At 36.2% G+C, this 47,117-nt stretch carries 40 protein-coding genes and 1 pseudogene; 25 read left to right on the forward strand and 16 right to left on the reverse strand.

Features of this window, described 5'->3' with window-relative positions:
- Positions 1-126: 126 nt before the first annotated feature.
- The 4 genes and pseudogenes from LDB17_RS14155 to mobA form a co-directional block, all read left to right on the forward strand.
- Positions 127-522: pseudogene (locus LDB17_RS14155) on the forward strand (site-specific integrase); the annotation flags it as partial.
- A gap of 35 nt (positions 523-557) precedes the next feature.
- Positions 558-974 carry a transcriptional regulator gene (locus LDB17_RS14160; protein ID WP_006801079.1) on the forward strand — a complete coding sequence of 139 codons (417 nt, stop codon included), beginning with the start codon at positions 558-560 and terminating at the stop codon, positions 972-974.
- Position 975: 1 nt separating this feature from the next.
- Positions 976-1,476: an ORF6N domain-containing protein gene (locus tag LDB17_RS14165; RefSeq protein WP_006801080.1), complete on the forward strand. Its 501-nt coding sequence runs from the start codon at positions 976-978 to the stop codon at positions 1,474-1,476.
- Positions 1,477-2,282: 806 nt separating this feature from the next.
- A complete protein-coding gene (mobA, locus tag LDB17_RS14170) occupies positions 2,283-2,726 on the forward strand; it encodes a conjugal transfer protein MobA (RefSeq protein ID WP_393925103.1) in 444 nt (147 codons plus the stop codon).
- Positions 2,727-2,771: 45 nt separating this feature from the next.
- Here the strand turns inward: mobA and LDB17_RS14175 are convergent, their stop codons facing one another.
- Positions 2,772-3,368 carry a master DNA invertase Mpi family serine-type recombinase gene (locus tag LDB17_RS14175; protein ID WP_252638433.1) on the reverse strand — a complete coding sequence of 199 codons (597 nt, stop codon included), beginning with the start codon at positions 3,366-3,368 and terminating at the stop codon, positions 2,772-2,774.
- A gap of 148 nt (positions 3,369-3,516) precedes the next feature.
- Here LDB17_RS14175 and LDB17_RS14180 point away from each other — a divergent pair, with 148 nt between their 5' ends.
- Complete coding sequence (locus tag LDB17_RS14180; protein WP_393925104.1) at positions 3,517-4,335, forward strand: TaqI-like C-terminal specificity domain-containing protein; 819 nt, start codon at positions 3,517-3,519, stop codon at positions 4,333-4,335.
- Here the strand turns inward: LDB17_RS14180 and LDB17_RS14185 are convergent.
- Complete coding sequence (locus LDB17_RS14185) at positions 4,319-8,026, reverse strand: Eco57I restriction-modification methylase domain-containing protein (RefSeq protein WP_252638435.1); 3,708 nt, start codon at positions 8,024-8,026, stop codon at positions 4,319-4,321. The two genes, LDB17_RS14180 and LDB17_RS14185, sit on opposite strands and share 17 nt — an antisense overlap.
- 182 nt (positions 8,027-8,208) lie before the next feature.
- On the opposite strand from LDB17_RS14185, the gene LDB17_RS14190 reads away from it, so the two are divergent.
- The 14 genes from LDB17_RS14190 (at position 8,209) to pdxB (ending at position 22,284) form a co-directional block, all read left to right on the forward strand.
- A complete protein-coding gene (locus tag LDB17_RS14190; protein WP_006801086.1) occupies positions 8,209-8,634 on the forward strand; it encodes a Fur family transcriptional regulator in 426 nt (141 codons plus the stop codon).
- 127 nt (positions 8,635-8,761) lie between these two features.
- The gene (locus LDB17_RS14195; protein ID WP_006801087.1) at positions 8,762-9,079 is read left to right on the forward strand and encodes a DUF6660 family protein; all 318 of its coding nucleotides are present in this window, start codon (positions 8,762-8,764) and stop codon (positions 9,077-9,079) included.
- Between the two features lie 84 nt (positions 9,080-9,163).
- Positions 9,164-12,283 (forward strand): efflux RND transporter permease subunit, encoded by a 3,120-nt coding sequence (locus LDB17_RS14200; protein WP_083820982.1) that lies wholly within the window; start codon positions 9,164-9,166, stop codon positions 12,281-12,283.
- Positions 12,280-13,533 (forward strand): TolC family protein, encoded by a 1,254-nt coding sequence (locus tag LDB17_RS14205; RefSeq protein WP_006801089.1) that lies wholly within the window; start codon positions 12,280-12,282, stop codon positions 13,531-13,533. The genes LDB17_RS14200 and LDB17_RS14205 overlap by 4 nt, the downstream gene beginning before the upstream one ends.
- Positions 13,534-13,542: 9 nt before the next feature.
- Positions 13,543-14,739: an efflux RND transporter periplasmic adaptor subunit gene (locus LDB17_RS14210; protein WP_006801090.1), complete on the forward strand. Its 1,197-nt coding sequence runs from the start codon at positions 13,543-13,545 to the stop codon at positions 14,737-14,739.
- A gap of 30 nt (positions 14,740-14,769) precedes the next feature.
- Positions 14,770-15,111 (forward strand): P-II family nitrogen regulator, encoded by a 342-nt coding sequence (locus LDB17_RS14215; RefSeq protein WP_006801091.1) that lies wholly within the window; start codon positions 14,770-14,772, stop codon positions 15,109-15,111.
- Positions 15,112-15,137: 26 nt separating this feature from the next.
- Positions 15,138-15,362 (forward strand): winged helix-turn-helix domain-containing protein, encoded by a 225-nt coding sequence (locus tag LDB17_RS14220; RefSeq protein ID WP_006801092.1) that lies wholly within the window; start codon positions 15,138-15,140, stop codon positions 15,360-15,362.
- A 66-nt stretch (positions 15,363-15,428) separates the two neighbouring features.
- On the forward strand, positions 15,429-17,297 hold the full coding sequence (locus LDB17_RS14225; RefSeq protein WP_306540389.1) for a heavy metal translocating P-type ATPase: 1,869 nt from the start codon (positions 15,429-15,431) through the stop codon (positions 17,295-17,297).
- Between the two features lie 28 nt (positions 17,298-17,325).
- Positions 17,326-17,574 (forward strand): hypothetical protein, encoded by a 249-nt coding sequence (locus LDB17_RS14230; protein WP_006801094.1) that lies wholly within the window; start codon positions 17,326-17,328, stop codon positions 17,572-17,574.
- Positions 17,575-17,647: 73 nt separating this feature from the next.
- Positions 17,648-18,499, forward strand: a complete 852-nt coding sequence (locus tag LDB17_RS14235; RefSeq protein WP_252638436.1) for a phosphatase PAP2 family protein — start codon at positions 17,648-17,650, stop codon at positions 18,497-18,499.
- Between the two features lie 126 nt (positions 18,500-18,625).
- Positions 18,626-19,474, forward strand: coding sequence for an RteC domain-containing protein (locus LDB17_RS14240; RefSeq protein WP_006801096.1), 849 nt, complete (start codon positions 18,626-18,628; stop codon positions 19,472-19,474).
- A gap of 424 nt (positions 19,475-19,898) precedes the next feature.
- Positions 19,899-20,405 (forward strand): ferritin, encoded by a 507-nt coding sequence (locus LDB17_RS14245; protein ID WP_006841958.1) that lies wholly within the window; start codon positions 19,899-19,901, stop codon positions 20,403-20,405.
- Between the two features lie 87 nt (positions 20,406-20,492).
- Positions 20,493-21,185 carry an ABC transporter ATP-binding protein gene (locus LDB17_RS14250; RefSeq protein ID WP_252638437.1) on the forward strand — a complete coding sequence of 231 codons (693 nt, stop codon included), beginning with the start codon at positions 20,493-20,495 and terminating at the stop codon, positions 21,183-21,185.
- On the forward strand, positions 21,169-22,284 hold the full coding sequence (gene pdxB / locus LDB17_RS14255) for a 4-phosphoerythronate dehydrogenase PdxB (RefSeq protein ID WP_252638438.1): 1,116 nt from the start codon (positions 21,169-21,171) through the stop codon (positions 22,282-22,284). The genes LDB17_RS14250 and pdxB overlap by 17 nt, the downstream gene beginning before the upstream one ends.
- Positions 22,285-22,323: 39 nt before the next feature.
- Here the strand turns inward: pdxB and LDB17_RS14260 are convergent, their stop codons facing one another.
- The 4 genes from LDB17_RS14260 to glyA all read right to left on the reverse strand — a co-directional run bounded on the left by LDB17_RS14260 (position 22,324) and on the right by glyA (position 27,495).
- Positions 22,324-23,064, reverse strand: coding sequence for an NUDIX domain-containing protein (locus LDB17_RS14260; protein WP_252638439.1), 741 nt, complete (start codon positions 23,062-23,064; stop codon positions 22,324-22,326).
- 11 nt (positions 23,065-23,075) lie between these two features.
- On the reverse strand, positions 23,076-23,918 hold the full coding sequence (locus tag LDB17_RS14265) for a hypothetical protein (RefSeq protein ID WP_252638440.1): 843 nt from the start codon (positions 23,916-23,918) through the stop codon (positions 23,076-23,078).
- Positions 23,919-24,146: 228 nt separating this feature from the next.
- Positions 24,147-26,054, reverse strand: coding sequence for an LTA synthase family protein (locus LDB17_RS14270; protein WP_393925105.1), 1,908 nt, complete (start codon positions 26,052-26,054; stop codon positions 24,147-24,149).
- 160 nt (positions 26,055-26,214) lie between these two features.
- Positions 26,215-27,495 carry a serine hydroxymethyltransferase gene (gene glyA / locus LDB17_RS14275; protein ID WP_252638442.1) on the reverse strand — a complete coding sequence of 427 codons (1,281 nt, stop codon included), beginning with the start codon at positions 27,493-27,495 and terminating at the stop codon, positions 26,215-26,217.
- Between the two features lie 381 nt (positions 27,496-27,876).
- Between glyA and LDB17_RS14280 the strand changes: the two genes are divergently transcribed.
- The 5 genes from LDB17_RS14280 to rlmD all read left to right on the forward strand — a co-directional run bounded on the left by LDB17_RS14280 (position 27,877) and on the right by rlmD (position 36,148).
- Entirely contained in the window at positions 27,877-29,028 is a 1,152-nt protein-coding gene (locus LDB17_RS14280; RefSeq protein ID WP_252638443.1) for a HAMP domain-containing sensor histidine kinase, read from the forward strand.
- Between the two features lie 91 nt (positions 29,029-29,119).
- Positions 29,120-30,616 carry an MFS transporter gene (locus LDB17_RS14285; protein ID WP_252638444.1) on the forward strand — a complete coding sequence of 499 codons (1,497 nt, stop codon included), beginning with the start codon at positions 29,120-29,122 and terminating at the stop codon, positions 30,614-30,616.
- Positions 30,617-30,778: 162 nt separating this feature from the next.
- Entirely contained in the window at positions 30,779-33,286 is a 2,508-nt protein-coding gene (locus tag LDB17_RS14290; protein ID WP_252638445.1) for a DUF2339 domain-containing protein, read from the forward strand.
- 12 nt (positions 33,287-33,298) lie between these two features.
- Complete coding sequence (locus LDB17_RS14295) at positions 33,299-34,507, forward strand: hypothetical protein (RefSeq protein ID WP_252638446.1); 1,209 nt, start codon at positions 33,299-33,301, stop codon at positions 34,505-34,507.
- Positions 34,508-34,738: 231 nt separating this feature from the next.
- Positions 34,739-36,148: a 23S rRNA (uracil(1939)-C(5))-methyltransferase RlmD gene (gene rlmD, locus LDB17_RS14300; RefSeq protein ID WP_252638447.1), complete on the forward strand. Its 1,410-nt coding sequence runs from the start codon at positions 34,739-34,741 to the stop codon at positions 36,146-36,148.
- An 83-nt stretch (positions 36,149-36,231) separates the two neighbouring features.
- On the opposite strand, the gene LDB17_RS14305 is transcribed toward rlmD, so the two are convergent.
- The 5 genes from LDB17_RS14305 to LDB17_RS14325 form a co-directional block, all read right to left on the reverse strand.
- Positions 36,232-36,477, reverse strand: a complete 246-nt coding sequence (locus tag LDB17_RS14305) for a GlsB/YeaQ/YmgE family stress response membrane protein (protein ID WP_252638448.1) — start codon at positions 36,475-36,477, stop codon at positions 36,232-36,234.
- A gap of 79 nt (positions 36,478-36,556) precedes the next feature.
- Positions 36,557-36,841: a transcriptional regulator gene (locus LDB17_RS14310; protein WP_252638449.1), complete on the reverse strand. Its 285-nt coding sequence runs from the start codon at positions 36,839-36,841 to the stop codon at positions 36,557-36,559.
- Complete coding sequence (locus LDB17_RS14315) at positions 36,834-37,454, reverse strand: hypothetical protein (protein ID WP_252638450.1); 621 nt, start codon at positions 37,452-37,454, stop codon at positions 36,834-36,836. Before LDB17_RS14315 ends, LDB17_RS14310 begins: the two co-directional genes overlap by 8 nt.
- 15 nt (positions 37,455-37,469) lie before the next feature.
- Positions 37,470-38,123, reverse strand: coding sequence for a hypothetical protein (locus LDB17_RS14320; protein WP_252638451.1), 654 nt, complete (start codon positions 38,121-38,123; stop codon positions 37,470-37,472).
- 30 nt (positions 38,124-38,153) lie between these two features.
- A complete protein-coding gene (locus LDB17_RS14325) occupies positions 38,154-40,316 on the reverse strand; it encodes a TonB-dependent receptor (RefSeq protein ID WP_252638452.1) in 2,163 nt (720 codons plus the stop codon).
- Between the two features lie 161 nt (positions 40,317-40,477).
- Here LDB17_RS14325 and LDB17_RS14330 point away from each other — a divergent pair, with 161 nt between their 5' ends.
- Positions 40,478-40,720, forward strand: a complete 243-nt coding sequence (locus tag LDB17_RS14330) for a putative signal transducing protein (RefSeq protein WP_006841975.1) — start codon at positions 40,478-40,480, stop codon at positions 40,718-40,720.
- A gap of 22 nt (positions 40,721-40,742) precedes the next feature.
- Here LDB17_RS14330 and LDB17_RS14335 read toward each other — a convergent pair whose 3' ends face one another.
- The 5 genes from LDB17_RS14335 to LDB17_RS14355 form a co-directional block, all read right to left on the reverse strand.
- Entirely contained in the window at positions 40,743-41,948 is a 1,206-nt protein-coding gene (locus LDB17_RS14335; protein ID WP_006841976.1) for an ABC transporter permease, read from the reverse strand.
- On the reverse strand, positions 41,945-43,114 hold the full coding sequence (locus tag LDB17_RS14340) for an ABC transporter permease (RefSeq protein ID WP_252638453.1): 1,170 nt from the start codon (positions 43,112-43,114) through the stop codon (positions 41,945-41,947). The genes LDB17_RS14335 and LDB17_RS14340 overlap by 4 nt, the downstream gene beginning before the upstream one ends.
- A gap of 3 nt (positions 43,115-43,117) precedes the next feature.
- Complete coding sequence (locus LDB17_RS14345; protein ID WP_135107097.1) at positions 43,118-44,110, reverse strand: HlyD family secretion protein; 993 nt, start codon at positions 44,108-44,110, stop codon at positions 43,118-43,120.
- Between the two features lie 155 nt (positions 44,111-44,265).
- On the reverse strand, positions 44,266-45,660 hold the full coding sequence (locus LDB17_RS14350; protein ID WP_252638454.1) for a TolC family protein: 1,395 nt from the start codon (positions 45,658-45,660) through the stop codon (positions 44,266-44,268).
- Between the two features lie 164 nt (positions 45,661-45,824).
- Positions 45,825-47,117 (reverse strand): S1 RNA-binding domain-containing protein (locus tag LDB17_RS14355; RefSeq protein ID WP_393925106.1); only part of this gene is annotated, 1,293 nt, incomplete at its 5' end.

Here is a 47,117-nt window from a genome sequence, read left to right on the forward strand (position 1 = left end):
CCTGTTGGGTTACATTCCAGCAGGGGACATTTTTATTTTGGCGTAAGGGGTTAAACGTATTTTGGAAAAGAGGGTCAATTTAGACTGGCAAAAGGGGGCAATTAACACTGGATTTTCCAAAAGCCATGGATTATGACTAAACGAGCAAAAACAGATACCATCGTGACTGTTCCATTACTTGATGTCCCTTTAGCAATAATTGAGAAATATAGAGGTAAGCAAGATGACAAAGTATTACCGACATTAAGCAATCAAAAGATGAATTCATACTTGAAAGAAATCGGTACTGTGTGCGGGATTGAGAAACGATTAAGCTTCCACCTAGCACGTCACACATTTGCGAGTACAACCACTTTAGCTAAAGGTGTTTCTATTGAAGCTGTGTCTAAAATGCTAGGGCACACGAATATTCGTACAACTCAAATTTATGCGCGAGTTACCGAAAACCTGATAAGTAACGAAATGAACACACTTTCGACCAAATTGAAAGCCAATAATATTCAATTATCAAAAGCTAAATAAATATAGAGGAATATAAAACCATCAAAAATAATCATATGGAAACAGGATATATAAAATTCACAGATATAGATACCAACAAACCGACCATTGAAGTGAAAATCGTTGATGGTACAGTTTGGATGACAGTAAACGAGATTGCTAATTTGTTTGGGGTATATTCCCCAACAATAAGTAAACATCTCAAAAATATTTTCAAGTATAATTTATTGAGAGAAAGTGATGTTACGAAAGAATATAGATATACGAAAGATGGCGGAGAGTATATTCGTACATATTACAACCTTGAAACAATTATATTTTTGAGTTTTCATATTCAATCACTTTATACCAACTGTTTTCGAAAATGGGTCTTGAATGCTTTTCAGGAATATCGTCAAAAACAGAAAAGCCATGAAGTTATTGTGATATTCAATACAAGTACAAAACAACATTCACTTAAAACATTGAATTAATATGGAATTAGAAGTAATACAGAATCGAATATATGAAATAAGGGGATATAAAGTTATCCTTGATAAGGATTTAGCTGAACTATATGAAGTAACAACTAGCAACTTGAATAAGGCTGTAAAACGGAATCTTGATCGTTTTCCCGAAGATTTTATGTTCCAATTGAATAATAAAGAATTTGACTTGATATTCCAAAATGGAACATCAAGTTGGGGAGGAACAAGAAAGCTACCTTATGCTTTTACAGAACATGGAATTGCAATGTTAGCAGGATTATTAAATAGTCAGAAAGCAATTTCTGTTAATATCCAAATAGTCAGAGCTTTTATTATGCTTCGTCAATATGCTTTGGGGTATGCTGAGCTAAATCAAAAATTAGAAAACTTCATGTTAGAAACGAATCTGCAATTCAATGATATTTACCAAGCATTAACAGAATTAGCCAGTCAGAAGGGACAAGATACAAAATCAAGGAAAAGGGTTGGTTATGTAAGAGATGAATAGACATTATAGTTTCGACTTAATTAATGGGGTAAAAGTATTCTTTTACCCTTTTTTATGCCGTCACTTTTTATCATCTGATAACAAAGGTCTATTTCAAGAATAAAACGCCAATATCAAGCCTTTCAGGTTTTATCGGCAATCTCCACCCGTTGGGTAGTATTCCCTCAAAAATATGGTCTATTTTATTCTTTTCACAGGGAAGGTGTTTATCAGTTGAAAAAAGAAATAATATTCAATGAAGTTGTAGATATATACTTCATTCAGCCACTCACCCATTACTGAACTATAATATTCAACCTGTAATTTATTTGTTCCTTTCTTGATGAGTTATGTCTTGACCTCATGACTTAGTGAAGTCATTCATTCATGAAGCCATGAAGTCAGTATTTATTGGTTGGGTATCAGTCAAGAGCTAACTTATTCACTACATACTTCATAGCTGAAGTAAATACATCAATAATTAGTGAATATTTTAATGAATAAATCCAGTTATGAATTCACAAAAAGGGATGTCAGGATAGCCAAGAAAATTAACTGTCATCCAATGACATCTGCTGTCACCATTTGTCTGAAAACCTCATCATAACCTTTCAATTAACAGACGCTACCTTTGTCGTGTAATGATAATCTCTCAAATAAACTTTAAGGCAATCCATCGGAGGATGGATTTTGGTATTCGTCAGAATACAGCAAGGTATGTTTTGAAGCACTTGAAATAAATTTCCGTGCTTCAAAACCCTTGCCCTTTCAGGGAGAGAAAATCACTCCGAAGTCGTAATTTTTATTTATTAAATCTTTATGTAGTTATGAAAACAAATAATCTTTCTGAAAGAAGAAAAGGAGGGCGGAATCCGAAGAATGATCCTGCAATACATCGTTATGTTATCTATTTGAATAACGTTGACAACGCACGTTTTCTCGCTTTATATGACAAGTCATGTATGAGTGTTAAGGCTCATTTTATTACTTCTTGCATATTTAATAAGCCAATAAAGGTTGTGAAAATCGACAAAGCTGTACAAGATTATTACATGAGGTTAACTACTTTCTTCGGACAATTTAGAATAGTTGGTACGAACTATAACCAAATAGTCAAAGCCCTAAAGTCGAATTTTTCCGAGAAAAAGGCCTTGGCTTTTCTTTATAAACTGGAAAAACAAACCATCGAAATGGTTGTTCTTCAGAAAAAAATTATGGAATTAACTGAGGAATTTGAGAAAAAGTATGGATCTATGTGGTTACAGAAGTAAATAGCATTTTCAATTTAGGTATTATTATTCAATTAAAAAAAGTCTTTATAGTTGGTTATCCTTGAGAAATGCACTAACAGTTAAGCGATGAACGCCGAGAATACGGCTGATGGCACTTTTGGAAACTTTCTTATCTAATAGATTTTTTATCTCAATTTCCTTTCCTGTCAATTTTTTCACTTTTGATTTACTTCCTTTGGGACGACCAAGGATAACACCTTCAGCACGTTTTCGAGCTAATGCCTCTTTGGTACGTTGGGATATAAGGTTACGTTCAATTTCGGCTGAGAGACCAAAAGCAAAGGCTAGAACTTTAGAATTAATATCACTTCCCAAGCGGTAATTATCTTTGATTGTCCAAACCTGAATATCACGGTTCATACATTCTTTAAGAACACCCATAATCATAAGAAGATTTCTACCGAGTCGAGACAATTCGGAGCATATAAGAATATCATCTTTTCTCATTCTCTTTAATAGCTTACCCAACTTCCTGTCCTGTACACTTTTTGCTCCGGAAATTGTTTCTTCGATCCATTTGTCAATTACCATTACATTTTTCTCACAAAATTGGTTGATTTCAAAACGCTGGTTTTCGACTGTTTGCCTGTCTGTGCTTACACGAATGTATCCATAAATCATCTGCTGTTTGTTTAAATTAAATATATATAAAATTAAAAACGCTGGAAAAAAGTATAATTATATAGTATAATAAAAATATACTATTTTTGCTGTTTTTATTAGACAGAATAGTGTTAATTGTGAGTTTGGAGTAGAAAGCTGGGTAATTTTGAGTTCTCTTGAACAGAGTATAAGGTCTAAGATAGAGTTAGTTGGAACACCTTTGAAGGATTGGGATATCGATATTTATCGAGGTGTTTTAACTGGATATAACGAAGCGTTTATAATTGACAGCGAAACGAAAGAAAAATTAATCAAAGAGGATTCAAAATCTGCTGAAATTATACGACCGTTACTCAGAGGTAGAGATATTAAGAGGTATGGATATCAATTCGCTGATCTATATCTAATTACGACATTTCCAAGTCTAAAGATAAATATAGATCAATATCCTGCTGTAAAACAACATCTTATGGACTTTGGATATGATAGATTAAAACAGACAGGAGAAACAGGATCAAGAAAAAAGACTAATAATCAATGGTTTGAGACGCAGGATAGTATAAGTTATTGGGAGGATTTTTATAAACAAAAAATTATATGGAAGATTATTGGAAATCAAATGGCTTTTTCTATTGATTCCAATGAGTATGTTGTGAATAATGCCTGTTATATATTGACAGGATCATACCTAGAATATCTACTGTCTGTTTTGAACTCTAATGTAATAAAATGGTATAGCTATATTACCAACATGAACAAGACAGGAGTTGGAGATGTTCAAGTTGGTGGTCAAAATGTCAATCTATTTCCAATCCCATTATTATCTGATTTTGAGCAAGAGCCATTCATTAAGTTAGTAGAAGAAATGCTAATAAAAAAAGAAAAGAATGAGAATACAACAGTCCTTGAAACTATAATAGACAATCTTATATATGCAATGTATGGACTATCTGAAGAAGAAATACAATTTATAAGTTCTCAATAAATTCAACTTCTTCTTGAGATAACTTGTATAGTTGGCATATATACTTATCTAATTTTTCTATTTCATCAATAGAATGAGTTTCAATTATATTATCTATCATTTGTTCTACATGTATTTGTTCTAATTCTGTAGGCATTTTGACCGATAATTTTTCTAATGTATATTTTTTCCATCGATTTGTTCCTACTCCTGTTGTTGTTCCGATCTGATTAAAGACCCACTCTCCAAGCCTTGAGTTTAGCATAGCTAGTATATATTTCAATTTATCCCCTACCATTAAAAAAGACGTGGCTTCAGGAAAGAAAGCTTCATTATCTAATGCAAATTTAGATTTATCTGAAATCTCTCCCCATATAATTTTTTGTTTATAAAAATCCTCGATATAAGCACAGTTCCGTAGATTATATGGAGTATAACCTTTGTCTTGACGTTTCTCGAGCTCAGGGTAAAATTTATCTAAATGTTTCTTTACAGCAGGATAATCCTCTACATCTATGGCTTTTATATTCTTTTCCTTCACTCCATTATGAGTATTTATTAACCACAAATTGGCAAACTCGTACCCATAACGTTTTATATCCCTGCCACGTAAAATAGGTCTTATAATTTCGGCACTTTTGGGATCTTCTTTAATCAGCTCTTCTCGTTTTTGACCATCAATAACAAAAGCCTCATTAAAACCTGTTTTTACTCCATAATTGATTTGTATATCTCTCCAGTCTTTTAATGGTACCCCAATTGCTTCAACCTTCATTTTAATAGACTGTTCCACAGGAGATAGTATAATCCAACTGTCATTTGATTTGAACTCACAATTAACACTATTCTGTCTAATAAAAACGCTCAAATCTTTTATACCTTCCTTTTTGACAATACAAGCCTCTGTTTGTTGTCGGTTTTTATCCTTCTGGAACATTAAAATATTCACATCCACAGTGGCTTCATCAAATACATTAATACCTGCAAAGTCCACTAATAATACAGGATTTGTCTGCTCCACAAAATATCTGCGCATACTTTCTCCATATCCTGCACGCATCCATTTATTAGACGTAATGAATGATAAAAAGCAGTTTTTTCGAAGAATATTATTTCCTAATTCGTAGAACAAGCAATAGATATCTCCTGTACGTTCAAAGGTTTCAAATTCCATTTTTTGATAGATATCTGTTATCTCTCCCATCGACTGAAGCTGAATGTACGGTGGGTTGCCAATGATAGCGTCAAAACCAATAAAATCACCATCCTCATTTAATACTTCTGGAAATTCAATACGCCATTCAAATGCATTTTGAAATATTTTATTATTTTTGATTTCTTCAATAATAGCAGAATATTTTCCAACAGCATTTTGAGCTAAATCTATTTTCTTTTGTAAAGCTTTTTTTTCTTTGGGTGTTCGCTCAAATAAATCTGGTGCTGTTAAATCGGATAATTCTTTTTTTGCTTTAAACAAGGATTTACTATTCTTATCGTTTTTGCTAATTTCAGTTTTTAGATTAGTTTTAATCTCTTTAATAAATTGTTCTAAACGTTTTTTATCTTGCTTATTGTGGGCATTCCTATAATTATTAACAGCCTCTTTATATTCTAAAATCGATATATTCAGCCCTCGAAGAATCGGTTTTAAATTTTCGTCTAAGCCGAAACGACTAATTAATGAATTTCCACATTTGATATTAATATCAATATTAGGTAGAGTTTCTAATCTATTGGTCTTAGTTATGTAATAGGTATGTTTCAAAAGTTCGATCCATAGACGAAGTTGACAGATCTTTACAGAATTTGGATTAAGGTCAACACCAAATAGGCAGTTTTCAATTATGGTTTGCTTCTCATGAAATAATGTTTCTTGTACACGCTGACTCTCGTGATGGTGAGGGTTGTACTTGAATATACCATATTCATTATCGCTGACTATCAACTCATCATTCTCTACACTAATCTTATAGCCTCTTAATAATTTCCCTTCTCTATCCGTAAGAATACCGAGTTCTGATTTTAAATAGATCATTTCATTTAGACTTGAAACTAAAAAATGACCTGATCCGACAGCTGGATCACACAACCGAATAGAATTGAATATCTCATTCGCTTCTTTTATATCTGAGATTTTATTATGTAGATCTATGATTGTTTTGCATTCCCAACCTTTAGTCTCATTAAATTTTTGTATAACAGTGCGAGTTATAGTATCCCTACACATAAACATAGTAACAAAGCTTGGAGTAAAGAAAGAGCCATCTTTGTATCCGTTTATTTTTTCAAAGATCAATCCAAGAACAGACGCTGATATCAATGCTTTATCTTCCTCTTGTATATCTTCTGAACTTTCACTGCTAAAATCATAGGCATCAAGAAATTTCAATAAGTATTCTAAAGGAGTAAGCCTCTTATCAACTTGTCCTTTAATCTTCAATACAGATTTAGAGTATAATTCTATTTTTGCTTTATCTTGAAGTCCGCTAATCGCAATAGTATAACCCTCTAATTCCGTTGGTTCGAAAAGAGAGCTATTCAGATATGGAACATGAGAGAATTTTTCTTTTAAATTTCCATCTCGCCGCTCGTCTTCTTTGCGAGCTAATATTTGAAAGAATAAACTATTTAAATCATCATACCCTTCAATTTTATCAGTTGAAAGAAAAGAATATTTTTTATTCCCGTCGTGATATTTAATAATTTGAGCTTCTAGCAATTTTAAAAACAGGACTCGATTGACCCACGTAATGCTTAAGTCTAGAGCTACATTATATAATTGGTCCTCATAGGTGTTTCCATATTGTTTTATGTTAGATAGCATAGATAATTTATCCATCGCATCTAATTCGTTTATCGCATTTTCAATAATTGAACCATTATCCCTTTTTCCTTGAGACTTTCGAACAATAAATTTTTGAGACTTTTCTTTGACCTCTTCTAAGCCAAGTATATGTAAAAGCTCTGCATAAAACTCTTTGTTTAACTCATTATAATCTTTAGCAAAGGATAGTTTGAGTAAATGAATCGGAGATAAAAACTTATAAAGAGCAATTAGTTTTCTATCGTCCTCCTTATCCTTATTACGCATAATTTTATCATAATCCCTAATATCAAAATGAGTATATGGGATTTGATCTTTCACTTTCTCTATTTGAGGCGATGCGATCTCCTTGTAAAAGTGGTTTGTAGATGAATCATCCGAACGTTTATTTTGGAATTGTTCAAATAAGTCTACAAATTTCTTATCATCATAGAATAGTTTTTTGAAGTCTTGAGCATCAAAAATAAACCACTCGTTGATATTCGTAATAATTAAATATCGTAGTTCTAGATTCTTGTTTGCCTTACGTTCTCTGAGATAATAAAGAACCAATTCTTGAAATGCTTTAGCATTGAGGTTTTCTTTGCTGATCATTTCACTCTTGTTAGTTGGCTTCTTTACTTCTATCAAGACGCCAACAGGTGATTTAGTATCTTTCTCGTTATGAATAACTAAATCTGTTCTACCATATGTATTAATATAGTGATTGTTTTTATAGTAAACGGAATTTAGGAAATCTATAATTAGGTTTTTATGAAACTCCTCCGATTCAGTATCGTTTATTTTATCCAACAGAGAAATAAACTCTTGTTTAAACAATTCTATTTCTTTGCGATCCGGTTTTTGTTTTAAAAATGCTGGATTTAAAGCTTGTTTAGGAGTTTTCATAATATTGTATGATATATAGATACGTTTTTATTAAACACAAAAATATAACATATAAAATGTAAAGTATCCTTTTTGTTTAGAAATATGTAATGAGAGCATGTGAAGAATAAAGCCAGAAAGAGGAGGAGTTTTTTCAATAAAAGATATAACTTTATAAACTCTATATTATAAAATACTGCATTATGAACAGTCTTTTTGTAAATTTATTAGAAGAGCGGGATATAAAACCAACAGCTATTCGCATACTGGTACTAAAAGCTATGCTTGAATTTGACAGAGCATTTAGTTTGTCAGATTTAGAATCTCAACTTGACACGATAGATAAATCTACAATATCAAGAGCAATACATTTATTTCATGAGCATCAATTAATACATAGCTTCGATGATGGCTCAGGTTCTGTTAAGTATTCTGTATGTAGTCGAGATTGCCATTGCAGCATTGAAGATATGCACGCTCATTTTTATTGTAATTATTGCAAAAAGGCATTTTGCCTGGATAATATATCTATTCCCGGATTTCAATTATCACCCGTTATGCAAATAGAAAGTGTAAATCTTGTAATTAAAGGATATTGCGGCCAGTGTAATAAGCTCATTAATTCATGATATTTGTTATCTACAATCCTTTTTTCAATAAATATACAAACTTAAAACCTTTCTTTAACAAATAATAGAAGTCTGCAACTGAGTTGCATAAATTTATTTTTATATTTGTAGCATAAAGAAAAACAAAATGAGACCATTTGTCTTTATAATAAGTATTTATTTTCTGTGTCTTGCCTTGCTTCCATGCAATTGCAATATACAGACTATAGATTCTTTACAAGATAAGACAGAACAAGTTTCAACAGCTCATAGTGAAAGCGATACTGCTCAGGAAATATGTACTCCGTTTTGCGCATGTTCCAGCTTTCACAATCCCAATTTTATAGCAAAAAATAGCTTTGACCTGCGAAATATAGATAGTACTCCGGTCAAGAAGATTGCTATTTATAATGAAAACCAAACTTCATCTCATCTGGATAGTCTTTGGAGACCCCCTAAGGCTTAAAATATAACATTCTTGTATCCAATTTGATACGTCTAAAGGTAGATGTATCGTACAATCCTATTGTTATATTTTAATATTCAAATTATGTTTCAAAAACTGATTAAATTCTCGATAGAGAATAAATTGGTAATTGGAGTCATGACTGTAGCCCTCATTATTTGGGGGACTTATTCCCTGTCTCAATTACCATTCGACTCTACCCCTGATATCACCAATAATCAGGTGCAGGTCATTACTCAGGCTCCATCCTTAGGAGCACAGGAAGTGGAGCAGTTTATTACTACTCCCTTAGAAATGGCTTTAGCCAATATTCCCAAAGTTATAGAAAGAAGAAGTATCAGCCGAAGTGGCTTATCCGTTATAACCATTGTATTTAAAGAAGATGCTGACATTTATTGGGCACGTCAGCAGGTAGACCAGCAACTAAAAGAAGCGGAGGAAGTTATTCCTCAAGGAGTAGGTAAGATTAGTTTAGCTCCTATATCTACCGGATTAGGAGAGATCTATCACTATACAATACGGGCAAAAGAAGGCTATGAGGATAAATACAGTATATCTGACTTGCGTACCATGCAGGATTGGATCGTTAGAAAGCAACTCTCAGGCACAGAAGGTGTAGCAGAGATAAGTGGCTGGGGAGGTTTTGTAAAACAATACGAGATAGCCATTAATGCGGATAAACTCAATGCTGTAAATATAACAATCCCTGAATTGTATACTGCACTTGAAAACAATAACGAAAATACAGGAGGGAGCTACATTGAACAATACAGTAATCAGTATTTCATACGAGGGTTAGGTATTGTCAAGTCTTTGGAAGATATAGAAAAAATACCGATTAAAACAGTCAATGGTACTCCTATCCTTGTTCGGGATGTAGCAAAAGTACAGTATGGAAATGCAACACGCTATGGTGCTGTAACCCGAAATGGAGACGGAGAAGTTGTTGCAGGTATTACCCTGATGTTGAAGGGTGAAAACTTTCAAGAGGTAATAAAAAATGTAAAAGAGCGTATGGCTCAGGTACAAAAGAGCTTACCGGAGGGAGTCATTATTGAGCCGTTTATTGACAGGACACAATTGGTAGACAGAGTAACGAATACTATTACCAAAAACCTGATAGAGGGAGGATTGATCGTTATCTTCATTCTTGTACTTTTCTTAGGGAATTACAGAGCCGGATTGGTAGTAGCTTCCGTAATACCACTATCTATGCTGTTTGCATTTGGTATGATGCGTGTGTTTGGTGTAAGTGGAAACCTGATGAGCCTCGGAGCTATCGACTTCGGATTGATTGTGGATGGGGCGGTCATCATTGTCGAGGCCGTCTGTCATCATATAGGAGTCATGAAAGACCGATATAAAGGGAGGTTGCTGACACAGGCAGAAATGGATCAGGAAGTATTTGATTCAGCTTCTAAAATAAGGAATAGTGCCGCATTTGGAGAAATCATTATCATGATTGTTTATATTCCACTTTTCACTTTGGTCGGTATAGAAGGTAAGATGTTCAAGCCAATGGCTATGACAGTGTTCTTTGCCATATTGGGTGCATTTATTCTATCTCTAACTTATGTGCCTATGGCAAGTGCGTTGTTTTTAAGTAAGAAAACTGAGCACAAGCGGAATATCTCAGATAAGCTAATGGATAAGCTTAACAATTTCTATCGTCCTATTATAACCAAAAGCTTGAATTGGAGCAAAACTCTAATCATAAGTATGGTTGCACTGTTTGCAGTCAGTGTATTCATGTTTAATAGAATGGGTGGCGAATTTATACCTAATCTCGAAGAAGGCGACTTTGCGGCAGAAATAAGTATGGCTCAGGGAACATCCTTGTCACAGATGATTAAAAGCTGTTCTCAAGCTGAAAAAATACTCAAAGAACAGTTTCCTGAAGTAAAACAAGCCGTAAGCCGTATTGGTAGTGCCGAAATTCCAACTGATCCGATGCCTATTGAACGAGCGGATATGATGATTGCTTTAATTCCTAAAAAAGAATGGACATCAGCCAAAACCAAAGAGGAGCTGATGGAGAAGATGGAAAAAGCTATCGGAGAGATACCCGGATTAGGAGTGGAAATGACACAGCCGATACAGATGCGAACCAATGAGTTAGTGACAGGTATTAAACAGGATGTAGCCATTAAAATTTATGGGAATGACCTGGAAGTACTTAGCTCATCAGCCAATAAGATAGCCTCTTTGATAAAAAAAGTAGATGGAGTAAGTGATCCGTTTGTTGAAAAAGTTACCGGATTACCACAGGTTCAGGTTACTTATAATCGAGATCAATTAGCGAAATATGGTATATCAGTCAAAGATGCCAATATGGTACTTAAAACAGCATTTGCCGGAAATGAGGCTGGATATGTGTTTGAGGAAGACCGTAGATTTGATTTAGTATTAAGAATGGATAATGATCTGAGAAATAATATCTCTTCATTAGAAAATCTATATCTGCCCCTTTCATCAGGAGGAACAATCCCTCTTTCTCAAGTGGCTGAAATTAAATATGAAGATGCACCTGCACAGGTAACACGCGAAAATGGAGAGAGACGAATTTATGTCGGATTTAATGTCAGAGGACGTGATGTCCAAAGCACTGTGTTTGATATTCAGAATATATTAGACAAAGAATTCAAACTACCGGCAGGATATTATTATACATACGGAGGACAATTTCAAAATCTGAAAGAAGCAAAAGACAGATTGATGGTTGCCGTTCCATTAGCATTGTTATTAATACTCTTTCTTCTATATGCCACATTGAAAAGTGTAAAAGAGTCCTTGTTTGTATTCTCTGCCATACCACTTTCGGCTATTGGAGGTATCTGGGCTCTATGGTTACGTGACATGCCTTTCAGTATTTCGGCAGGTGTCGGGTTTATAGCTCTGTTCGGTGTTGCGGTATTAAATGGCATTGTTCTGATTGGGCAATTCAACATATTTGAAAAAGAAGGGATGACAAACATTCGTGAGAGAGTAATCGAAGGGTGTATGCTGCGCCTTCGTCCGGTAATTATGACTGCGCTTGTCGCATCATTAGGATTCTTACCAATGGCTTTATCTACAGGCGATGGAGCCGAAGTGCAAAGGCCTCTCGCAACAGTGGTAATAGGAGGATTATTAACTGCAACGGCTCTAACATTGGTTGTGTTACCTTCTATCTATAAAACATTTACTAAAAATAAACAGGAATGAAAACAAAAATAATAATATCGACTATTGTATTCATAACAATGACTGTTGTTTTAGCTCCGTCTTTATTTGGGCAAAATACAACAAAATCATTGGAGGAATGCATTCAATCGGCAATAGATAACAACCTGACCATGAAGTCGGGTCGTATCTCAATTGAAAGAGCAAAAGACTTGCAAGGCACAGCTTTTAATATTGATAAAACAAGCTTTTCGTTAAGTCAGGACCCAACATCAGGAGGAAGCCCTGATAATAGCATATCATTAAGCCAAAGTTTTGAGTTCCCTACAGTGTATGGTTCTCGCAGAGGCTTATTGAAAGCCGAAACGAATCTGGAACGAAGTAATTTGGACGTTACACGCAATGAACTTGTAAAAGAAATATCAGCAACATATTATCAATTGCTTTATGCAAAGGAAAATATCAAAATATTACAGGAACAGGACCGTATTTATGGTAAATTCTTATTCCTCGCCAATGCAAAGTTGAAATCAGGGGAAACAGGACGTTTGGAACAGATGAATGCTGAACGACTCTATAATGAAAACAGAATTGAGTTACAAAAGGCTGAAAAGAATTATCAGAGCATACAACTAATCTTACAACGCTGGATGAATACGGATGAGGCAGTCGAACCTGTTGAGCCGACTCTGACTGTTTTGGATGCAGTCTATCCTTTTAATGATTTCAATCCGGAGCAAACACCACTTGGAGAGGTTTATGCTAATAAAAAGATCATAAGCGAAAAGAACCTCAGTGTGATTAAACAAGGATATCTGCCCAGTTTCAATTTTGCATTGAAAAACCAGTTTCTTATAAAAGGTTTTAACCCGTATGATTTACAAAGAGAACGTTTTGACAAAGGTAATTTCATGGGATTTGAAGTAGGAATAAGTGTTCCTCTATTTTTTGGAGAACAAAGAGCCAAAACAAAAGCTGCTAAAAGAGAAGTCGAAATAGCAAGGGTTCAGCAGGAAGAGGTTATGCTTACTATGCGTAAGAATTATCAGACTTATCTGAATGAATATACCAAGGCTAAAAATGCTTTGGACTATTATTCACTTCGTGGCAGCAAACAAGCAGAAGATATAACACGGATATCACAGGTTTCATATGAAAAAGGAGAAATAGATTATGTCGAGTATATCCAGAATTTAAAGACCGCAGTAGAGATACATTTGCTATATGCAAATGCTATCAATGACTACAATCAAACAATCATTATGTTAAACTACCTGCAAGGAAATAAATAACAAAAAATTATGAAAACAATATATATAGCGATAATTGCTTTGTCTCTTATATTTTTAGGGTCATGTGGACAGAAGCCTAAAAATGAGGCTGAAAAAGAAAAAGAAGGTACAGAAGAATCTCATGGTGGCGAATCGGTAGAAGTAGAGCTAACCGAATCACAAATGAAAGCTGTGGATATTCAACTTGGCAAAATTGAACAGAGAGACTTAAATAGTATTATTCGAGTAAATGGCGAAATGGCCTTGGATCCACAGAAAAAAGCGGAGGTAACCTCTTTGTTAGGAGGGATCATCAAACAGGTAATGGTGATTGAAGGTCGAGCCGTGAGTGCCGGACAAGCTGTAGCCTATCTCGAAAATACGGAAATAGTGGAGTTGCAAAAGAATTATCTGACAACTAAAAAAGAGGCATTGATTGCCGATCAAGAATACAGAAGACAAAAAGATTTATCCACTCAAGGTGCAGGGGTTGAAAAAACTTTGCAGCAGGCAACAGCTAATTACGAGATAACTAAAGCGCAGCTAACAGGTTTGGAAAAGCAGCTAAGACAATTATCCATTAGCCCCGAACAGGTTTCTTCAGGTAATATGGTTACTCAAATTCCGATAAAAACGCCTATTTCAGGAACTGTCAGCAAAATCAATATCAGTACCGGAAGTTATGTCGATATGCAAACACCACTAATGAGTATTACCGATAATGCAGGTATACACTGCGATGTTAAAGTCTTTGAAAAAGATATTAATATGGTAAGAATCGGACAGGAAGTGGATATTACCCTCACCAACCAACCCGGTGTTAATCTGAAAGGTGAGATTTATGAAATCAACAAGTCTTTCGAAGGGGATACCAAGGCAATTATCGTTCATGCAAATATAAAAGGTAAGACAGATATCAAATTGATTCCGGGTATGTATGTTACCGGATTGATTAATGTTGGAAAACAAAAAACTGATGCTGTACCCAATGATGCCATTATCAGCAATGAAGGAAAGAAATACATATTTGTGTTAGAGAAAGAAGCTAATGAAGAAGGTGTAAAAACTTATCATTTTGAAAGGATTGAGGTATTGACAGGTATAAGCGAACTAGGATATACACAGATAACTCCGGTAAATAAACTGGAAGAGGGTGTGACTATCGTTAAAGCTAATGCATTTTATTTAGCATCTATGAGTACAGATCATGGTGAACATGGTCATTAATCTTTTTGAAACATTAAATAATAAAATCACATGAAAGAGATAAAAGCTTTTATTAAACCGTTTAAGGTTAATGATATTCTAAGAGAACTACTTTATGCAGGATTTCCAAATCTTACTGTTTCAATGGCTGAAGGCACAGGGCATTTAAAAAGTGAAGATGCTTCTTTATCCATGAATTTTGCACTTACCAATAGTAAAGTTGCGAAGATTGAGATAGTGTGTAACAATGATGATGTGGATAAAATAATTACGATAATATCAACATATGGTAAAACAGGTAATTCAGGAGACGGTATAATCTATGTCTCTGATGTTGAAAGAGCAATCAGAGTCAGAACCGGATTGCCTGATGACAGGTGGCTTCTTGATTAGTTATTAATTTTTAAAATAGAGTCAAGATGTTGAAAAATGATATTGGAATAAATGCCGGAGTAATATGGCAATTATTGTCTAATGAAGGAGCATTATCCGTAAGACAAATAGGGGAATTGACCGGATATAATGATAAAAACATATGTTTGGCATTAGGATGGTTATCTCGAGAGAATAAGATCCAGTTCATTTACAAAAATGAAATACTCTATCTTGAGTTGAATAGCTCTACGAGTGAAATGTATTATTAAATACTTATAGCAATGAATACAGAGAATAATTATAAATGCACATCTTGCGACTCTACCGAGTCGCAGATGTTTGAAAATAACTGGAAGCAGTATATCCCGGTTTCAATAAGTTTACTTATGCTACTTGTTGGTATTACGATGGATAATTTTATTCCAGATATATTTAACGGCTATCTTCGTTTAGGGTTGTATATTATAGCTTACATCCCTGTTGCCTTTCCCGTTTTTAGGGAAGCCGTTGAAACGATCAAGGAAAAGGATTTCTTTACTGAGTTTACACTTATGGGGATGGCTACACTTGGAGCTTTCATTATAGGCGAATATCCCGAAGGAGTAGCTGTAATGGTATTTTATACGATTGGTGAATTGTTTCAAGATTCGGCTGTGAATAGAGCCAAAAGAAACATTAAGGCATTGCTTGATGTACGTCCTGACACAGCAACTGTTTATAGAAATGATTCATATCAAACAATATCTCCTGAAGAAGTGGAAATTGACGAAGTTATTCAGGTAAAAGCCGGAGAGAAAGTCCCTTTGGATGGAATAATGCTTACATCATCAGCAAGCTTTAATACAGCAGCATTAACAGGGGAAAGCAAACCGAAAACTATTTCAGCCGGTGAAACTGTACTAGCAGGAATGTTGAATCTTGATAAAGTGATCGAAATAAAGGTTGCTAAAAAGTATCAGGATAGTTCTCTTGCCAGAATCCTAGAAATGGTGCAAGATGCAACTTCCCGAAAAGCAAAGACAGAGTTATTGATCCGTAAATTTGCCAAGATATATACTCCGATTGTATTCCTGTTAGCTCTCTTTATAACAGTCATTCCTTATTTTGTGGTGAGCGACTATATATTTAGCGAATGGTTATCCCGTGCATTGGTATTCTTGGTAATCTCCTGCCCATGTGCATTAGTTATTTCTATCCCATTAGGCTATTTCGGCGGAATCGGAGCAGCTTCTAAAGCAGGCATACTCTTCAAGGGAGCTAACTATCTCGATTTAATGACTAAGGTCAATACAGTCGTGATGGATAAAACAGGTACTTTGACCAAAGGTGTGTTCAATGTGCAGAAAGTTGCGTCGGTCGATGAAGATAAGCAAGAGGAATTTGTCGCTATTGTTGCTGCCATAGAGAAATTCTCAAATCATCCCATTGCTAGAGCAATTGTTCAATTTGCAAAGGATTCAGATAATTATACAGCTACAGATGTGGAAGAAATATCAGGGCATGGACTTAAAGGGATCGTAAATGGAGAAGAAGTATTGGTGGGCAATGCTAAGTTGATGCAGAAATTTAATATCTCTTATGACAGAACAATTGAATTTATAGTTGAGACTATTGTGATTGCAGCTATTAATGAAGAATATGCGGGCTATATAACAATAGCGGATGAGGTAAAAGATGATGCACAGGCTGCTATTTCAGATATGCATTTATCTGGAATCAAACAAGTTGTAATGTTGAGTGGGGATAAATCTTCCATAACGAATAATGTAGCATCCAGCCTTGGTATTGACAGTGCCTATGGGGACCTCTTACCTGAAGATAAGGTTCGTCATATAGAGGAACTGAAAACAGAAAAGAATAATGTCATTGCTTTTGTCGGAGATGGAATAAATGATGCTCCCTCACTGGCATTAAGTGATGTTGGAATAGCAATGGGAGGAATGGGGAGTGATGCTGCTATCGAAGTGGCCGATGTAATCATTCAGACAGATCAACCATCCAAAATAGCAACTTCGATTAAAATAGCTAAAGCTACAAGGCAAGTTGTCATACAGAATATAGTATTGGCATTCTCGGTTAAACTGATTGTACTTATTTTAGGTGGTTTTGGTTTGGCTACCATGTGGGAAGCGGTCTTTGCTGATGTTGGGGTCTCTCTGCTAGCAATACTAAATGCGGTCAGAATATTAAAAATGAGGTTCTGAAAGTCTTGTAACTAACACTATTATCGTCATGAGTAAAAAGAGACGTATAAGAAGATTAGCAGCAAGAAAAGAAACTCCATCAAAACTGAATCCCATTATAAAAAGATATCTTTCTCTGATAAGTATATCTATAGGTGCTTTGATGGGAATAATTGTATGGCTTATATTCTTCAGATGTAAGAGTGAACATTGTCCAAATCATTTTAATCCGATTCCATATATGGTAGTGTTTGGGTTTAACACATGGATTATAGCTAATTATATTTTCAGAAAGTAATTTTTCAAAATTTCGTTTGGCTGAACACAACTCTTTAGCTCAGCCAAGCGAATCTTATTTTTATAAAAAAACAATGAATAACATATCGGTTTGTATTGTCTTCTTCTTGCTCTTATTTCAATCGGTAAAAGCGGATACAGTAGATAATGATACACTACAAAGCAACTACCCAATCATCGATTTTTCGATTCAGGGCAGTGATATACCTTCTGCTAATTTAATTTCTGTAGATACAGTCATTTCTGACAAGATAAAACCTGTAAAACAGCTTAAGTTTTCATATAAGCAATTAATTATTCCTTCGGCTTTAATTGCTTATGGTGTATTTGAAACAGCTATAGAGCATAATTATTTGCTTAACAGGCAGGTAAAGCATGAAGTAACAGAACATATTGATTCGAAGTTTACCATAGATGATATTTCTCAATATGTTCCGGCAGGAAGTGTATACGCACTGAATTTAATGGGGATAAAAGGTAAAAATAATTTTAAAGACAGAACCTTTATTCTAGGAATATCTACTCTTTTTATGGCAGCATCAGTAAATACGATAAAGTATTCAACAAAGATAGAGAGACCAGATAAATCAGCGAAAAACTCTTTTCCCTCAGGTCATACAGCGGTAGCTTTTATGGGTGCAGAATTTCTTTGGCAGGAATATAAAGATGTTTCAATATGGTATGGCATAACAGGCTACACCATTGCAACCGGAACAGGGATATTTCGTTTATATAATGACAAACATTGGTTTGCAGATGTTATTGTGGGAGCCGGACTCGGTATTCTAAGCACCAAGGCTGCTTACTGGCTTTATCCCTATTTGCAGAGGAAGTTTATGAACAAAGGTACATTTAGCAAACAAATCTCTTTTAGCCCTTTTTATAATGGAAAACAAGGAGGTCTGGCTATAGCCTTATCTCTGTAATAGCTATTGTTGGAGACATGTCCTATATGAACTAATTATAGGTTTGAGCGATTATTATGACTTATTCTTTCTTCGACTAGTCTAAAATAGGTATCTAATACATAAAAAACAGAATACAATAATACAATGGAGCAATTTATTCGCAATATAAAAGAAAATATCAATAAAGAAATTCAGCTTATTGATTCTGAGGAATGTAATATCTTTCAGAAATCTATTAGTATTATTTCATTATTGGAGTCTACATTTGATGAATTAAAAGAATTTGTTTCAAATTATACATTTAAAAGTCCGCTTGATGAAATCATCTTTTTTAAAGAGACGAAACCTCAACTTTTTAGCATTCTAATTTACCATAGAAAGATATATAATCTGGAAATGCGAATGCCCACCGGAAGTTGCATCGATCGCAAAAATTATTTAGAAGGAATTTTAGGACGCATAAAGTATTTTTTCGATAATAATGCTGACTTCTATCAATATTATCGTTCAGGAAGTACCCACCTTGATAAATATTACTTTCTAAGAGGTAAGCCAGATATTCAGTTAATACAGGATTGCTTCTACTTTGAAAGGGACTCTAAATTCTCTACGAGCTTTGATTTTAAGGTTTCGAAGATGATTGCCAATGAGAGATTAACGGTATATGTAAACAATAAACTCCTACATATTAGTAATCTCGAATCCAATATTCAAGACTCATTTAATTTGCCAAAGGCAAGACTGACATGGACTGCTAAAAAAGCAGAACTTGTTGAGCAGATTTACGCATGGGATAACGCAGGTTGTTTCAATAATGGCAATACGAATATAAAAGAGCTAGCGGAATATATTGAAACTGTTTTCAATATCAATTTGGGTGACTTCTATCACACGTTTCTGGAAATTCGAGAACGTAAAGGTAGCCGTACTTTATTTTTAGATAAATTGATAAAGCTTCTCGAAGAAAGAATGGATGGATTAGATAATAAATGAGCATGATTTTTATAAAAATACACTATATTTGTCGATAGGAAAATAACACTATTCAATAGCGGACAAAGAACAGCCAATAGCTGTCAATTAGCTTCTCCTAAAGTGTTCACCTCAAAGCGATCTGATCAAGTAAAGTATTGAATAATATATGGTTGATAGGTGTGGTTCACAAGCCCCCGCTTCCGCAAAGAAGTGACCGAATAGGTCACTTCTTTTGTTTTTTATATCTACAGGTCTTTTGTCGTTGATCCGATATTACATAATAGGTTTTTTCGATAACTCATTAATGATTATAAATAGTTTTTGAAATAATAATTATATTTTGTAATATTGCATAACATATTTGTGTATTAGACGAACTATTGAACAATTGCCATTACACAAGTGTTGAAAGAATAAACTAACATCAAAAATATCATCAATTATGTTAAGTAAAAAACTAGAAGCTGCATTAAATGCACAAATCAATGCTGAATTTTGGTCAGCATATTTATATCTGTCTATGGCTGCTTATTTTGCAGCAGACGGAAAACCGGGTTTTGCAAACTGGTTCGAAATCCAGTTTAAGGAAGAACAAGATCACGCAATGAAATTTTTCAAATACGTTACTGATAGAGGCGCAAAAGTAGAATTGAAGCCAATTGAAAAGGTGGATTTGACTTGGGAATCTCCTCTTCATGCATTTGAAGAAACTTTGAGACATGAAAAGATCGTAACAGGGAGAATCAATGACTTGGTGGCGTTGGCTAAGGAAGAAAAAGACTATGCTACCGAAAGTATGTTGAAGTGGTTTGTAGACGAACAAGTAGAGGAAGAGGCTACAGCACAAGGTTATATCGATGCGTTGAAAATGATTAAAGATAACGGTTTTGGAATCTATACAATGGATAAGGAATTGCAATCAAGATCTTATTCTCCAGTAGCAGGTTAAAAGGCAGTGTCTAAATTATAAATGTAAATCTCCCCGGAATATTCCGAGGAGATTTATTATTTTTACACAATCATAACAATTATCCATTTGATACAAATAGAACACATATCCAAAACGTATGGAGATCAGGTAGCCTTAACTGATGTGAATTTTTCGATACAGAAAGGCGATATAGTAGGGCTTCTCGGAGTAAATGGTGCGGGAAAATCTACCTTGATGAAAATTCTTGCAGGTGGTATACTTGCAGATAAGGGGCGAGTGACTTTTTCAGGAGAAGATATTCGTTCTAATCCTTTAGCGGTTAAAAAACGTATAGGGTACCTCTCGGAAGACAATCCTTTATACGAAGATATGTACGTAAAAGAATATCTGGAGTATGTTGCAGGAATCTATAATGTAGGGCACGATGCTGTTTCTCGTGTTATTGAACAAACCGGACTGGAGAAAGAGTACAAGAAAAAAATAAAGGCTCTTTCAAAAGGAAATCGTCAACGAGTTGGTATTGCTCAGGCATTGGTTCATAACCCTGAATTTCTTATCTTGGATGAAGCTACTTCCGGCTTAGACCCCAATCAACGCGAAAGTTTCAATACTCTTTTCAAGGAACTGTCGAAAGATAAGATGATACTTTTTTCTACTCATATTTTATTTGATGTAAAATCTATTTGCTCTCGTGTGATCTTTTTAGATAAAGGAAAGTTGTTGATAGATAAAAATATAGATGAAATAGATTCTATAGAAAATACATTTCATACTCTTACAAATGAAAATAATAGCTGACAAAAATATACCCTATCTCAAAGGTGTGGCCGAATATTACGGAGACGTTACTTACCTCGATGGAGCTGCTTTTACTCACAATGCGATCAAAGAGGCTGATACTTTAATCGTGCGTACTGTTACTCGCTTTGACGAAGCAATACTAAAAAATACAAATGTAAAGCTTATATGCTCCGCTACTATTGGCTATGATCATATCGACACCGATTACTGTGATGCACATGATATCGTGTGGCATAATGCTCCGGGGTGCAATTCCGGTTCAGTGCAGCAATATATCGTTTCTTCATTGATAAGAATCTCCCGCCAGAAAGGCTTTGAACTCAAAGATAAAACGATAGGTATTGTTGGTGTTGGCAACGTAGGGAAAAAGGTAGCGAAAGCTTGCGAAATGTTAGGTATGAAGGTTCTGCTAAATGACCCACCACGTCAAAAAGCCGAGCAGAGAGATTTATTTGTCAGTCTGGATGAAATAATAGATAAAGCTGATATTATCACTTTTCATACTCCTTTAACAAAGGAAGGCGAATATAAGACTTATCATTTAGCAGATACCGAGTTCTTTTTGTCTCTCAAGAGACAGCCGATTATAATAAATTCGGCCAGAGGTGCGATTGTAGATACAGCGGCTATAAAAATAGCTATAGCTAACAACCTTATATCGGGAGCAATTATCGATTGCTGGGAAAAAGAACCCGATATAGACCTTGAATACATGGAGATGGTTGATATTGCCACTCCGCATATAGCAGGTTATTCGGCAGACGGAAAAGCCAATGCAACACGTATGTCTCTAGAATCCGTTGCAGATTTTTATGGGATGAGCAAAGAGCCCCTGTCTCGCATAATAGCGCCTGATCCTGTAAACCCTATAATAGATCTCACAGGACTAAAAAACTCCGATAATCCTCTCTTTGATGCTATATTGCATACATACGACCCCATGTCTGACTTCGAAAGACTAAAAGCATCTCCTGCGACTTTCAAGCAGCAACGAAATAACTATCCTTTGCGCAGAGAGTATTTTGCTTATAAAATAAATGCTGATATTTCTTCTGATGTGAGGCAATCCCTTCTGGACTTCGGTTTTGCTGAATAATTATAAATTAATATTCTGGGTTATTTCCTTATTTTACGATTACAAATTGTTGCTCATTAACTGAATTCCAAGTCTTTCGGCTTCTTCATATTTTTTCTTGTCGAAAGAGTACAAATTGGGCGATTTGTGGGCTCCCACTTTTCGTGTTTCATTCAGTGCCTTTATAAAGCCAATAGAGAGCATTTTGCGCTGGAAGTTTCTTCGGTCTAGTTCTCTTCCTAATATTGCCTCGTAGATACTTCTTAATTCGGGCATTGTGAATTTTTCGGGTAGAAGTTCGTAACCGATAGGTATGAATCCAATTTGTTTGCGGAGGGTAGAGAGAGCGGTTTCAAAAATAATCTTATGTTCCGGGTGTAAATCTGAGATATTATTTATTTCAAACCATTCGATATGTTCAGAGTCGTTATCTTCTACAAGTTGTGCATCTCCTGATTTGATAAGGGCAAAATAGGCCAGACTAATTTCACTAAGTATCTCGGGGTTTTCGTTTTCTTCTTGTTTTTTATCTTTTCTCCCAAAGAATGAGAACTGCTTCAGATAGGTATCGCTTAATCCTGTTTTTGCTTTTAAGATCCGGCGTGCCGTTTCATCCGGTATTTCATCTCTTGTTATAAGCCCTCCGGGAAGCATCCATTTTTCGCCGGCACTGGGTTTGCATAGTAAAACTTTGAGGCTTCCTGAGTGAAATCCGAATATTGTACAGTCGACCGAGATATTAAGATTGAAAATATCCTTTTCTTTTCTCTGAGGCTCGGCAGTAGATTTTTCTTTTTTCATAAAAATTAGAGTTATTGTAGCTTTGTGTTGTAAGTGTTTGTGCTGTCTTTTTTATTATCCAGATAATAGATGTGAAATTCAGCTTTCTCTTTAGCTGTTTTAAGGCTATCGAGCTGCAACATCATTACTGATAACTGATACGATTTGGAAATCGCCGACTTTACCTGTTGCGATAAAGTATATGTATATCTTCCTTGTCCCTCTAAGGTGACAGATAAAGGGCTATTGGTATTTGAGAAAATGAACTTCGCAATTCCATTTTCCTTATTACCTGAGAAACGGATTACTTCATACGTTTTACCCATGTTTGAGAAACGATAATTCAAGCCATCGTCATTTACTGGTATGGATTCAGCAAATGAGCCATCTTTAGACAAAATCTTTATTTTATTATGTTTTTGTCCGCCAATAAATACACTTTCAATATATAACTGTCCATTTTCTTCTACTCCCGAACGAAGAGTTGTAGATGTAATAGATGAGGTTACACTCTCTTTTGGGATATAGCTTCCTGTTTCTTGGTATTGCTTGTTTTGTTGAAAGCTAAACTTCGTTTTCTCTTGTTCTACTTTGGGTTCAAAAGAAGATATAAGCGAATCGCATTGCGCTATTATTTGCTCGTTTTCCCCTCTGCGAATCGAGTCTAACAACAAGATCCCTGCCTGTAATTGAGGAAAAGCTTTCGGGTGATTTGCTTTCAGGCTATCAAGGGTCTGTTTAGCTAAAGCGTATTCAGCCTGCGAATAAAGCTGTCGGGCTGTATTTAGTTGTCTTTGTGCTTCTTTGTTTTCAGATGTACAAGCGAATAGTAAAAATGACAAAAGTATAAATATACTTCTATAAAAAGTTTTCATTGGACTACACTCTGTATAAGTATTCTGGGAAATTGTACTCATGTAATTTTAGGCTAAATTACAAATTAATTTTTAATTTAACATTACTATTGCCTAATAATTGTCTATATTACACTATACGGTATTGGTTTCCACCTATTTGATAGTGATAAAGCTATTTATGTTTTAGTCTGAAAATACTATGCCGCTGAGTGGTTGGTGTCTAGTCCGTTATGGGATATGTGGTTTTTATTTCTTTACTCTTGTCAGTTCATGTTTGAGCATATAGTTAGCAGTTTGAAACATGGCTGCTGAATATAAGTTCATGCTATCTGCTTTCTGTTTGAATTGGGAAAGAATATTGTCGCTACTATTTTCACTATATTCATATAACCCATCTATCTTCGATTTGAAGTTATAAGTATAAAAGTATTTCTCATCGATACATCCAAGCGCATTATCAGAAGAGAAAAACATATACGGACGTTTTGTCTTAAACATGTCTACCCCAAAAGTATTATTCATGTACGAACGGTCTAGTAAACCCATAATGGTAGGGAATACATCAACTTGTCCTCCCGGACTGGAAACCGTTGTGGGCATATCTGTAAACGCGGGAGAGTATATGATTAGTGGGATATGGTTTAGCGAAAGAGGCATTTCATAGGTTTGTGTACCCACTATTTTTCCATGGTCTCCAAGCAGTACAAATATTGTATTTTTAAACCAGCTTTGTTTTTCTGCATCAGCAAAAAACTGCCGTATGGCATCATCTGCAAATGCTACTATTTGGAATTCGGGTTTTGTGCTTACATTTTCAAATTTTGCAGGTATAATATATGGAGGATGATTGCTCACTGTGAGTATTGTTGCAAAAAAAGGAGATGATGTCGGAGCCTTTTCATTTATTTTGTTCAGCGAATAACTGAGTAGAAAATCATCTGCAACACCAAAGCTGTTTTTTCGCATTTTGGGTGGATAGTTTTCTTGAGAATATATTTCTTCAAATCCATTTTCCAATAAGAAAGCATTCATATTGTCATACTGGGACTCGTGCGGCATGAAGAACATCGTTTTATAATTTTGCTCTTGTAATGTATTTGGTAACCCCTGGCATAAAGGGATTGTTACATTTTTCATCATGTTCTTATCAAACAAGGCCGGTAGCCCGTACAGTGTGGCTAAGATACCATGATTGGTATGTGTGCCGGCTGAATAGAAATGATCGAAATAGTATGATTTCTTTATAAGTTGGTTGAGAAATGGAGTTATTTCTTTTCCGTTTTCTGTGACTTTTAGTAGATCGGCAGACATCGATTCCATGAGTATGACAACTACATTCATATCTTTTGCCGTACTTTCAGCTTTAATATATCGGGCAATAGGCGACTTTTGCTCATCAGCCGGGTATAGTCCGAAAAACTTCTGTGTATATGAAATAGCGTCTTTTTCTGAAATAACATTGTCTATGCTATGATGAGTTTTCGATGATTCGATAACATCCCGCAAGAAATAAAAAGAGGGGTTTATTCCCAACTGATTTAAGAATGAATTGTTGCAAAAATAAGCTTGGCTTGTTTTTATCGGATTGTATCCGAAACGCCCCCTGATACCCAATATGCATAGTATGGCAAGGACAATACAAGTTGGAATATAAATGAAATATTCTTTTCCTTTTATATTTTCTTGCTGTAGTTTTAAAAGTCTGTTGCTCAACTTGAAAACCAGATATCCAAAAACAATGACTACCAGAAGAAAAACACCCATATATATGTAATATGATGTTTCTTCGAATATCATTTTGGCTGTTGTACTACTTTCTTCATTCCAATTGAAGATAGAACTGTTCAGATGTTTGAAGAAATAAGCGAAGTAAGGAATGTCTGCAAAACCAATAGCAAAAACCACTGTATAGATCAGTATATAGTATACATTGAATGAGTTGAACGCAATTTTATTTACTTTATTAAAAAGACCTAGAATGCAAATTACTACAAGTGGTAATGCTGAGATGTAGCATGCAGTGACATTGTCGAACCAGATACCTCGGATCAAAGCTGAGAAAATCCAACTGGCTTTTGAGGTTACACTTTCTATATGTTGCAGGTTTGTAAGTAATAATAAGGTGCGTTGCAGTGACATTATGATTAATGCCATTATATGTATAGACAATACATATAGAATGCTTATTTTGATTTTTTTCATCGGAATACATACAGAAGCTGTTTAAAAGCAAACACTATGAGGTGTAATTGCCTTATTAAACAGCTTCTTATCTTTGTATATTAGTTAAGTTCTATCAAACAGGAATAGTATTCTACCAAGCAAATAATGGATAATCTTTCATTATTCCATTTACTTTCTCACGTACGGCTTTTATTACTTTTCCGTCTTCCGGATTAGAAAGAACTGTATCTATCAATTCCACTATTTCTCCCATCAAAGGCTCTTTTGCACCACGTGTAGTGATTGCCGGAGTACCGAATCGAAGACCTGATGTAAGGAATGGACTACGGCTATCGAACGGAACCATATTCTTATTGGTGGTGATATCGGCTTCCACAAGTACTCTTTCGGCAAGCTTTCCTGTCAGTTCAGGGAATTTAGGACGCAAATCTATGAGCATAGAGTGATTGTCTGTTCCTCCTGATACTACTTTGTAGCCTTTATCCATAAAAGCTTGAGCCATAACAGCCGCATTCTTTTTCACTTGAGCCTGATAAACTTTGTAGGAAGGATCGAGAGCTTCGCCAAATGAAACTGCTTTAGCTGCAATTACATGTTCTAGCGGCCCGCCTTGAATACCCGGGAATACTGCCGAGTCTAGCAATGCAGACATCATGCGTACTTCTCCTTTCGGAGTTTTCTTGCCCCACGGATTTTCAAAGTCTTTGCCAAGCATAATTGCGCCACCACGTGGTCCACGCAATGTTTTGTGAGTTGTTGTAGTCACAATGTGTGCGTGAGGGAGAGGATTATTAAGCAATCCTGCTGCAACCAGTCCTGCCGGGTGAGCCATATCTACCATAAATATAGCACCTATTTCGTCGGCTATTTTGCGGATACGTGCATAATCCCAGTCGCGAGAATAGGCAGATGCTCCGGCGATGATAACTTTAGGTTTTTCTGCACGGGCAACCTCTTCCATTTGCTCATAGTCTACTTGCTCTGTATCTTGTTTTACATTGTATTCCAATGCATGAAACATCAATCCTGAGAAGTTGACAGGCGAACCATGTGATAAGTGTCCTCCGTGTGAAAGGTTCAGTCCAAGAAATTTATCTCCGGCCTGCATACAAGCAAGGAATACTGCTGCATTTGCCTGAGCTCCCGAGTGTGGTTGTACGTTTGCCCACTCAGCTCCGAATATTTCTTTTAGCCTATCTATAGCTAGCTGTTCGCTAAGGTCTACAATTTCGCATCCCCCATAATATCTTTTGCCCGGATACCCTTCTGCATATTTGTTTGTTAAGCATGATCCCATAGCCTCCATTACTTGTTCACTGACAAAGTTTTCAGAGGCGATAAGTTCAATCCCTTTCAGTTGTCGTTGATACTCTTTTTCAATAATATCAAAAATGGCTGTGTCTCTTTTCATAAACTGATAAAATTATGAGGTAAATAAATCATCAAGCAAAGGTAACTATTTTAGTAATTTATATCGTAGTCTTTTCTTTAATTATTTTCTTGATGTAAAAGCTAGTTTGTATCTTAGATGCAGAAAACATATAATTTTTCGGAGGAAGATTTTTTCTTTAAAGGAATGGATAAAAATATTGTCTCTTTGTATATAGCACATAAGAAATATTAAATTTTATCTATATATACTGGTGTTTCTGCAAAGAGAAAAGTGACACTTATAAACATACGCAAAACTGTCACTTTTGTCACTTTTTATTGAAGTGTCTGTTTGTAAGTTGTTTGAAATCAAATGTAATAGGCGTATAAAGCGTTAGGTGTATAATAAAGCATATATTGAATGAAATTATTCGAAAATAATAAAATACTATTCAGGTCTCTGTTTGTAGTCATTGCTCTTCTTATTGTGGTGGCATCTCTTATTGTGTCACATTTTTTGGTCGAGAATCTATCGAAAGAAGAGAGAAATAAAATTGAGATTTGGGCTGAGGCTACAAAAGAAATGGCTAGCAATGCTGAAAATATGAATATGAATCTGGTTGCTCAGATACTGAAAAGTAATACGACGATACCTGTTATTCTATACGATAAAAAAGAGAATTTTTATACTTCGGCAAATATCGATCTCCCCGAGCTTGACGACCAGATTTTTCTGAAGCAAAGAGCAGAATCTTTTAAGAAAAGGCATGATCCTATCATTATTGAAGCTGAAGGGTTCGACCAGTACATATATTATGATGATTCGTATACGTTAAAACAATTGCAGTTATATCCTTATGTTCAATTGGGTGTGCTGTTTATATTTATGATTACAGCTTTCTTCGCTCTGTTTACTACTATGAGAATGGAACAGGATCGCTTGTGGGTAGGGTTGTCGAAAGAGACTGCTCATCAGTTAGGGACGCCTATATCGTCTTTGCTGGCATGGCTGGAATATCTGAAACTCAAAGAAACGGATCAGTCTATTGTAAGAGATATGGAGAAAGATGTAGACCGACTGCAAATGATTACGGATCGGTTTTCTAAAATAGGTTCGGTTCCTGCCTTAGAGCCTAAAAATATGGTAGATATAATTCATCGATCGATTGCTTATCTCGAAAAGCGGATATCAAAGAAAGTTGTTTTTGTTGTAGAACTGTCAGATAAGCCTCTCTATGCACAGGTGAACGAGCCATTGCTAAGCTGGGTAATAGAAAATCTTACCAAAAATGCTGTTGATGCTATGAGCGGACAAGGGCAAATAATATATCGGCTTTCTGAAAAAGGGAAGTTTGTATCCCTCGATATACAAGATACAGGGAAGGGAATTCCCAAATCTAAGTTTAGAACTATTTTTAATCCCGGCTATACAACAAAATCGAGAGGCTGGGGGCTTGGACTCTCATTAGCCAAACGTATCATTGAGTCTTATCACAAGGGGCGAATTTATGTAAAAACGTCAGAAATCGGTGTGGGGACAACATTCTGTATTGAGTTAAAAAAGGCTGAATAGTGTCATCCGGATAACTTTTTAACTGTTAAATCGGATAATTTTCTTATTTTTGTCGCAATTCAATTTATTTTTAATAATTCTATAAAGACTGATGACTAAATTCTCAAAAGCCTTTTGGGTCGCCAACACAGTTGAGCTGTTGGAGCGGCTAGCGTATTATGCAATTTTTATTTCATTAACCTTATATCTATCCAATGTATGGGGCTTCAATGATGTTGAGGCCGGTATTATCGCCGGTTCGTTTTCTGCATTGTTGTATTTCTTACCCACATTTGTTGGTGCATATTCTGATAGAATCGGTTTCCGTAAAGCTATAATGGTTGCCTTTGCTCTACTTACTGTCGGGTACTTTGGATTAGGCTTAGTACCTACTCTTTTGGAGAGTGCAGGACTTGTGCAATATGGTGCTGCCAATGCAGTCGGATTAGAACCCGGCTCTAAAGATAGCGGGCTGGTAATAGAGACTTTCCGTTCCTTTTTTAACTCTTTAGGTGTAGGTAATTTTGACAGATACACCACGTTTACAGGTCTCAGAGATAGTATGCAGCAATGGACAATTGTCCCTATACTGTTATTGATTGTTGTGGGTGGAGCTTTTATAAAATCCGTAATCTCGGGTACTGTGGCTAAAGAAACGACTACAGAAACACGAGCAAGAGGTTTTGCTATTTTCTATATGATGGTGAATATCGGAGCTTTTACAGGTAAGACTGTAGTTGATCCGCTTCGTAAAAGTATTGGAGATCAGGGTTTGGTCTACCTGAACTATTTTTCGGGAACGATGACTTTAATTGCTCTTGTTATCGTTTTCTTCATGTATAAGTCGACACAAACGGCAGGACAAGGCAAGAGCCTTTCGGAGATATGGCAAGCCTTGATAAAGGTGTGTAAGAACGGACGCCTTGTTGCTCTCATTCTTATCACCAGCGGTTTCTGGATTGTACAGCAGCAGATGTATGCCTCTATGCCTAAATATGTAATCCGTATGGTAGGAGCAGATGCTTCTCCGGGATGGATTGCTAACGTAAACCCTTTCTTCGTCTTCCTATTGGTAAACTTGATTACCACGATAATGAAAAAGCGCTCGCCTTTATCGTCCATCATGGTAGGTATGTTTATTATACCTTTCTCAGCATTGATCATGTCCTTTGGAAATATAATGGGTGGTGATCCTATTTCTGTATTTGGACTTACGACCATACATCCTGTAACGCTTACCCTTATCGTGGGTATCGCCTTTCAGGCCATAGCTGAATGTTTTATCTCTCCTCGTTTTCTCGAGTATTTTTCATTGCAATCGCCTAAAGGAGAGGAGGGGCTTTATCTTGGATTCAGCCATTTACATTCATTCGTTTCCTCGTTGGTCAGCTTTATTGTTGCCGGTTTCTTATTGGAAAGATTTTGTCCCGATCCCTTGTCGGAGCGCTTTGCCAACTCGACTAACTTTGCGGCGGATTACGCAGCAGCTACAGCCAACGCCCATTACTTATGGTATGTATTCTTTGCCATAGGGCTAGTTTCGGCCATTGCTTTGGTTATATACGGTATAGTCGTGCGAAGAATAGATGCAAAAAAAGTGATAGAATAATTTATAGATAGTGAAAATATTAAAATCCTCAGGAATATTTTTCTGGGGATTTTTTTGTTAAAATTTCTATTTTATCATATTTTATCTAAAAAAGTGCTATTGTTCGATATTACATGTATTTTTACAGGATTATTAAGCTATTATCAACTTAACAAGAATCTTATGGAAGGCTTTCTGATATTATTAGTTATCATTATATTAATCGTCATAGTTGTATTTCCCATTATTATATATGCAAAAGTAAGTTCTATCCGCAACGATATTGAATATTTGAACAATAGTTTCAATGATCTGAACTTTAAACTAACACGTTTTTTTAAAGAAGCTGGTTCTCAAGGAGCAGTAAAAGAAAGACTTGAGGTAGTTGATGAGCTGTCGGCTATGGAGAACGTAAATTCAACAGATGTAGAAGTCAAGGAGCCGGAGGCTGTAGATGAGACTTCTCTTCCGGATATTCATATCGCTGCGTTTAAAGAAATGGTACTCGATGACGAGCCTGTCGAGGAGATAATATCAGTCGTTAATGAACAGAAAGAAGAAACTATTCCTTCGTTTGCCGCTTCTATCGTTCATGAAAAAGAAGAAGCTGTTGTAGAGAGTATACTTCAAGCATCCGAGCCAGCTTCTACAAATGAGACTATGGATTCTGAGCGAAACTTTGTAGAAAGATTTCTTGGTGAAAACTGGCTGAGCAAAGTAGGGATTGTGACTTTGGTGTTGGGTATTGCCTTCTTTGTAAAATATGCTATAGACCGTGATTGGATTAATGAAATCGGACGTGTAGGTATAGGATTGCTTACCGGAGGTATAATCATCGGTATAGCTCATAAGCTCAAAAAACAATATCATGTCTTTTCTTCGATACTGGTAGGTGGTGGTATTTCTGTCTTTTATATTACAATAACATTGGCATTTAGAGAGTATGAATTGTTTAGCCAACCCATTGCTTTTGTATTGCTTATAGCCATAACAGTTTTCTCTGTTATTCTCTCACTCTTATATGACCGCAAAGAATTGGCCATATTTTCTTTGCTTGGTGGCTTTGCATCACCACTGATGATAAGTACAGGAGCTGGAAATTATATTGTACTGTTCTCTTATATATTAATTCTGAATACAGGTATGCTTGTCATTTCTTTTGCTAAGAAGTGGCGTGTTATAGGTATTATGTGTTATGTGCTTACTTTGGGATTCTTTTGGAGTTGGTTGTTAACCGCTTATCGAGATCATAGTTTAGTACTTGTTACGCTGTTTGCTGTATTGTTTTTCGTGCAGTTTTATCTATTGGCTATAATAGATCACCTGAGGACAGAAAAAAAGGTTACGGCCTATCAGAGTTTACTTATATTATCCAATAACTTGTTTGTATTCCTTGCCTGTTTATATGTTTGGGATCAATATCAATACGATGTAAGGGGGCTAATAACAATAGTTTTGGCAGTGTTTAATGCAATTGTTATGTTTACCTTATTCCGACGTAGCGAAGTGGATCGGAATCTCATATATCTGATTATAGCTGTAGTGATGACTTTTGTCAGTCTGGCTATTCCGATACAGCTCAATGGCCATGTTATTACCATGTTTTGGGCTGCTGAGGCTGTTGTCTTGTTATTGCTGTGGCGTAGATCACGTATTAATGTGTTTTGGTTCGGCTTTGGTATCATCTGTTTGCTAACGGTAATTTCTTATGTGATGGATATTCACAACAATTATTCTTACGATCCCGAATTACCAATATTGGTGAATAGGATAGTTATCACAGGAATAGTGGTAATAGTAGCTTCTGCCATTTGTTTGTTTATCTTGAGAAAAGAAGATCCTGATATGGAAATCGAAATACGAGGATTTGACTTATTATCAGTCGGTGCTGTAGTCAAGGTATTTAAATATGTTCTTATTACTTTGGCTTATGTAATGCCATTCTTAGAGCTAAACTATCAATTAGAACGCTTTACAGATATTGACTTTTACTCGAGCTTTAGGTATTTGTGTATGGCTACATATACAGCCTTGTATATCGCATTATTGGCTTTTATATACAGGAGAAAAGCTTCGGCAGCTTTTACTTATGTTTTATTGCTTGCTTCTATGATTTGTTATGGCGCTTTCTATTCATATATGGCTATAGACCTGCGCTTCGATATATTCTATGGCGGTATGTATAGTACAGCTCATTTTCTGATACATTACCTATCATTACCGGCCGTTATATATATCGCTTACTTGCTTGTGAAAAATATAAAGTCATTGCCTCAAGAATGGTTCTCTCCTATATGCTGGGTGTTGGTTGTCTTATGTGTACTGATATTAAGTATAGAAACCGATCATACTATCATTGCATTGTTTGGGAATGTAGAGAATTATGACTTCTTGTTATACGATGTCCATACCTTTGGTTATCCTATCTTATGGGGTGTTTTGGCAATGATTTTGATGATATGGGGCTTGAATGGAAAAGAGGTGTTGCTGCGTAAAATATCACTGATATTCTTTGGTGTTATTATACTCAAGTTTTATGCTTACGATGTGTGGCGTATGTCACAGGCCGGTCGGATTGTGTCGTTCATTATTTTGGGAGTTATCCTGTTGTCGGTATCCTTCTTGCAACAGAAGATAAAAACATTGGTAAAAGCTGATGAAGTAGAAGAAATTGAAGAAAATAAGGAATAAAAACTAAGACTGATGAAAAGAATAATATTTACATATCTGCTTTCTCTTTTTCTCTTTCAAGTCTCTGGGCAGTCACTTTGGCGTGCAGAAATAAAGCCTGTACAGGAAAAAGGCTATTATAATATAGAACTAGATCAGCATATAATAGCGAAGTCTGTTGCGTTTGACTTGTCCGATTTGAGGATATACAATAGTAAAAATAAAGAGATCCCTTATTTTCTGCGAGCGGTGAGTCCGGTGCAGGAAGTAAGTCGATTTGAAAGCTATTCATTAAAGCAGAATATTGAAAAGGATAGTCTTAATATTGTTGTTATAGATAATACAAAGCTAGATGATATAAGTCGTTTTTATATTTTTATACGTAGTGCCGACGTCAATAAATATGCTTCAGTGAGAGGGAGTAATGATATGTCGCAATGGTATATCGTAAAGCAGAAAACCCATATTTATAGCTTGGGGCACAAGGCGGATAATAACGAAGAAGCCTTACTGCTCGATATTCCCCAAGGAAACTATAAGTATTATGAGATAACGATTGAAAATGATCAAAACAGTCCGTTGAAAATATTAAGGGTAGGTGATTATGCAAGCTCTAATATTTATGGACAGTTTTCTGAAATCAGTCTAGGGCGGTTTGTGGCAAAAGATAGTATAAATAAAAAGACATATATCAGTTTTCCCGATTTGCACGACACATATAAGATCAATCGACTGGAGATATCGGTACAAAGTGATGCTCATTATTTGCGGCATGTTCTTTTATCTGATACAATCAACAGAAAGACTTTAAGGTTCGATTTGTCGTCCAAAACGGATAACTCTTTCATCGTCGATTATTTTCCTCTTGGTAAGCAAACCTTTATAGCTATCGAGAATAACAATAATCTCCCGTTAGATATTACTTCAATCAAAGCGTATGGGTTGAATCGTTATTTGTGCGCTTACCTGGAGCAGGGTGAAAAGTATTATTTGGAGGTTGGACTGAAGTCTAAATCATCACCTGATTATGACATAGATCACTTTAAGAATGATATTCCTGTAGATTTACCTATTGTTAAAACTGAGAATCTATCTCAGATAGATATAGCAATTGCTGCTCCGCCTGATAGGCAGCCCTCACTGATTGAAAAGCCTCTTTTCTTATGGACGGTTATTATTCTAATTGGTTTATTTCTGACTTTTGTCTGTTACAAGACTATTAAGGAAATGAAGAAAAAATAGGATAGAGGCCATCAGGTTATATCTTTTGTTCTAATTTATCTTATATAAGTGATCCGTGATATAGATATCCTTTTTATAGCTTAATATGGAAAAGTGACGATAAAAAATAAGTAAAAAAGTGTCACTTTTGTCACCTTTTTCTAAAGCTCTCGAGATAGCCGGTGTTGCTATCACCAAAAAGCGAAAAAATAGAATTATCTTTGCACGCATTTTATACTCAAATAAAGATCAATGGCCAGAAAGAAAAAAGAACTTCCGTTAATAGAAAATGTAGAGATCGTAGATGTAGCCGCAGAAGGCAAAGCGATAGCCAAGGTAGACGATTTGGTTGTGTTTATACCATACGTTGTGCCGGGCGACGTGATCGATTTGCAAATAACCCGCAAGAAAAATAAATATGCGGAAGGGAAGCCTGTCCGTTTTATCTCATACTCACCAAACCGTACAGAAGCATTCTGTGAACATTTCGGTATCTGTGGCGGCTGTAAATGGCAAGTCCTGCCCTATGCGGAGCAATTAAAGTATAAGCAAAAGCAGGTTGAGGATAATTTGACACGTATCGGAAAAATAGAGTTACCCGATATTCATCATATATTAGGTTCGGAAAAAGCACAGTTTTATAGAAACAAATTAGAGTTCACTTTTTCGAATAAAAAATGGCTTACCTTGGAGCAAATCAATTCCGGCGAAAGTTTTGATAATATGAATGCGTTGGGCTTTCACATTCCGGGTATGTTTGATAAGGTGTTGGATATAGACAAATGCTGGCTGCAAGATGATATATCGAATCAGATTCGCAATTTTATACGTCAATACTGTTACGATAAAAACTATACTTTCTTTGATTTAAGAAATAGAGGAGGATTGATGCGCAACCTTATTGTACGGACATCCACAACGGGTGAACTGATGGTGATTGTTGTATTCTATGATGATGAAAAAGAACAACAAGAAGACTTATTGACGGCTGTTGCCACAGAGTTTCCTCAAATAACGTCATTACTCTATATTGTCAATCAGAAAGCGAATGATACTATAACAGATCAAGACGTTCTGGTATGGAAAGGAAATGATTGTATATATGAAGAGATGGAAGGCTTAAAGTTTAAGATAGGTCCTAAGTCTTTTTATCAGACAAATAGCGAGCAAGCTTATAACTTGTATAAAATAGCACGTGATTTTGCAAATCTATCGGGCGATGAACTTGTATATGACCTCTATACAGGTACAGGTACTATTGCCAACTTTGTAGCCTCTAAGGCAAAGAAAGTGATAGGGATAGAATATGTAGAGGATGCGATCTTGGACGCAAGAGTTAATTCCCAAATAAATAAGATAGATAATACGCTGTTTTATGCAGGCGATATGAAAGATATCCTTACACAGGACTTCATCAATGAGCACGGACGCCCTGATGTGATTATCACTGACCCTCCACGTGCAGGTATGCATGATGATGTGATAAAGACAATTCTTTTTGCCGAGCCCGATCGTATTGTATATGTTAGTTGTAATCCGGCTACTCAGGCACGTGACTTATCTTTGTTGGACGAAAAATATAAAGTGGAAAGAGTACAGCCTGTAGATATGTTTCCTCATACACATCATGTAGAGAATGTAGTATTGCTGGCGAAGAAATAAGAATTAGTTAAAAGCAGAGAAAGAGGCATACTCGTTGGAATATACCTCTTTCTCTGCTTTTAAGAATTATATCTTTTTATACTCTATTCTTTTTTCTTAAATAAGGATATTATCCAAAGCAGTACGATTGCTCCTATAGTAGACATTACCAGGTTGCCTAGAATACCGTTTACATCCAACCCGAGCAGTGTAAATATCCATCCACCGAGTAATCCTCCGACAATACCGACTATAAGGTTTAGTATAAGTCCGAAGCCACTGCCTTTCATAATCTTGCCGGCTATAAATCCGGCAGCTATACCTATTATTATCGACCAAATGAATCCCATACTCTTTTATTTTTATGTTAATAAAATTGAACTCTATCTTTTATAACACGCTTAATAAAGATATGGTTTGCTTCTTGCATTATTTCTTAATATAACTTTGCAGATTTTTTACGTATTTGTCAAATGCATCTATGCCTGTTTGAGTTATTTTGCAAACGGTGCGGGGTTTCTTCCCATCAATGAATTTGCGGACGTTGATATATCCGGCTTCGCTTAATTTTTCTATTTGTACGCTCAAGTTACCCGCAGTTGAACCTGTCTTCTCTCGGATGAAGACAAAGTCAGCTTCTTCTACAGATAGCAGCAATGATATTACTGCCAGCCGTAGTTGCGAGTGTAAGAGTGGATCAAGCTCTTTAAACATTTTTAACGGCTTTACGGTTTGCTATATGTACCGGTACACAAAGTCCAAGGATAGCACATATACCCAAGATAATAAATTGAATATCACCACTGGCAAAAATATAACTTAATGTGCACATTAAGGCTCCTCCCCAAAAAATACATGCTCCATAAAGGTATGGTCTGAATCGGCAAGCGATCGAGGTTGTAAATTGTGCTGCACCCATCATTGTTAAAATTATAGGGGTTATGAGGATTCCCAGAAAGCCTGAATGTAAAGCGTATGCTGCTCCATAAATAGTTATAAGAAAGATAGCAACAGATATAGCAAATGCATTCCAGATGTGTCTTACTATTTTATCTATATGTGTTTTCACTGTCGCACTTCTCGAATATCTCCTCTTTATTATTCTTGATATTATTATCATTGGTATCATTGTTAGCCAAATCCAGAATGATTGGTTTGGATCGTCTAATGTATGGATGAGGATGAAATTGGCAAAAGCGGTTGCTGCCACTACATATCCACTGAATATACTCGTTCTAATGCCTCCTTCCTGAAAATTGTTTCTCGCTTGCGAGATCATTTCATTGATAAGCTTCAAGCTATCTTGTTCGGTGAAATTATTTTCCATTATGCCGGTATTATTTTATTTATTGCACTTCGCTGAAATTTGTATCATAAAAGTTTCGCCCCAATGCGGTTGGCCTATTGTTTTTTGTTCTTTTTGATATAGTAATTTTGCTTTACTTATCTCTTCACAAAAATCATGTTTCGAGCGAATAAAGTCTGGTAAAAAACTTTCATAAAAAGCCAATAAAAAGATTGGTCTCGGATTTTCCGGGTTCAGCTTTATAGCCTTCTCATAGTTACTGATTACATCATTAAAATATTTTTGTCCATTTACTGCGGGATTAGTCATCGATAATCCATTGTAATAATACCCATACAAAGTACTGACTTCTGACTTGTCGGCATCGGTAAATGAATTTAGCTTGTCAAGACTTGCTTTTACCGTTTCGAGAATGGCTTCATTGTTTTCTGCCTTCGGGCTGTAATATACCATTTGTATTCCTGTGTATGCTACATAGTAAAGAGGTAGCCATTCTTTGTCATATTTCAAAGATATCCGTTCAAATTGATTCCGGATTGTTTGTAACTCGTTTACCGATTTGGCCGAATCTAATTTTAATACTGTTTTCTCCATTACTTTCAAATAGGTTGAATCAGTATTTGTTATTGCTGATAAAGCCATTGGTACAATTAGTATTGCTATACAAAGATAAAATTTAAACGTTTTCATAAGAATATAATTAAGGGTTAATGTTTTATTTTAAAATGTTGCCGGATCGTATGCTACTTTTCCACTCAGTGTCCAGAAGAATCCGATGAAGAAGAAATTATTTTGATACGACTTTATAGGCTTTGCTTCATATCTGCCCGATGTATTCGGGTTCGGATTATAATCATACCCATATATGTTGGTTCTGCCAAGAATATTTGAAGCACTCGCATATATGATTAGCCTTTTGTGTGCCAATACAGTCCAGCTAACATCCAAAGAGTTGTAAGCGGGAGTTGTTTCGTTCATTACACCGGGCAGATTGGGATTGTGATATGCACGCCCACTGGCAAAACGGTTTGTAACTCCAATTATGCTTTTTAATTTTTCGTTCGAATATCTTAGAATGACCGATGCATTATGTTTTGTAACAAATGGCGGCGTAACTTTTTTATTGTATTCGGCATATTTTCGCTTCGAATCATTGTATGAATACGATAGCATATATTCTAAGGATTGCTTGTTCCCTGTTCTGAACCCATCTTTATACATTAGGTCTACGCCTTGGCTATATCCATGTCCATCAGAGTGATAAAAGTCGTCATATATGGTAGTTAGTTTATTATATTTCTTGTGGTAAACTTCTACTCTGAATACTCGATAATTTGTAATTGTATTTTGTGCACTTAGTATATATTGTGTTGTATTCTCTTGTGACAGGTGATTGTTGTAAATCAAATTTTCGTTGGGGGAAGTTTGCTGATATTTTCCTGCGACAGCCGATAATACAATGTCTTTCTTTATATTGTAGTTTAAGGCAATGCGGGGAAGTAGAGCAAAAGACTTGTCTAACGAAGCATACTCGATACGTGATGATGCGTTTAAGAGCAGCTTGTCTGATAGATTAAAATCATTGCTGAAGAATAATCCTTCGATATTATGATTTACTTTTCTTTCTATACTTTTCTCGTCCATGTAAGTCATTTCATATTTTCTGACCAACGCTTCTGTACCTACTGCAAGCTTATACAAGCTCGAAAATCTTTTCTCAGCCTTTGTTTTTAAATGGAGTTCACTTTCATCCGACTTAAACAAGTCATTCGGTACTCTGGCATTATTTATATTCTTCTTATTCCATGAATAAGCTACTCCGGCGAAGTAATTTATCCCATTGGTAAATCGCTTTTTGAATGTGCTGTTTAGGTATAGGTTATCTTCATCAAAATCTAGTTTGCGATCAATATTACTGAATGCGGGAGTCTCTCTTTTCTTAAAAAGAGTTTTGTCGTAAGTGAAATATGTTTTAAGATATGTTTTGTCTTCTAGCTTAAACCGAAACTGATTGGCTGCCGATATTCCTTGATAATACTTATCCCAATCCGGCTTTTCGTCAGGGAATATAAGTTTTGTATATGGCTCAAGATTTGTATAATTTACATCAAAAGAAGCTGATCCTTTATCCCACGATTTTGTGCCTCCCGTTCCCAAGCCTACACTAGTTAGGCTAGCTCCTATCTTCGTAATAGTGCTTTCGTCTTTAGTCGACAAGGGCAGTACGCTCGACAAACTTTGAGTATACTCCGGCGAGAAGCCTCCCGTAGAGAAGTTTATCGCATCAAATATAAATGTAGAGTGCCTTCCCCTCACTGCTGTGTTTGCCGGCATGGATGTATATGGCGACATTACGTGCATCTCGTCTATATAGGTCTGAGTCTCATAACTGCTTCCGCCTCTTACTTGCAGTTTGCCGTCTGTGCCGGATATTTGAGCACCGGGTAAGTTTGTTATAGATTTATATAAATCTCCTTCCGAGCCTGCCGCTGTAACTAGATCGATAGCATTCTTTTTTTCCAGATTCGATCCTCCTTTTAGCTGGAAACTACCTGCCGTAACGACTACTTCATTCAAGTTTGTTAGGTCGGGCTTCAGGTTAATAGCTAAGTTGTTCAATTTCGAAACATCGGAAGTGATAGAGAACGGTTTATATCCTACAAATGAAGCTATCAGCGTAACAGACCCTTTCTCTTCAGTTTCTAAAACAAAGTGTCCGTTCTCATCGGTACTCGTTCCATCCACTGTATTTTCTATATAAACATTTGCGAAAGCTATGCCTTTGCTGTTTTCGTCTCGTACATATCCTTGTATTTGAATCTGGCTAAATGCCCTGACTGATAGCGTTAATAGAGTTATTATAAGAGTTAACCGGAGTATCATATTTTTTACTTAAAGTGATTTATAATATTTTATTCTGTAAATGTAAAGTAGTTTATGGTATAAACCGAATTATTTTATAAATAATTGAAATAAATATTCTTCGTCTTGTCTAATTTGTTGATTATATCTACATTTATAAGTGGATAATAAATCTAAAGATTATGGATGAACTGGTTACTTTAAAAAGCGCTGACTTTGAAGCTAATTTGGCTATAGCAAAATCATTTCTGATTGACAATGGCATAGACTGTGTTGTAAATGGAGAATATCTTACTGTTTACACCGCAGGGTTAGGTACAGCCAGATTACAGGTCAGATCGGAGGATTACAGGCGTGCCGCAGAGTTACTTATAGAAGGTGGCTTTGCTAAGCGAGAAGATTTTGACTTCGAGAAATATCAATAGAAGATGAAGAAGAGTTGAAGATTTATTCAACTCTTTTTCTTATCATACCTTTGTATTCCGGGTCGTAATTCTGTATCCACCATTTATACATTATGGTTGCCGTAATACAATATATTCCTGCCTGTATCCAAAGAGCTATATATTCGAACCACACATCATTCAGAGTAGCTCCCATTGTGTTTATTTTTATAAATCCGTGAATACCCGGTGTAGACGGAACAATATATGCTATCGCCTTTATGGCTGTAGGTATCTCAGTCCAAGGCCAAGATATACCCGATATAAATATAAATATGACACTGGTAAATACAAACAACATCATTCCAAATTCACGCTGCGAGCAGAAGTAGGAGAGTGTCATTGTAAAGAATGTAGCCGATAACAGGAACGGCATAAGAAATGCTGCAATTGTCAATGGGTCTCCTATCTGCGGAAACTTGAAGATATATGGTATTACCCGTAGTACCCATACCGAGATTAGCATGTATAAAGAGGCATAGCAAAAGGCCTTGCCTATCGTTAGCTTTATGGCGCCTACATTTTTGCCTTGGGCTGTGTGCGATGCTATTGTAAACCGTTTCTTATCGTTGTGTGTACCAACAATAGTAGCGATACCCAGAAACATAGTTTGCTGTATAATCAATATAAGTATCGCAGGAACAAGGAAGCTTGCAAATCCATTCTGTGGGTTATACATCGGAACCCATTCATTCTCTACTGTTTGTCGAGTAGTCGCATCTTCTTCCTGACTGCCGCTTCCGGTTTCGACAACGCGTATATCCGCACCCATATCCAGCGATACTTCGGTAGCACTGAGTATCATTGCCTTATAAAACAGTAGACTGCTCATGTCGGCATACACGCTAACTTTCGTTTGCTGCTGAGTATGTATATCTTTGCTGAAGTCTCTGGGGATATACATTATTCCGTAAGCCTCTTTCCTGCGGAGAGCTTCACGGGCTTCTTCCATGTCCGAAGCGTATCCTATTACTTTTACATCGGCTGTGGCATCTACCTTTCTTTTAAATTCCCTTGATAGCGAAGAGTTTGAATCATCTACAAATATAACTTTTACCTCATGTACAGTTTCGTTATTGTATATAAAGCTATACAGTACAGGGTAGGCCAGCGGTACTATAAAGAATAGTAATATGACTGCCGGGTCTTTGAATATGACCTTTAGCTCGTTAATCCAAACATAATATATGTCAAGTAGTAATCTTTTCATAGCTCATATACGTTATCCTTCAGTAATTTTCTTACAGTACCGAAGAAGAATATTGATAGCAACACAAAGCCAAGCAGTGCCGCATAATGATACATGGAGTAGCCCACCGCTATACCATTTAGCGCCTGATCTACATAGATAAGGAAAAAATGCCTTAGCGGGAATAAGTTGCTCAATGCACTCAGGCTTCCATCCATTGCCAATGTAGAGAATGAAAATCCTGTGATAGAAAATGATACCATTCCTATGAGGCTGGCTATGCTTAGCGCGAATCTGTAATTGCGGAATATTCCCAAAAGGATGACGCCTGCTCCCTGTGCTGCCAGGATGAGGCATACATAATTAAAAAACATAGGCCAAAAACCATTATGCAATGGAAATCGATTGATGTAATAAAGAACTGCCATAAATAATAATGCTATCCCCATATATATGATCGTGTACGGAAGTAGTTTACCTATCATTACTTTGATGATGGAATTGTCTCCCATAGACATCAGTTTTGAACCGTTACCCGCTTTTATTTCCGAACCGAAAGCTGATACGGTAAACATCAGGATAATCAATTGCAATATACCCGGCAAGAGGACATTGTTCAGATATACCGAATAGTTGAGCCAAGGATTTCCTGTGGGATGCGCATCTATGGTAATAGGTTGCAAGATCGGCATAATCTGGTTTTCTGTATAGCCCTTTGCCGTTGCGGTCTTTAGTCCTACTGAGGCCGAAGCCAGCGTAGATATTGTTTTCAAGTCTTGAAATAACAGAGAGCCCGATATTAAAAAAGCATTGTTGGTATAATAAACCAATTTGGGGCGATTGCCTGAAATTGCATCTTTCGTAAAATCTTTCGGTATGGTCAGTACAGCATATACTTCCATTCGCTCCATCTGATGCCTTGCTTCTTTAAACGAAAGGCTTTTGTACTTTATGTTTGTTTTTTCAAAAGCATCCAACTGGCGTATCAAAGAGCGTGTTGTAGTCGTATTGTCTAAGTCTACCACCGCAATAGGTATACGTGAGGGTAGCCCTGCGCTCATCATCCACATCAAAATAATCATGGACAATAGCGGAGCAACGAATATCCCCCATATACATATTTTGGATGAGGATATACGTATCCACTCCCTTTTGAATATGGCTAGTATACCGGTTTTAGAGCTCATTTGTTATTCTTTAATGATAAGTGACATTCCCGGCAGTACATCGATTGCTTTGTCGTTGAATCGTGCTTTTACCTCAAAAGTCTTTCTGTCGTACTGTCCTGTTGTTTTGGTTGCTTTCCATGCTGCATACGATCCCAAATCTTTGACATAGTATACGGTCATCTCTACTTCCTGATCCAGTGCCGGAACGTATGCCTTGAATGTCTTACCTATATCTTTATAGTTCTTTAGATGGTCTTCTCTGATGTTGAATGAACCCCACTTATCGTCTAGTTTAGCAACATTCATTATCGGAGCTCCTGTACCTACCAACTCTCCTTCGTTCGGAAATTTTTCGGTAACCTTTCCGTCAATAGGTGAGATCAGATAGCTTTCAGAGATGTAAGATGATACTTCTGCTACAGCACCTTTCGCTCTTTCCAATAAGGCAAAGGCGGCTTCTTTGTCTTCTTTTTCTGCACCGTTTACAGCCATGTCGTATTGAGACTTCGCGGCTTTTTCTGTTGCAACCGATGCGTTGTATTGTGCTTCGGCTTCATCTCTCTTTTGTGCGGTTACAACACCTTTGTCAAACAAGTTTTGAACACGCTTGTACGACTTCTGAGCTATGTCTGTTCCTACTTTAGCCTTTTGCCACATTTCGTATGCCCCTTGGATTTGCTCTACGCGTGCACCTTTTATTGCTTTTTGGTTTTGTGCCGCAGCCCCTTGCTGTGCCGCATTTGCCTGTGCCAGCTTAGCGTCGATGTCAGGGATACTTAATATAGCAAGAGTGTCACCTTTTTTTACATAGCTTCCTTCGTCTACCATATATTTTGCTATACGTCCGGGCACTTTGCTTGATATACGTACTTCGGTTACATCCGCTTCACCTTGTATGATGTTGTCTTCTTGGTTGAGGAAGAAGAAACCGTATAAGCCAACTAGAATAATAACGGCGGCAAAAATCAGAATAGGTATGAGTTTAGAACCTGTTTTTTTGTTTTCTGTATCCATATCTTTATTTGTTACTTTTTTTCAAATATATATCGATTTGTTAATCAGTTGTTTTAGGTCTAAAAGGTGACAAAAGTGACACTTTTTTTATTGTTTTCCCAGTTGTATACTTTTATCATCTTAGTTCCTTATATATAGATAAATATAAGATGTTTTTAAAACTTACGACCCAATGCTTTGTTCAGGTATATTCGGCATAAGATAATGTCGATCTGAGCATCTATAAGATCCGAGTGAGCCGATAACCAGGCTGTGTGTGCTGCTATAACATCCGACGAAGGGATTACTCCTTCTTCGAATCCTACGTTTGCGTATCTTAGATTTTCATCAGCCTTTTCTGTGTTTTTTTGTGCAGTCTTTAGCTTTTTGTTTGCTTCCGACAGTTTGTATGCTGATTGGTTTATTTGCAGTTTAATTTTTTCTTTTGCATCCTCCATTTCAAATTGTTTGACACGTGTTTCGGCTTTTGCTACATTCAGTTTTGCCGAATTAGACGCAAAATTCAAAGGGACTTTTAGTAGTACTCCTACATTCCACATTCCGGCGAACTTGTTTTCCAGACCGTCAAACAAATTCGGATTTGTCCATAAATAGTTTGCTGTAAGTGCAACATTCGGCATAAACTCGGCTACCGCAATCTTTTCTTTCTTCCCATATATCTTTGTGGCTAGCTCGAGACTTCTTATCTCTGTCCTGTTCAATATGGCTTCGTCTATGTTGGGTATAGCTTCTACGCCTTCATCGGTTGCAATGTCTGTTATATTTTCATCTTTCAATGTAAGCTGATCGTTAATCTCCAGTCCACATATTTGCGCCAATAGCATTTTTGAAAGACTCAGCCCGTTTTCAGCTTTTGTAAGAGTCATCTCTGCCTCATTTAGTTTTACGTTCACTGATAGCCTGTCGGCTTTTGTGGCTACGCCCTCTTGCTCCATTGCAGAAATATCAGAGTCCATCTTTTGCATGAGTTTAACATACGCCTCCGCCAACTTCCTCTTATTGGCTACTGATACAACCTGCCAATATGCATTGTCTACCTCCACGATAACTTCTGTCATTTGAGTCTCTTTCATCGTTTTGGCTAGGTCTTGAGCATAAGATCTCAAATCATTGTAAGCAACGATCTTTCCTCCCATAAACAACGGTTGTGTAAGCGTAAATCCTCCCGCCCATACGTTTTTGATGTCTACCTTTCCTAGATCATGAATGCTATTGCGGATTTTGTCGTCTATCGGAATATTATTGCCTATTCCGGGAATCTCTATCGGGAGAGGTATGGATGTCGGTATGGCAGAAGATGGAATGAGATACAAATTCTTCTCATTGCGCAAATATGCTCCCGTAAACGATATCTCGGGGAAGAATTTGGTAAGTGCATCCTTCTTCTCATAATATGCTATTCTCTCTTGCTCAGAAGCGATCTTGAGCGATTTGTTGTTCTCTATTGCAAGTTGTCGGCATTGCTCCAGCGATAGAAACTGTTGTGCCGAAACTGTGGATGCTATACTAAAAAAGAAAAATAAGGCTAATCCTAAACTCTTAGTATTCATATAGTGGTTTTATGTGTTGATTGCTTATGCAACTAAAATGCAAAATTAGATAGTCTTTTCATATATACAAAATGTACAGAGAACTTTCACTTTTATTTTAACATTTTAAACGAAAAAGGGTTCACTAATTAGTGAACCCTTTTATCAGAATATCAAAAAGATATTTATTTGTTATCTCCCGAAAGTTTTTCTTTCAATGCTGCAAGCTCTTCTATATCGCCTAATGTAGTTTTTTCTACGTTAGATTGAGTTGAAGTTTCAGCTTGTTCTTTCTTAGAAGATTTTTTTGCTCTTTTTTCAGCAGCAGCTTCTTTAGCTTCCGGCTTTTCATCTTCAAACACACGGCTGTGAGATACGATAATTCTTTTAGAGTCTTTGTTGAACTCGATTACTTTGAAATCAAGTTTTTCATCGATCTTAGCTTGAGAACCATCTTCTTTTACCAAATGTTTAGGAGTTGCAAAACCTTCAACACCATAAGGAAGAGAGATTACTGCTCCTTTGTCAACCATTTCAACAAGAGTACCTTCGTGTACAGAACCTACAGTAAATATAGTTTCGAATACATCCCAAGGGTTTTCTTCAAGTTGTTTGTGACCAAGGCTTAAACGACGGTTTTCTTTGTCTATTTCAAGTACTTGTACTTCGATGTCAGCACCTATAGCAGTAACTTCGCTAGGGTGTTTGATTTTCTTAGTCCAAGAAAGGTCTGAAATGTGGATTAGTCCGTCTACACCTTCTTCTATTTCTGCAAATACACCGAAGTTAGTGAAGTTGCGAACTTTTGCAGTGTGCTGGCTTCCGATAGGATATTTTTCTTCGATATTTTCCCATGGATCTGGTTTCAATTGTTTGATACCAAGAGACATTTTACGTTCGTCGCGATCAAGAGTAAGCACTACAGCTTCTACTTCGTCGCCAACTTTCATAAAGTCTTGTGCACTGCGTAAGTGTTGAGCCCAGCTCATTTCTGAAACGTGGATCAAGCCTTCTACACCCGGAGCGATTTCGATGAATGCACCGTAGTCAGCCATAACCACAACTTTACCTTTCACCTTGTCGCCTACTTTAAGCTCAGCGCTAAGTGCATCCCAAGGGTGAGGAGTCAATTGTTTCAATCCTAATGCAATACGTTTCTTGTCATCATCGAAGTCAAGAATAACAACGTTGATTTTCTCATCCAATTTAACCACTTCTTCTGGGTGTTGTACACGTCCCCAAGAAAGGTCTGTAATGTGGATTAGTCCGTCTACGCCGCCAAGGTCGATAAATACACCGTAAGAAGTGATGTTCTTAACTGTACCTTCAAGTACCTGACCTTTTTCAAGCTTAGAGATGATATCTTTTTTCTGTTGTTCAAGGTAGTGAAAATCAACCACGAGTTCAAAAACGTTGTTGTTTCTCACAAAGCTCTTATCGAAGCTGAACTTGAACAACAGAAAAAAGATATCATCTCT

This window comes from Dysgonomonas sp. Shenzhen-Wh21, from assembly GCF_043392705.1.
Lineage (GTDB): Bacteria > Bacteroidota > Bacteroidia > Bacteroidales > Dysgonomonadaceae > Dysgonomonas.

Coding starts and splice junctions, on each gene's coding strand:
- LDB17_RS14160 (WP_006801079.1), top strand. CDS start 558: ATGGAAACAGGATATATAAAATTCACAGATATAGATACCAACAAACCG.
- LDB17_RS14165 (WP_006801080.1), top strand. CDS start 976: ATGGAATTAGAAGTAATACAGAATCGAATATATGAAATAAGGGGATAT.
- mobA (WP_393925103.1), top strand. CDS start 2,283: ATGAAAACAAATAATCTTTCTGAAAGAAGAAAAGGAGGGCGGAATCCG.
- LDB17_RS14175 (WP_252638433.1), bottom strand. CDS start 3,368: ATGATTTATGGATACATTCGTGTAAGCACAGACAGGCAAACAGTCGAA.
- LDB17_RS14185 (WP_252638435.1), bottom strand. CDS start 8,026: ATGAAAACTCCTAAACAAGCTTTAAATCCAGCATTTTTAAAACAAAAA.
- LDB17_RS14190 (WP_006801086.1), top strand. CDS start 8,209: ATGAACAGTCTTTTTGTAAATTTATTAGAAGAGCGGGATATAAAACCA.
- LDB17_RS14195 (WP_006801087.1), top strand. CDS start 8,762: ATGAGACCATTTGTCTTTATAATAAGTATTTATTTTCTGTGTCTTGCC.
- LDB17_RS14200 (WP_083820982.1), top strand. CDS start 9,164: ATGTTTCAAAAACTGATTAAATTCTCGATAGAGAATAAATTGGTAATT.
- LDB17_RS14205 (WP_006801089.1), top strand. CDS start 12,280: ATGAAAACAAAAATAATAATATCGACTATTGTATTCATAACAATGACT.
- LDB17_RS14210 (WP_006801090.1), top strand. CDS start 13,543: ATGAAAACAATATATATAGCGATAATTGCTTTGTCTCTTATATTTTTA.
- LDB17_RS14215 (WP_006801091.1), top strand. CDS start 14,770: ATGAAAGAGATAAAAGCTTTTATTAAACCGTTTAAGGTTAATGATATT.
- LDB17_RS14220 (WP_006801092.1), top strand. CDS start 15,138: ATGTTGAAAAATGATATTGGAATAAATGCCGGAGTAATATGGCAATTA.
- LDB17_RS14225 (WP_306540389.1), top strand. CDS start 15,429: ATGTTTGAAAATAACTGGAAGCAGTATATCCCGGTTTCAATAAGTTTA.
- LDB17_RS14230 (WP_006801094.1), top strand. CDS start 17,326: ATGAGTAAAAAGAGACGTATAAGAAGATTAGCAGCAAGAAAAGAAACT.
- LDB17_RS14235 (WP_252638436.1), top strand. CDS start 17,648: ATGAATAACATATCGGTTTGTATTGTCTTCTTCTTGCTCTTATTTCAA.
- LDB17_RS14240 (WP_006801096.1), top strand. CDS start 18,626: ATGGAGCAATTTATTCGCAATATAAAAGAAAATATCAATAAAGAAATT.
- LDB17_RS14245 (WP_006841958.1), top strand. CDS start 19,899: ATGTTAAGTAAAAAACTAGAAGCTGCATTAAATGCACAAATCAATGCT.
- pdxB (WP_252638438.1), top strand. CDS start 21,169: ATGAAAATAATAGCTGACAAAAATATACCCTATCTCAAAGGTGTGGCC.
- LDB17_RS14260 (WP_252638439.1), bottom strand. CDS start 23,064: ATGAAAAAAGAAAAATCTACTGCCGAGCCTCAGAGAAAAGAAAAGGAT.
- LDB17_RS14265 (WP_252638440.1), bottom strand. CDS start 23,918: ATGAAAACTTTTTATAGAAGTATATTTATACTTTTGTCATTTTTACTA.
- LDB17_RS14270 (WP_393925105.1), bottom strand. CDS start 26,054: ATGGCATTAATCATAATGTCACTGCAACGCACCTTATTATTACTTACA.
- glyA (WP_252638442.1), bottom strand. CDS start 27,495: ATGAAAAGAGACACAGCCATTTTTGATATTATTGAAAAAGAGTATCAA.
- LDB17_RS14280 (WP_252638443.1), top strand. CDS start 27,877: ATGAAATTATTCGAAAATAATAAAATACTATTCAGGTCTCTGTTTGTA.
- LDB17_RS14285 (WP_252638444.1), top strand. CDS start 29,120: ATGACTAAATTCTCAAAAGCCTTTTGGGTCGCCAACACAGTTGAGCTG.
- LDB17_RS14290 (WP_252638445.1), top strand. CDS start 30,779: ATGGAAGGCTTTCTGATATTATTAGTTATCATTATATTAATCGTCATA.
- LDB17_RS14295 (WP_252638446.1), top strand. CDS start 33,299: ATGAAAAGAATAATATTTACATATCTGCTTTCTCTTTTTCTCTTTCAA.
- rlmD (WP_252638447.1), top strand. CDS start 34,739: ATGGCCAGAAAGAAAAAAGAACTTCCGTTAATAGAAAATGTAGAGATC.
- LDB17_RS14305 (WP_252638448.1), bottom strand. CDS start 36,477: ATGGGATTCATTTGGTCGATAATAATAGGTATAGCTGCCGGATTTATA.
- LDB17_RS14310 (WP_252638449.1), bottom strand. CDS start 36,841: ATGTTTAAAGAGCTTGATCCACTCTTACACTCGCAACTACGGCTGGCA.
- LDB17_RS14315 (WP_252638450.1), bottom strand. CDS start 37,454: ATGGAAAATAATTTCACCGAACAAGATAGCTTGAAGCTTATCAATGAA.
- LDB17_RS14320 (WP_252638451.1), bottom strand. CDS start 38,123: ATGAAAACGTTTAAATTTTATCTTTGTATAGCAATACTAATTGTACCA.
- LDB17_RS14325 (WP_252638452.1), bottom strand. CDS start 40,316: ATGATACTCCGGTTAACTCTTATAATAACTCTATTAACGCTATCAGTC.
- LDB17_RS14330 (WP_006841975.1), top strand. CDS start 40,478: ATGGATGAACTGGTTACTTTAAAAAGCGCTGACTTTGAAGCTAATTTG.
- LDB17_RS14335 (WP_006841976.1), bottom strand. CDS start 41,948: ATGAAAAGATTACTACTTGACATATATTATGTTTGGATTAACGAGCTA.
- LDB17_RS14340 (WP_252638453.1), bottom strand. CDS start 43,114: ATGAGCTCTAAAACCGGTATACTAGCCATATTCAAAAGGGAGTGGATA.
- LDB17_RS14345 (WP_135107097.1), bottom strand. CDS start 44,110: ATGGATACAGAAAACAAAAAAACAGGTTCTAAACTCATACCTATTCTG.
- LDB17_RS14350 (WP_252638454.1), bottom strand. CDS start 45,660: ATGAATACTAAGAGTTTAGGATTAGCCTTATTTTTCTTTTTTAGTATA.